The sequence below is a fragment of the Sphingomonas sp. SORGH_AS_0879 genome, assembly GCF_030819175.1.
Taxonomy (GTDB): domain Bacteria; phylum Pseudomonadota; class Alphaproteobacteria; order Sphingomonadales; family Sphingomonadaceae; genus Sphingomonas.
In genome coordinates, this window is record NZ_JAUTBJ010000002.1 from 4,133,566 (window position 1) to 4,191,236 (window position 57,671).

The 57,671-nt window shown below is 66.1% G+C and carries 34 protein-coding genes and 1 tRNA gene (2 of these 35 only partly in view); 16 read left to right on the forward strand and 19 right to left on the reverse strand.

Annotated features, from left to right (window positions below; all coding sequences use genetic code 11):
* Positions 1–977: the start of a TonB-dependent siderophore receptor gene (locus QE379_RS19265; protein ID WP_307002933.1), read on the reverse strand. 1,204 nt of this gene lie to the left of the window's left edge; 977 of the gene's 2,181 nt are visible here — the first part of the coding sequence; it begins with the start codon at positions 975–977; its stop codon lies off the left edge, out of view.
* A 214-nt stretch (positions 978–1,191) separates the two neighbouring features.
* On the opposite strand from QE379_RS19265, the gene hemN reads away from it, so the two are divergent.
* On the forward strand, positions 1,192–2,514 hold the full coding sequence (gene hemN / locus QE379_RS19270; RefSeq protein WP_307002934.1) for an oxygen-independent coproporphyrinogen III oxidase: 1,323 nt from the start codon (positions 1,192–1,194) through the stop codon (positions 2,512–2,514).
* Complete coding sequence (locus tag QE379_RS19275) at positions 2,504–3,193, forward strand: Crp/Fnr family transcriptional regulator (RefSeq protein WP_307002936.1); 690 nt, start codon at positions 2,504–2,506, stop codon at positions 3,191–3,193. Before hemN ends, QE379_RS19275 begins: the two co-directional genes overlap by 11 nt.
* Here the strand turns inward: QE379_RS19275 and QE379_RS19280 are convergent.
* Positions 3,190–4,788 (reverse strand): amino acid ABC transporter ATP-binding/permease protein, encoded by a 1,599-nt coding sequence (locus QE379_RS19280; protein WP_307002938.1) that lies wholly within the window; start codon positions 4,786–4,788, stop codon positions 3,190–3,192. The two genes, QE379_RS19275 and QE379_RS19280, sit on opposite strands and share 4 nt — an antisense overlap.
* Positions 4,785–6,416, reverse strand: a complete 1,632-nt coding sequence (cydD, locus tag QE379_RS19285) for a thiol reductant ABC exporter subunit CydD (RefSeq protein ID WP_307002940.1) — start codon at positions 6,414–6,416, stop codon at positions 4,785–4,787. Before cydD ends, QE379_RS19280 begins: the two co-directional genes overlap by 4 nt.
* A 121-nt stretch (positions 6,417–6,537) precedes the next feature.
* Between cydD and QE379_RS19290 the strand changes: the two genes are divergently transcribed.
* From QE379_RS19290 to QE379_RS19305, 4 genes are read left to right on the forward strand one after another with little or no spacing between them, the layout of a single operon-like run.
* Positions 6,538–8,106 carry a cytochrome ubiquinol oxidase subunit I gene (locus QE379_RS19290; RefSeq protein WP_307002942.1) on the forward strand — a complete coding sequence of 523 codons (1,569 nt, stop codon included), beginning with the start codon at positions 6,538–6,540 and terminating at the stop codon, positions 8,104–8,106.
* Between the two features lie 16 nt (positions 8,107–8,122).
* On the forward strand, positions 8,123–9,262 hold the full coding sequence (cydB, locus tag QE379_RS19295; protein WP_307002944.1) for a cytochrome d ubiquinol oxidase subunit II: 1,140 nt from the start codon (positions 8,123–8,125) through the stop codon (positions 9,260–9,262).
* Positions 9,263–9,274: 12 nt separating this feature from the next.
* Positions 9,275–9,391: a cytochrome bd-I oxidase subunit CydX gene (gene cydX, locus QE379_RS19300; protein WP_307002946.1), complete on the forward strand. Its 117-nt coding sequence runs from the start codon at positions 9,275–9,277 to the stop codon at positions 9,389–9,391.
* 57 nt (positions 9,392–9,448) lie between these two features.
* On the forward strand, positions 9,449–10,159 hold the full coding sequence (locus QE379_RS19305) for a Crp/Fnr family transcriptional regulator (protein WP_307002948.1): 711 nt from the start codon (positions 9,449–9,451) through the stop codon (positions 10,157–10,159).
* On the opposite strand, the gene QE379_RS19310 is transcribed toward QE379_RS19305, so the two are convergent.
* Complete coding sequence (locus tag QE379_RS19310) at positions 10,156–10,695, reverse strand: hypothetical protein (RefSeq protein ID WP_307002949.1); 540 nt, start codon at positions 10,693–10,695, stop codon at positions 10,156–10,158. The genes QE379_RS19305 and QE379_RS19310 overlap by 4 nt on opposite strands.
* 297 nt (positions 10,696–10,992) lie before the next feature.
* On the opposite strand from QE379_RS19310, the gene QE379_RS19315 reads away from it, so the two are divergent.
* Positions 10,993–12,507 (forward strand): acetyl-CoA hydrolase/transferase family protein, encoded by a 1,515-nt coding sequence (locus QE379_RS19315; RefSeq protein ID WP_307002950.1) that lies wholly within the window; start codon positions 10,993–10,995, stop codon positions 12,505–12,507.
* Positions 12,508–12,567: 60 nt separating this feature from the next.
* Here QE379_RS19315 and QE379_RS19320 read toward each other — a convergent pair whose 3' ends face one another.
* Together QE379_RS19320 and QE379_RS19325 are read right to left on the reverse strand one after the other, a co-directional pair.
* Entirely contained in the window at positions 12,568–15,465 is a 2,898-nt protein-coding gene (locus tag QE379_RS19320) for a TonB-dependent receptor domain-containing protein (RefSeq protein ID WP_307002952.1), read from the reverse strand.
* Positions 15,466–16,174: 709 nt separating this feature from the next.
* Positions 16,175–16,333 (reverse strand): hypothetical protein, encoded by a 159-nt coding sequence (locus QE379_RS19325; protein WP_307002954.1) that lies wholly within the window; start codon positions 16,331–16,333, stop codon positions 16,175–16,177.
* A 194-nt stretch (positions 16,334–16,527) separates the two neighbouring features.
* Here QE379_RS19325 and QE379_RS19330 point away from each other — a divergent pair.
* Both QE379_RS19330 and QE379_RS19335 read left to right on the forward strand, forming a co-directional pair.
* Positions 16,528–17,693, forward strand: a protein-coding gene (locus QE379_RS19330; RefSeq protein WP_373461696.1) for an IS3 family transposase whose coding sequence is annotated in 2 segments (ribosomal slippage) — positions 16,528–16,789 and positions 16,789–17,693 — 1,167 coding nt in all. Because the reading frame shifts where the segments join, the coding sequence is not laid out codon by codon here.
* Positions 17,690–18,112: a hypothetical protein gene (locus QE379_RS19335; RefSeq protein ID WP_307002956.1), complete on the forward strand. Its 423-nt coding sequence runs from the start codon at positions 17,690–17,692 to the stop codon at positions 18,110–18,112. The genes QE379_RS19330 and QE379_RS19335 overlap by 4 nt, the downstream gene beginning before the upstream one ends.
* A gap of 172 nt (positions 18,113–18,284) precedes the next feature.
* Here QE379_RS19335 and QE379_RS19340 read toward each other — a convergent pair whose 3' ends face one another.
* The 11 genes from QE379_RS19340 to QE379_RS19390 all read right to left on the reverse strand — a co-directional run bounded on the left by QE379_RS19340 (position 18,285) and on the right by QE379_RS19390 (position 48,284).
* Complete coding sequence (locus QE379_RS19340) at positions 18,285–19,370, reverse strand: hypothetical protein (protein WP_307002958.1); 1,086 nt, start codon at positions 19,368–19,370, stop codon at positions 18,285–18,287.
* A gap of 268 nt (positions 19,371–19,638) precedes the next feature.
* Entirely contained in the window at positions 19,639–19,887 is a 249-nt protein-coding gene (locus tag QE379_RS19345; RefSeq protein WP_307002959.1) for a hypothetical protein, read from the reverse strand.
* Positions 19,888–20,061: 174 nt separating this feature from the next.
* The gene (locus QE379_RS19350) at positions 20,062–20,445 is read right to left on the reverse strand and encodes a hypothetical protein (RefSeq protein ID WP_307002961.1); all 384 of its coding nucleotides are present in this window, start codon (positions 20,443–20,445) and stop codon (positions 20,062–20,064) included.
* Entirely contained in the window at positions 20,442–23,156 is a 2,715-nt protein-coding gene (locus QE379_RS19355) for a hemagglutinin repeat-containing protein (protein ID WP_307003309.1), read from the reverse strand. Before QE379_RS19355 ends, QE379_RS19350 begins: the two co-directional genes overlap by 4 nt.
* A gap of 41 nt (positions 23,157–23,197) precedes the next feature.
* Positions 23,198–23,611 carry a hypothetical protein gene (locus QE379_RS19360; protein WP_307002963.1) on the reverse strand — a complete coding sequence of 138 codons (414 nt, stop codon included), beginning with the start codon at positions 23,609–23,611 and terminating at the stop codon, positions 23,198–23,200.
* A gap of 13 nt (positions 23,612–23,624) precedes the next feature.
* Positions 23,625–25,478: a hypothetical protein gene (locus QE379_RS19365; protein ID WP_307002965.1), complete on the reverse strand. Its 1,854-nt coding sequence runs from the start codon at positions 25,476–25,478 to the stop codon at positions 23,625–23,627.
* Positions 25,479–25,839: 361 nt separating this feature from the next.
* Entirely contained in the window at positions 25,840–26,373 is a 534-nt protein-coding gene (locus QE379_RS19370; protein ID WP_307002967.1) for a T6SS immunity protein Tdi1 domain-containing protein, read from the reverse strand.
* Between the two features lie 81 nt (positions 26,374–26,454).
* A complete protein-coding gene (locus QE379_RS19375; protein WP_307002968.1) occupies positions 26,455–36,936 on the reverse strand; it encodes a hemagglutinin repeat-containing protein in 10,482 nt (3,493 codons plus the stop codon).
* Positions 36,933–46,613 (reverse strand): filamentous hemagglutinin N-terminal domain-containing protein, encoded by a 9,681-nt coding sequence (locus QE379_RS19380; protein WP_307002970.1) that lies wholly within the window; start codon positions 46,611–46,613, stop codon positions 36,933–36,935. Before QE379_RS19380 ends, QE379_RS19375 begins: the two co-directional genes overlap by 4 nt.
* An 8-nt stretch (positions 46,614–46,621) precedes the next feature.
* Positions 46,622–46,963: a hypothetical protein gene (locus tag QE379_RS19385; protein ID WP_307002971.1), complete on the reverse strand. Its 342-nt coding sequence runs from the start codon at positions 46,961–46,963 to the stop codon at positions 46,622–46,624.
* Positions 46,929–48,284 (reverse strand): ShlB/FhaC/HecB family hemolysin secretion/activation protein, encoded by a 1,356-nt coding sequence (locus QE379_RS19390; protein WP_307002972.1) that lies wholly within the window; start codon positions 48,282–48,284, stop codon positions 46,929–46,931. Before QE379_RS19390 ends, QE379_RS19385 begins: the two co-directional genes overlap by 35 nt.
* Positions 48,285–48,799: 515 nt before the next feature.
* On the opposite strand from QE379_RS19390, the gene QE379_RS19395 reads away from it, so the two are divergent.
* Positions 48,800–48,874: transfer RNA gene (locus QE379_RS19395), tRNA-Thr, on the forward strand.
* 111 nt (positions 48,875–48,985) lie between these two features.
* Here the strand turns inward: QE379_RS19395 and QE379_RS19400 are convergent.
* A complete protein-coding gene (locus tag QE379_RS19400) occupies positions 48,986–49,216 on the reverse strand; it encodes a hypothetical protein (protein ID WP_307002974.1) in 231 nt (76 codons plus the stop codon).
* 173 nt (positions 49,217–49,389) lie between these two features.
* Here QE379_RS19400 and QE379_RS19405 point away from each other — a divergent pair.
* The 4 genes from QE379_RS19405 to QE379_RS19420 all read left to right on the forward strand — a co-directional run bounded on the left by QE379_RS19405 (position 49,390) and on the right by QE379_RS19420 (position 53,491).
* Positions 49,390–50,597 (forward strand): IS3 family transposase gene (locus QE379_RS19405; protein ID WP_307000024.1). Its coding sequence is split into 2 segments (ribosomal slippage): positions 49,390–49,714 and positions 49,714–50,597, totalling 1,209 coding nucleotides; the frame shifts between segments, so codons are not numbered across the junction.
* A gap of 362 nt (positions 50,598–50,959) precedes the next feature.
* Entirely contained in the window at positions 50,960–51,721 is a 762-nt protein-coding gene (locus tag QE379_RS19410) for a 3'-5' exonuclease (protein WP_307003310.1), read from the forward strand.
* Between the two features lie 181 nt (positions 51,722–51,902).
* Positions 51,903–52,715, forward strand: coding sequence for a hypothetical protein (locus tag QE379_RS19415; RefSeq protein WP_307002976.1), 813 nt, complete (start codon positions 51,903–51,905; stop codon positions 52,713–52,715).
* Entirely contained in the window at positions 52,712–53,491 is a 780-nt protein-coding gene (locus tag QE379_RS19420) for a hypothetical protein (protein WP_307002978.1), read from the forward strand. The genes QE379_RS19415 and QE379_RS19420 overlap by 4 nt, the downstream gene beginning before the upstream one ends.
* A gap of 103 nt (positions 53,492–53,594) precedes the next feature.
* On the opposite strand, the gene QE379_RS19425 is transcribed toward QE379_RS19420, so the two are convergent.
* Entirely contained in the window at positions 53,595–53,903 is a 309-nt protein-coding gene (locus QE379_RS19425) for a CHC2 zinc finger domain-containing protein (protein ID WP_307002979.1), read from the reverse strand.
* Between the two features lie 315 nt (positions 53,904–54,218).
* Here QE379_RS19425 and QE379_RS19430 point away from each other — a divergent pair, with 315 nt between their 5' ends.
* Entirely contained in the window at positions 54,219–55,511 is a 1,293-nt protein-coding gene (locus QE379_RS19430; protein ID WP_307002981.1) for a dicarboxylate/amino acid:cation symporter, read from the forward strand.
* A 73-nt stretch (positions 55,512–55,584) separates the two neighbouring features.
* On the forward strand, positions 55,585–57,671 hold the 5' portion of the coding sequence (locus QE379_RS19435) for a transglycosylase domain-containing protein (protein ID WP_307002983.1). The gene runs 16 nt beyond the window's last position; only the first 2,087 of its 2,103 coding nucleotides appear in the window; the start codon lies at positions 55,585–55,587; the stop codon falls past the right edge of the window.

Below are 57,671 nucleotides of genomic sequence, written 5' to 3' on the forward strand. Positions count from 1 at the left end.
TACAGGCGCAGCGTCCAGTCGCGCCCGAAATCCTGTTCCAGATTGACGAAGGCCGTGCGCTGCGTCGAACCCCAGCTCGTCCAGTCCGCGCCGATCGTCTTGGAACGGCGCCAGTCGGTGCGACTGCCATCGGCATACCAGGTCGGCAGGCCACCCCACAGCGTCCCCCGGGGATCGTTGTCCTGATAGCTCGCCCCCGCGCTGAACCGCGTCGATGGCGTCAGGTCCGCATCCAGCACCCCGTACAGCACGACCTTCCGGTTGCCGAGCAGATCGACATAGGAATCGGAATCCTGAAACCGGGCCACACCACGGACGCGGACATTGCCGTCGCGTGTCACCGGGCTGGTGACGTCGGCCTGGAGCAGATAGTCGTTCCAGCGCCCGGCCGAGGCGGTGAACGATCCCGTCAGGTGATCGCTGGTGGCGTGCTTGCGGATGAGGTTGATCGAGGCGGACGGATTGCCCGCGCCGGTCAGCAGCCCGGTCGCACCGCGCACGATCTCGACCCGATCATAGAGCGAAAGGTCCAGTTCGGATTCGCCGGCGCTATAGGCTGCCTGGAATTGCAGCGGCATGCCATCGATCTGATAATTCTCGATATCGAAGCCGCGCGCGGCGAAGACGTTGCGCGAGCTGTCGAATGCCTTGGCCGAAATACCCGCGGCATTGTTGGCGATGTCGGTCAGGCTGCGCAGTTGCTGGTCGTCGAGCCGCTGCGAGGTGACGACCGTCACCGATTGCGGCGTTTCCTGGATCGTCAGGCCAAGGCCCGTGGCGGAATCCAAACGGTCATTGGTGGTGTAGCGGCCGATGACGGTGATATCGTCCCGCTCGCGTGAGCGATCGTCCGTCGTCCGGTCGGCCTGTTCGGTCTCGCGCACCGGTACCGACTGCGCCATCGCGATCGAAGGCACGGCACAACCGACCAGCATCAGCGCCAGCACCGATTGGCAGCCATAGGCCGCCGCAGACACGCCACCCGTCATTGAAACCCCTCTTAATGATATGAACTCGCATTAGCGCTTACTCACATGGGGTCAATGGTGGATTGGGTACATCGCCAACCCGGCAAATTGTAAGGCTCCAGAAGCACCAGCGGCCGCCCTGGCCCTCCGCCCCGACGATCAGGAAAGGCCGGTTTGACGGCGGTCAAAGGCACGTCTCCATCCTCGGGGCACAGCGTTCGCCATGTGGCCCTATCATCCCGACCTGCTCGCCCGGCCCGTGCCGCGCTACACCAGCTATCCCACCGCCGCCGAGTTCGGCGACCAGGTGGGTCATGACGACATGGCCGCCGCGCTCGACACGGTCGGGGCGGACAGCATGGTGTCGCTCTATCTGCATATCCCCTATTGCCGGGCGATCTGCTGGTATTGCGGATGCAACACCGGCGCGGCGAACCGGACGGCGCGGCTGGATGCCTATCTGACGCGCCTGCATGAAGAGATCGACATGGTCGCCGCCCGGCTGGATGAGCGTGGACGGATCGGGCGGATCGCCTTTGGCGGCGGGAGCCCCAATGCCATTGCGCCGGATGCCTTTGCCGCGCTGGTCGCGCACCTGCGCTCCGCCTTTGCCTGTCAGGATGCGCCGATGTCGCTGGAGGTCGATCCGCGCGGTTTCGACCGGGACTGGGCCAGCGTCATAGCCGAAACCGGCGTCACGCGGGTCAGTCTGGGCGTGCAAACCTTCGATCCCGTGCTTCAGGCGGCGATCGGCCGGGTCCAGCCGCATGAGGATATCGTTCGCACCGTCACGCTGTTGCGCGACGCCGGGGTCGGATCGATCAATTTCGACCTGATGTACGGCCTGCCCGGTCAGGACGACGCGGCCCTTGAAGCGACTTTAGCGGACAGCATCGCGCTGGCACCCGAAAGGCTGGCCGTCTTCGGCTATGCCCATGTCCCGCATCTGATCCCGCGCCAGCGCCGGATCGACGCGACCGCGCTGCCCGGTGCGGCGGCGCGCTTCGTGCAAGCCGCACTGGCGCATGAGCGCTTGACGGCGGCGGGCTATAGGGCGGTCGGGTTCGATCACTTCGCGAAGCCGGACGATTCCCTGGCACAGGCGGCGGTCGACGGAACACTGCGCCGCAACTTCCAGGGCTTCACCGACGATCCCGCCGACATATTGATCGGGCTGGGGGCCAGCGCGATCAGCGAATTTCCCGACTGCCTGCTCCAGAATGCGAAGAATGCGGGCGATTGGCACCGGGCGATCGGGGCCGGTCGCTTCGCAACCGCGCGCGGTATCCGGCGGACGCCAATCGACCGGCGGCGGGGCGCGGCGATTGCGGGGGTGCTGTGCCAAGGGGTCGCGGAGACGGACGGCCTGCCGGAGCGCGATGCCATTCGTACCCGGCTCTTCCGCTTCGAGCAGGCGGGATTACTCGGGTGGGAAGGCCACCGCCTGCGCCTGACGCAGGACGCGCTGCCCTATGCCCGCAGCATCGCCGCCGCCTTCGACGCCTGGCGTAGTGCGGACGACAAACACTTCAGCCATGCCGTCTGACCTGCCGCCGCGCTGCGCCGCCTGTGCCGCGCGCGGCATGGCGCTGTGCGACGGGTTGGACGGAGCAGCGCTTGCCGCGTTCCACGATATCGGTCGCCGCCGTCGGTTGGGCATCGGACAGGCCTTTGGCTGGATCGGCGACCCCGCGAGCCATTGCGCCCATCTGGTCTCGGGCGTGCTCAAGATTTCCCGCATGGAGCCGGACGGCCGTGCCCAGACCGTCGGCCTGCTCTACCCCGGCGATTTCGTCGGGACGCTCTTTGCCGACCGCTCCACCGACATGATCGCCGCGCTGAGCGATGCCGATCTGTGCGTCTATCCGCGTCTGGCGCTGGAGGAGATTCTGGTCCGCCACCCCGCCGCCGGGCGGTTGCTGCTGCGCCGGACGATGGCGACGCTGGCCGAGGTGCGGCGCTGGATGCCGATGCTGGCCCGTGCGCGGGCCGAGGCGCGGGTCGCCGCATTGCTCCTTGACATGGCGCGCAGGGGCGGAGCGGAGGGGGACGCGCTATTACGCCTGCCCCTGTCGCGGGCTGCGATGGCGGAGGCGCTGGGCCTGGCGATCGAAACGGTCAGCCGTCACATGACCGCCTTTCAACAGGACGGGCTGATCGCGCTATCCGGCCTTCGCGGGGTGCGCCTGCTCGACCGAGCCGGCCTCGCGATCGTCGCGGGTTAGGCGGCGGACCGGGCCCGCCCGTTCGCCGCCCATTGCCGTTCGCACAGGGCCGACAGCACCGGGCGATGGCTGACCAGGATCATACCCTGCCCCGTCCGCTTCAGTCGCGCAGCCAGCCGTCGCGCGACCTCCGCCGCGACCACGGCATCAAGCCCCTCACCCGGCTCGTCGAGGAGCAGCCAGGGCGCTTCACCCAGATAGGCACGTGCCAACGACAACCGCCGCCGCTCTCCCCCCGACAGCCGCGCCCCATCCTCACCCAGCCATGTGTCGAGCCCCTCGGGCAAGGCGCGCACCACGGTATCGAGCGCGGCATCGTGCAAGGCCTGCCACAGGCGATCCTCCGTCGCGTGTTCATCCGCCAGCCGCAGATTGTCGCGTACGCTCCCCGCCAGCAGGGCCGAATCCTGCGGAGCCCAGGCGAAGGTCGCGCGCAAGGTTACCGGCGGAAGCGTGGCCGCGTCCCGGCCACCGATCATGATTCGACCCGGCGGGAGCGAACGAAGCCCCAGCAATCCCTCGATCAACGTCGTCTTGCCACAGCCGGACGGCCCGGTCAGCGCGATCCGGCTGCCCGGTGAGAAGGCGTTGCCGTCGATGACGAGGTTCGTGTCGAGCGCAACCCCGGGAGCCGGACGCTCCACCTCCACCGCGTCGAACACCGTCTCCAGCCGAGCCTCCGCCTCGCGGAGCCGTCCACTCTCGGTCATCGCGCGCAGAATCGGCGCGATCGCATCGGCCGTCATCGCCGCCGCCAGAGCCGCCAGCGCCGCGATCGGTGCGCCAGCCCCCGCCGACAGGAGCAGCGCCGATGCCGCCGACAGCGCGACGCTCACCGCGTGCAGCGCCTCGAACCGCGCCACCACCGCCGCCTGTCGCTCCTGCGCTTCGGCAAGCCGATCACCCGCCGCCGCGATCCGGTCAGCGGCCCAATCCTCCAGCGCGAAACAGCGGAGTTCCGCCGCCGCGCCGCCCATCGTCGCCACCTCTTCGCGTAAGCCCCCCATCGCCTGTTGCACGGCACGGCCGGGCTGCTCCAATTGGCGGGCCCAGAGTTGCGCCAGGCCGAGCGCACCCGCGACACAGGCCAGCGTCGCGACCATGGCCAGCCATCCGCCGAGCGCGGTCAGCGCCGCCCCCGAGGCCAGCGCCGCCACTCCACCCCAGGGCCCCGAAAGACGGACGAAGCGCCATTCCACCGCGTCGACATCACCGATCAGCCGTGCCGTCGCCTCGCCCCGCCCGAGCGCCAGCGCCACCATGGGCGGCGCGGCGGTGATCGCGCGGTAGAGTGCGGGCCGCAGCCGGGCGAGCGCCCCGAACGCCGCGCCATGGCTCGCCAGCCGCTCGCCATAGCGGGCACCGGTCCGCACGATCGCCAGCAGCCGGATCATGGCGGATGGCAGCATATAGTTGAACGCCTGCGCCGCGACGATTCCAGCGCCCCCCGCCAGTGCGGCGGCGGTCAGGAACCAACCAGAAAGCGCCAGCAGCAGGACCGAGGCGATCGCGACCAGCGCGGCGCAAAGCCCCGCCTGTCGTAACCCGCGGCGCTCCCGCCGACGTTCGGCGGCGATCAACGTGCGTAACGTCATGCGGCCGGTCCCAGATGAACGATGCGCGTCGCGATGGCGGCGAGCGCGGGGCTGTGTGTGGCGATCAGCGTCGTGCGCCCTTGCGCGGCGCGCGCGATGGTTGCGATCAAGGCGGCTTCGGCGGCGGCGTCGAGATGCGCGGTGGGTTCGTCGAGCAGCAGGAAGGGCGCGGGGTTGAGCAAGGCGCGGGCGAGCGCAATCCGTCGCCGCTCGCCGCCGGACAGGCCACTGCCGCGCGCATCCAGCTTCGCGTCCAGACCACCCGACCGGGCCGCGAGCATCGGCCCCAATCCCGCCGCCGCGACCGCGCGCCGGAGCGCCAGCTCATCGGCCTGGGGATGGGCGAGCATCAGATTGTCGCGGATCGTCCCCGCGATCAGCAGCGGATGCTGGCCCGCCCAGCTCGCCTGTCCCGCCAGCGAGACCAGAGGGACACCGCCCGCCTCGATCACACCCGCCGATAGTGGCGCCAGCCCTAGCAGCAGGTGCAGGACGCTGGTCTTGCCGCTACCCGAGGGGCCGAGCAGCGCCACCGTCTCGCCCCCCTCGATCCGCAGCGACAAATGCGAGACGGCGGGGGCATCGCTGCCCGGATAATGAATGGCGACATCGTGCAGGACCAAGGGAGCCGTAATCCGAACCGAGGGCACAGGCTCCGGCTCGGCCAGGGGCATCAGCGTATTGGCGGCCGTCTCCGCCGCCTGCTTGTCGTGATAGGCGGCGGCCAGGCGGCGCATCGGTGCATAGAATTCGGGTGCGAGCGCCAGCACGAAAAAGGCTTGGGCGAGGGTCAGCGTTTCGGGCGCGGCGAAGGGCAGCAGGCCGAGCAGTGCGAAACCGCAATAGACCGCGACCAGCGCGACCGACAGCGCGGCGAAGAACTCCAGCGCGGCGGACGACAGGAAGGCCACCCGCAGGACGCGCATGGTCCGCTCGGCCAGTTCCTGCGCCGCCGCGCCGATCGCCCCGGTTTCGCGGGCCTCGGCGCGGAAGGCCAGCACGACCGGCAGGCTGCGCACCCGGTCGGCGAAGCGGGCCGACAGGCGGTGAAGCGCGACGAACTGCCGCCGCGACTCGTCCGCCGCCGCGCCGCCCGCCAGGATCATAGCGGCCACGAACGGCAACAGGGTGCCTGCGAGAATGGCCGCCGCCACCCAGCTGGCACAGGCGGTCGCGGCGAGGACCAGCATCGGTGCGATAGTGGCGGCCCGGCGTGCGGGCAGGAACCGCGCGACATAGCCGTCCAGCGCCTCGACCGCATCGACGGCTTGTGTGGCAACCAAACCGCTATCGGCCGGGACACCCGGCTTTCGACGCAGCGAGGCGGTCACGGCACGAAGCCGCTGCGCCCGCTTGACCGTCCCCGCCCTCGCTGCGCCCCGCCGAATGGCCAGCATCGCGAACGATCCGCGCAAGCCCCCCATCCCCAGCATCAACAAGGCCCAGGGCAGCACCGCCCCCTGCTCCGTCACCGCCGTCACGCCCCCCGCGATACCGACGGCGAAACCGACCGCCGCCAGCGTGTCGAGCAGCAACAGGCCCGCCACGCCGTCGCGCCGCCCGGCCGCATCCTTCAACCAGCGGTGACGCGTCCTGGGCGTCGGGGGAACATGGGCGATCGTCGTCATGTCCCGACCGTCTCCCGGACCGGCCCTCCCGTCTTTGACCGCGGTCAATGTCGGCACGGGTGCGCGGGCCTAGCGAATCGGGCAAGGGGCCGGGGGGCGGCTCCTTTTATGGAGACATGCTATGGACCCCGGCGTCGTCGACCTGTCGCGGCTGCAATTCGCCGCGACCGCCTTGTATCACTTCCTGTTCGTACCGTTGACTCTCGGCCTGTCGATGATGCTGGTCATCATGGAATCGGTCTATGTCATGACCAACCGCCCGGTGTGGCGCGTCACGACGCGCTTCTGGGGCAAGATCTTCGGCATCAACTTCGTGCTGGGCGTCGCCACGGGCCTGACCATGGAGTTCCAGTTCGGCACCAACTGGTCCTATTTCTCGCATTATGTCGGGGACATCTTCGGCGCGCCGCTGGCGATCGAGGGGCTGATGGCCTTCTTCCTGGAGGCGACGTTCGTCGGGCTGATGTTCTTCGGCTGGGACCGGTTGTCGAAGCTCGGCCATCTGATCGTCACCTTCATGGTCGCGCTGGGCACCAATTTGTCGGCGCTGTGGATCCTGATCGCCAATGGCTGGATGCAGAATCCGGTCGGCGCCAGCTTCAATCCCGATACGATGCGGATGGAGGTCGGCGATTTCGGCGCGGTGCTGTTCAATCCGGTCGCCCAGGCCAAGTTCGTCCATACGGTCAGCGCGGGCTATGTCTGCGCTTCGGTCGTCGTGCTGGGCGTATCGGCCTTCTGGCTGCTCAAGGGGCGGTTCCTGCCCGTCGCGCGCCGGTCGATGACGGTGGCGGCGGCGTTCGGCCTCGCCTCCTCGCTGTCGGTCGTCGTGCTGGGCGACGAGAGCGGCTATGCGCTGACCGACAATCAGAAGATGAAGCTCGCCGCGATCGAGGCGGTCTGGCACACCGAGCCCGGCCCGTCCGGCCTGACCCTGTTCGGCTATCCCGACACGGTGGCGCGCGAGACGCGCTACAAGGTCGAAATTCCCTGGCTGCTCGGCCTGATCGCGACGCGCAGCCTGGACGGCACGGTCACCGGCATGTCCGAACTGGTGCTGAAGGCGCAGGAGCGCATCGCCTCGGGCGTGATCGCCTATGATGCGGTCCAGCGGCTGAAGAGCAATCCGCAGGACATGGGCCAGCGCGCCCGGTTCGAGGCGCACAAGCGCGACCTGGGCTATGCCTTGCTGCTCAAGCGACAGATGGCCGACCCGCGCACCGCGACGCCGCAACAGATCGAGGCGGCGGCCTGGGACACGGTGCCCGATGTCGGCCTGCTCTTCTGGAGCTTCCGCATCATGGCGGCGATCGGCTTTGCGATGATCGCACTGTTCGCCACCGCCTTCGCCTTGTGCTCGCTCAGGATGCACATGAATGCGCGCTGGTTCCTGAAACTGGCGGTGGCGGCGATCCCGTTGCCCTGGATCGCGATCGAACTGGGCTGGCTGGTCGCGGAACTGGGGCGTCAGCCCTGGGCGATCGAGGGTGTGTTGCCGACCTTCCTGGCGACCAGCTCGCTGACGCGCGGGGCGCTGTGGACGACGCTGGCGGGCTTCACCCTGCTCTATGGCGCGCTGGCGGTGATCGAGGTGCGGCTGATCCTCGCCGCCATCGCGCACGGGCCGGAGGAACGCGACGACCAACCGGCACCGGGGGAAATCCCCGCCGCCATTCCCGTCACCGCCTGAAGAAAGGGACTGGGACATGTTCGACTATGAGATGTTGCGCCTGATATGGTGGGCGCTGCTGGGTGTGCTGCTGATCGGCTTCGCGCTGACCGACGGGTTCGACCTGGGGGTCGCGGCGCTCCTGCCCTTCGTCGCGCGGAACGATGCCGAGCGGCGGATGGTCATCAATTCGATCGGGCCGACCTGGGAGGGAAACCAGGTGTGGTTCATCCTGGGCGGCGGCGCGATCTTCGCCGCTTGGCCCTTCGTCTATGCGGTCAGCTTCTCGGGCTTCTACCTCGCGATGTTCCTGGTGCTGGCCGCGCTGATCCTGCGGCCGGTGGGGTTCAAGTATCGCAGCAAGCGGCCCGATCCGGCCTGGCGCACCCGGTGGGACTGGGCGCTGTTCGTCGGGGGACTGGTGCCCGCGCTCGTCTTCGGCGTCGCGGTCGGCAATGTGCTGCTGGGTGCGCCGTTCCGGCTCGATGGCGATCTGCGCGCCTTTTACGACGGCACGCTGCTCGGGTTGTTCACGCCCTTCACCCTGCTCTGCGGCCTGTTGTCGGTGGCGATGCTGGTGCTGCACGGCGCGGCATGGCTGTCGATCAAGGTCGAGCATGGCCCCGTCCATGACCGGGCGCGGGCGTTCGGAACGGTGGCGGCGATCGCCTCCATCCTGTTGTTCGCGGGCGGTTTCGCCTTCGTCGCCTGGGGCGATATCGGCTACCGGATCGTCGGTGCGGTCGATCCGCTGGCACCGTCCAACCCGCTGCGCATGACGGCGGAACGGGCGGGCGGCGCGTGGCTGACCAACTATGCCCTCTATCCCTGGATGATGGCGCTGCCCGTCATCGGCTTTGTCGGAGCCGCGCTGGCACTGGTCGGGATTCGGAGCGGGCGCGAGGCCCTAGCCTTTACCGGGTCGTCGCTCGCCGCGACGGGCATCATCGCCACGGTCGGCTGTTCGATGTTCCCCTTCATCCTGCCGTCGAGCATCGACGTTCACAGCAGCCTGACGGTGTGGAACGCCTCGTCCACGCAAAAGACGCTGGGCATCATGCTGTTCGTCACCATCGTCTTCCTGCCGATCGTGCTCGCCTATACCGCCTGGGCCTACCGGGTAATGTTCGGGCGCGTGACCGGCGATGCGGTGCGCACCAACCCAGACTTTTACTGAAAGGCCCCCGCCATGTGGTATTTCTCCTGGGTCCTCGGCCTCGGCCTCGCCCTTGGTTTCGGTATCCTCAACGGCATCTGGCACGAATTCCACCTGCCGGTCGAAGATGACGTGTCGCCACCCCACTGACAGATAGGACAATCCGTCCGACGACAAGGGATCATGGTCTTGCTATAAGGCAAGGCCATGATCCCGAACGACATCTGTGCCGATTGCGCGGTGCGCGACCGCGCCTTGTGCGGCAGCCTGGACGACCGGGAACTGACCGCGCTCAACGCCATCGGCCAGCGCCGCCAGGTCGCGCGCGGCCACACCATCGCCTGGGCGGGCGACGAAGCGGTCGTCTGCGGCAACCTGCTGTCCGGTGTGCTCAAGCTGGTCGCCGCCACCGCCGATGGGCGTGAACAGACGGTCGGCCTGCTCTATCCCGCCGATTTCTTCGGACAGCCCTATGCGGGCGATGTCGACTTCACCCTGACCGCGCTGACCGAGGCGGAACTCTGCGTCTTTCCCCGCGCCGCCTTCGAGCGGGTGCTGGAGGATCACCAGCGCATGGAGCGCCTGCTGCTCCAGCGGACCTTCGAGTCGCTGAACGAGGCGCGCGGGCGGATGCTCGTGCTGGCGCGCAAGTCGGCGGGGGAGAAGCTGGCGGGCTTCCTGCTCGACATGGCGGCACGGGCGGGGGCCAGCGGATGCCGGGCCAGCCGCGACGGGCCGGTGACCTTCGACCTGCCGCTGACCCGCGGCCAGATCGCCGATGTGCTCGGCATGACGATCGAAACGGTCAGCCGCCAACTGACCCGGATGAAACAGGGCGGCCTGATCGGCTTGCCCGGCGGCCGCGCCATCACGATCAGCGACCGCGAGGCGCTGGCCGCACGCGCCGAGGCTGCCTAAGCCGCCAAACTCTCCGCCAGCGCATCGACCAGCAGGCCGCGCGCCTCCGGGGTCAGGCGATGCCCGGCCAGCGCGATGATGACCAGTTGCTCGAAATCGACCGCGCGGCGACACCCGGTGAAGAAGCTGCGCAGCATATGGCCCAACGTCTCGGGCGCGGCAAAGGCATCCGCCTCGCCAAAGGCCGCGACCAGTTCGCGCGCCGCCGCCGCATCGGCCTCGTGCCGGTGCCGGACATGATCGAGCAGCGTGTCGATCAGCGGATCGTCATGCCCGTTCGACAGCATCGCCTCCAGATAGGCGCCATCCGCCTGCTCACCCCGCGTCACCAGCGTTTCCAGCGCTTTCAGGAACAGGGTCATGGCCGCCCCCTCGGGGCGATCGGGCAAGCCATCCGCCATCGCCTCCGCCTGTCGGCACAGGAGCAGGCGACGACGATGTTCCTGGAGCAGGCGGATCAGGTCGATTTCCTGAATGACGTGCCAGCGACGTGCGAACGGCACGACGCTGCCTTGAAGCGGGTTGCGGTCCATCATGGGTCGTCTCCTTCGCCGCCCAGGTGGCGACGGACGGCGGTCCACGCATTGACGATCGTCAAATCGTGCACCTCGCCCTTTTTGACCATGGTCAAGGCGCGGGTCGGCGGCGGCGCCCATCCCTGCCCCATCATCATCCGACAGGAGAAGTTCCCATATCCGAAGTGACGGACGGGATGATCCTGGTCGCGATCCCGGCGCCGGGGTTGAGATAGAGGGTTCTATGGTCCTCGACCTGACGGTATGAAATCGCGGCGGGCGTCGGCTCTGCCCCTGCCCGCCAGCGTTGGAGAAGCAATGACCGACCGTATCGCTTGTGCCGCCCTTCATTCGCGTATCACCGATGCCGACACCGCCGCCGCGCTGATCCGTCCCGGCGAGACAGTCGCGACCAGCGGCTTTACCGGGTCGGGCTATCCCAAGATGGTGCCGCAGGCGCTGGCCCGGCGGATGGCGGCGTCCCATGCCGAGGGGCGGCCCTTCCGCGTCAATCTGTGGACCGGCGCGTCGACCGGCCCCGAGCTGGACGGCGCGCTGGCGGCGGTCGACGGCATCGCCCAGCGCCTGCCCTATAGCGGCGACCCCGTGGCCCGCGAAAAGATCAATCGCGGCGAGATCGACTATCTCGACATGCACCTCAGCCAGGTCGCGCCGATGGCCTGGGAGGGCGTGCTGGGGACGCTCGACACCGCGATCGTCGAGGTGTCGGGCATCCGCGCCGATGGCTCGCTGATCCCCTCATCCTCGGTCGGCAACAACAAGACTTGGGTAGACCGGGCGGCCCGCGTCATCCTGGAGGTCAATCGCTGGCAGGACGCCGCGTTGGAGGGGATGCACGACATTTATTACGGCACCCGCCTGCCGCCCGATCGCGTGCCGATCCCGCTGGTTCGGCCCGACGACCGGATCGGCACGCCCTATCTGACCTGCGATCCCGACAAGATCGTCGCCATCGTCGAGACCGAGGCGCCCGACCGCAACCTGCCCTTCGCCGCGCCCGACGATACCGCGCGCGCCATCGCCGGGCATATCATAGAATTCCTGACCCATGAGGTGTCGCGCGGACGCCTGCCGCCCGCGCTGCTGCCCATCCAGTCGGGGGTGGGCAATATCGCCAATGCGGTGCTGTCCGGCCTGGTCGACGCGCCGTTCGAGCCGATGACCGCCTATACCGAGGTGATCCAGGACGGCATGCTCGACCTGCTCGATACGGGCAAGCTGCGCATGGCGTCCGCCACCGCCTTCTCGCTCAGCCCGCAGGCGGCGGCGCGGCTCAATGCGAACATGGCCGCTTACCGCGACCGCATGATCCTGCGCCCGCAGGAGATCAGCAACCATCCCGAACTGGTCCGCCGCCTGGGCTGCATCGCGATGAACGGACTGATCGAGGCGGACATTTACGGCAACGTCAATTCGACGCTGGTGATGGGATCGCGCATCCAGAACGGCATCGGCGGGTCGGGCGATTTCGCGCGCAACGGCTATGTCTCGATCTTCATGACCCCTTCGACCGCCAAGGGCGGCAAGATTTCCGCCATCGTGCCGCAGGTCTCGCATGTCGATCACATCATGCAGGACGTGCAGGTGATCGTGACCGAGCAGGGCCTGGCCGATCTGCGCGGCCTGTCCCCGCGCCAGCGCGCACGGGCGGTGATCGAGCGCTGCGCGCATCCCGATTACCGCCCGATGCTCGCCGACTATGCGATGCGCGCCGAGGGCGGTTCCTACGGCCTTCATGCGCCCTCGCTGCCCGCCGAGGCGCTGTCCTGGCATCGTCGCTTCATGGAAACGGGGACGATGCTGCCGGGTTGACCCACGTTGGGCCCGCGAGAGGGAAAGGCGGCCGGGGAATCATCCCCGGCCGCCGCTTCGTCAGAACTTGAAGCCCAGGCGGGCATAGCCGAACTGGCCCGGCAGGTCATAGGTTGTGGGATCGAACCCGCCACAGCTCAGACAGTCGGGCGCGCGCTGACCCAGGATGTTGTTGACCCCCATGGTCAGGGTCAGCCGCTGCGACAGCCAGGGCATGGTCCAGCCGACCTGCGCGTCGAGATAGAGGATCGGCTTCATCTCGCGATTGTCATAGGCGGGCTCGGTGACCTTGCCGATATAGCGGCCGGTCAGCGAGGCCAGGAACGTCTCGCTCGACCAGTCGATCGTCGCGGTGCTCTTGAAACGCGGATAGGCCTGGTCGCCGCGCTCGGTGCCCTGGCGTTCCAGCGTGCTGCTGCCGGTCGCGGTGGGCAGCGTGGTCGAATATTCCAGCAGGACATTGCTGGCCCAGTTCAGGCCGAACGTTCCCGCCCCCACGCGCGGGCTACGATAGACCAGGGTGATGTCGATCCCCTCGCTCTTCAGCGAGGCGATATTCTGGAGCAGGCCGCGGATCTGGGTGATCTGGCCGCTGCCCGTCGCGGAACGGGTGATCGCGCCGCAGCTGACCGCATCGCGCTGGTTGATGCAGTTGGCCAGCAGCACGTCCGCCCCGATCGAGGCGATCGCGTCGTCCACCTTGATCGTATAGTAATCCGCCTCCAGGCTCAGCTGGCTGGCGAAACCGGCGTCGCGCGCCCAGGCAGGGCTATAGACCCCGCCCAGCACCCAGCTTTCCGACTTTTCAGGCTTCAGTGCGCGGTTGCCACCGGTCAGGACCGGCAACTGCAACCCGTTCTGGACGTAATTGACCGGCACGCCCAGCGCGACGCAGTTCTGCCGCACCGTGCTGTTCGCGGGCAGGCTGGCAAGGCCCGAACAGGGATCGATGACCGTGCCGTCGAAGCGCGACGGCGTGCCGAACAGCTCGCCGATGCTGGGCGCGCGGAAGCCTTGCGCCCAGGTGCCGCGCAGGCGCAGATCCTCGAACGGTTTCCAGCTGAGACCGCCCTTCATCACCGTGCGGTTGCCGCTGGTCGAATAGTCCGAATAGCGCGCCGCGAACGACCCTTCGAGCAGGCGGAAGAAGGGCACGTCCTTCAGCACCGGGATGCTGAGTTCGCCGTAGACCTCGTTGACGTCGAACCCGCCCGAGCTGGGCTGCGCGGGAATGTCGGAGCCCAGACCCGCCGCGACGATGGCATCCGGCTGGAAAGAACCCGTCTGGCGGCGGAACTCATACCCCGCCGCCAGGCCCAGCGGCCCGGCAGGCAGTTGGAACAGCGTGCCGGTCAGGTTCAGCGTGGCGTCGGTCATCGTCTGTTCGGACCGGTCGCGCTGGGTGAAGGTGACATAGTCGATCATCGCCGGGGTGATCGACCCCTCCCCGCCGAAGATATTGAACGGCACGCACGCGCCGGTGCAGTTCGCCACCGGCCCCAGCGCCAGCGCCAGGTTGGCGGCGTTCACATTGCCGTGCGCCACCTGCTTGGCATGGTTCTCGGCATAGATGAGGTTGGCGTCCCAGTACCAGGTGCCCTGGCCGATCGCGAACTGCCCGTCCAGCGTGCTGGACATGTACATGGTGTCGACCCGCTGGCTGTAATGGCGCGGGCCGTTCTCGACGAAGCGACGCCCGATAAAGCCGTAATTGGCGGGCGTGCCGTTATTACCCGCGCTCAGCGTCACGCCGAACGGGTTGAACGGATTGGTGCGGTCGATCGAGATGGTGTCGAGCAGATTGCCGTTGCCCGCATCGGGGCCGACGAACAGCGGAAGCGGCGCCGCCTGGTTGTCGGAGGTACGGCGGTTGTAGATCAGCTTGGTGCTCAGCCGGACATTGTCCGCGAGTTGGCCGGTGAAGTTGACGAAGGCACCGAACCGCTCCTGCGGGGTCAGCAGATAGTTATAGGGGCGGAAATTGAACCGGTCGGCGACGGTAAAGGACTTGAAATCGCTGTTCGCACCGGTCGGGTCCGACAGATCGAAGCGCGGCCGGGTCAGCGGATTGCTCTTCAGCGTCAGGTCCATCCCCTCGCCCGTGACGGGGTTGTTGATGATGAACCGGCCATTGGGCGTGCCAGAACTGCAACTGCTGGAACAGGCGGTCGCGCCCGGATCGGGGAAGGCGTAATAGGGGCGGTCGCCCGCAAAGACCGAGCCCTGGTTGATGTAATTGGCGCCCGCGACGACCGAGACGCGGCCGTCCTCCGTGCGATGGCCCCAGCTCAACTGGTAATTCTGGGTGACGCCGTCGCCCTTGTCATATCCGCCGAGCTGGGCGGTGGCGAGGAAACCGTTCTGCCGCTTCTTGGTGATGATGTTGACGACGCCCGCGATCGCGTCCGAGCCATAGATGGTCGATGCGCCGTCGCGCAGTACGTCGACGCGCTCGATCATGCCGTCGGGAATGGCGTTGAGGTCGACCGCGCCGGGAATGCCGCTGGCCGCACTGCCGTTGATGAAGCGCAGGCCGTCGACCAGCACCAGCGTGCGGCGGCTGCCCAGATAGCGCAGGTCGATCTCCGCCGACCCGGCGCCCACCCCGCCGCCATCGGGCGGATTGCCGTTATTGCCCGAACGGTTGAAGCGGGAATTGAGGCCGCCCGCAGCCCCCGGCAACCGTTGCAGCACATCGCCGATCGAGGAAAGGCCGGTCCGCGCGATATCGGCGCCGTCGATCGCGGTCAGTGGCGCGCTCTGGTCCAGCGGACTGCGGCGGATGCGCGATCCCGTGACGACGATGGTATCGTCGCCCGACGGAGTGTCGTCGCTGGCGGTCGTACCGGTCGTGCCGGTGGGTCCGGTCTGGGCGTGCGCCTGCCCCGCCAAAACGAGCGAGCCGATGGCCGCGCCGGTCAGCGCCCATCGCCGCATTTGGCCCGATAGATATGCCATGATTTTCCCCCTTTTTTATAGCGTGATGCAACTCCTGTTCCTGCTGCGGACGTTGGCGACCTCTGACGGGTCGCCTTATGTGATGATGGGTTGGCCTATGCGTCGAGCATCGACGATGCCGTCAGTCGAGCGGCGATCGGGACGGCGGCAGGCGCCATTCGCGCCGTGCGTGATTCGGCCTTTGACGGCATCGAATACGACACCGTGCGGAGGTTGAACCCAGGCGAATTTGCTCGGCTACCACTAGGCCAGAGCTCTGCACGGAGTTCATCGTCATCGACCCTTCACCCCCTCGGACGTGCCAGACCACTTATGGTTGGGGTGTATACGGTATGATATCCCTTCTACTGTCAAGGGTGAAATACGCAGTTTGGCGGAACGCACTTGTTGGGGACCAACAGGCGTTGAAGAGTTGGCTGGATCGATGTGCAATGCGACGATGGTAGTGCGGCAAGACACAGAAACGCTTACCATCCGCAAATTCTTCTGCAAATCAAATAATTGAAAATAGTATGATTTTTAATTACTATTTTATTATCGCACTTCATCCACCATAGTTTTTAGATATTCGTTAAATCCACCTTTGGAATAGCACGCCTTACCGCGTCATCAAAGGAGTTTTAAACTTGACAAATCTTCCTAAACTTGGGGAAGTTATTAGCATGGAGGAATTTAGCCTACCTCCTCACCGCTTCAAATCCACTATTAATCACATTACGTTTACTTCTTTAGCGTCTTTTACCCTGACAGCGGGTGTCACCTTTGCGATCCCAATTGCTGCAAGCCATAGATATCTCGTAACTAACATTGCCATAATATCTTTGATCATATCGATCTTGGCATATGCCATACTGATATCGATTTTCATCGTTGATGGCCTGCGATGCCTTACATTAAAGAAGTCGAAGCTTTGCGACGAAGTAGAAGCCACAATGTCTCGAGAGCAGGGGATAATCGACATGCTCGTGGAGAAGGGCTCGTTGCTCGATATCCAACGTGACGTGACCCCCGTTTCTTCATCCAACTGGAAGTAGAGACCGTCTCCTTAAAGGGACGGACGGAATGAAGCGGAAGCAGTTTTCGGAAGAGCAGATCATCGGCATCCTGAAGGAGGCCGAGGCGGGTGCGGTGGTGACGGAGCTGTGCCGCAAGCACGGGATGTCGAGCGCGACTTACTATGCGTGGAAGGCGAAGTTCGGCGGCCTGGAGGTGTCCGACGCAAAGCGCCTGCGGTCGCTCGAAGAGGAGAACGCCCGGCTCAAACGGCTACTGGCGGACACGATGCTGGACAATGCGGGGTTGAAAGACCTGCTGTCAAAAAAGTGGTGACGCCCGCCGCGAAGCGGCAAGCGGTCGCGCATCTCCAGGCGACGCTGGGGATGAGCGAGCGGCGGGCATGCACGGTCGTTGGGGCAGACCGCACGAGCATGCGGTATCGCTCGTGCCGGGCGGATGATGGCGACCTGCGGTCGCGGCTGCGCGAGCTGGCGCAGCAACGCCGACGGTTCGGCTATCGGCGTCTGCACATCCTGCTGCGCCGGGACGGCATCACGATCAACCGCAAGAAGACCCAGCGGCTCTATCGTGAGGAGGGTTTGACGGTCAGGCGCCGGAAGGGACGAAGGCGCGCCACAGGCAGCCGTGCGCCCGCGTCAGTGCTGGCGCTTCCCAACCAGCGCTGGAGTCTGGACTTCGTCCACGACCAGCTCGTGACCGGCCGTCGGTTCCGCGTGCTCAACATCGTCGATGACGTCACGCGCGAATGCCTTCGGGCGGTGGTGGACACGTCGATCTCGGGCCGGCGGGTCGTGCGCGAGCTGGCCGATCTGATCGCCGAGCGTGGCAGGCCGAAGATGATCGTCAGCGACAACGGGACCGAACTGACGTCGAACGCGGTGCTCGCCTGGTCCGGCGATGCCCGCATCGAGTGGCATTACATCGCGCCGGGCAAGCCCACGCAGAACGGGTTCGTCGAGAGCTTTAACGGTCGCATGCGCGACGAGCTGCTCAACGAGACGCTGTTCTTCACCATCGGTCAGGCCCGCTCGATTCTGGCCCGCTGGGTCGACGACTACAACAACGAGCGTCCGCACTCCTCGCTCGGCTACGCCACTCCGGCAGCCTTCGCTGCCGGGCTCGAACAGCAACGGGCGGGGTTAACCCCGCCCGTTGCTTCACCTGCGCTTATGCGCGAAAACCACGGTCGGTCTCTGGTTGCCGCTGGATGAAAGACCGGGGTCACGTCAAACGCTATGATCGCCGACTGGCCTTCGAACTCAAGATCATCGATCAACGCAAGGCGGGGATCGCCATTTTGGCCGGGTTGGGCGCTGCGGCCATCGCACTGGCCCCGTCACTTCCCCTTGGCGGTTTATCGATCAGCGAGGCCCTGAAGGCCGGCGTACCGGCTCTTCTTTTTGGTGCCGGGATAGCGGGGATCCAGCAGCATGACTTCAGCCTGCGCCTCCACCGCGTGAACTTTGCCTTTTCCGAGGCAGAACGCTTGCTACGATCCCGAGAGGCGAATTCTGCCGCCCCTGCCCCCACTGGAATTATGCTTCCCACCGCAGCGCCTCGAATGGCAGCAGAAGCACCGACTCCCTCGAAAGGCACACCCCAAGCGGTCGCGCCGGGTCGCAGCGGGTAACCGCTCGCCCTTCGCGCCCGAATTGGCCTCGACTACCTCCCCGGCCGCCCCGGACGACGCGCCGCCGTGTGTATCGGACGAACTGGCAGCCCCGGGCGACCCAACACCGTCCGCGTCGGACGCACAGCTTCCCTCATGTCCGGACGGGCGCCCTGTTCCGCCAGCCTCGACATCATGCGACCCGGACGACTTGCCGATCCCGAAGGCCGCGCCACCGATCCCCGCCAGCGTCGAGGCACCGTCGATCAGCACCTCCGAATAGCTCTTCGTCATCCAGCGCCGCTTTCTGTAGAGCTGTGGTCACGCAAGAGGCGGGAGACCTCGCGCCCTTCACCGCCTCCTCGAATGCTTCCCGGCCGCCGACCGCTTTCACCGCTGCGCGGAAGGCGGGATCGTACTCGTAGACATCCTCGAAATGCAGACGCTCGGGAGTATCCGGGCCGTAGCGACCGAGCGGCGTCACGGTCGCGTTATTCTGCGTCTCGATCCGCGCGGCCACGGTCGCGCTCGCGGCATCCAGCCCCGCGCCCGACGCCACCGCCGCCACCAGCGTCGACACCAGCGCATCGCGCGCCTGGCCTGCCGACTGGCTCAACGGCTGGCCGTCCTTGTCCGTCGACGGCGTCGGGCCGCTCTTCAGCAACTGGTTCAGCACCACCGCCGAGGCCGCCCCCATCGCCCCCGCCGAGCAGTTCCCCGTGCCGCCCGCCGCCTGGCCCGCGCAGCCCACCACCGCCTGTAGCGCCGCACGCGCCGCGCTGTTCTCCGCCGCGCTGCCGCCCAGTTCGTCCGCCAGCGCCTTCACCTGCTGCGTCGCCAGACCCTGCAGCACGTTCACCGCCGAGGCCTGCACCAGACCGCCCAGCGAGCCCGTCGCATCGCCGCCCGCAGCGCCCGATACCGCCGTCGCCACCAGACGCGCCGTGCTCCCCGGGCCATAGGCCTCGTGAAGCTTCTCCGCCTGTCTGGTATAGTCGTCCGCAGCCTGCGCATCACCGCGCTGCCTGGCCTCTTCAGCCTGCGCCTTCAGCCGGTCCTCCTCGCGCGCCCTGGACGCGAAGAACGCGCTCGTCTCCGTCACCAGAACCTGCGCCGCCTGGAAACCCTGCGCCACCTCCGCCCGCGTCGCATCGGTGAACTGGCGGATCAGCGCCCCGTCATTGGCCGCCCCCGTGTCGCGCGAGATCGTCGCCGCCACCGACCGGCTCGCCGCGTCGCCCGTAACCTCGATCGTCCCCGCCCCGATCGCCGAGCGCACGGACAGTTACACGCCGGTCGCGGCAACTAAGTACGCGCCGATCATCGCATCGGTCATTTAAACAGTAGGCATATGACGGGCGCTGGTTACATTAGCGCTACCCAAGAAACTCAGGCTACTTGCTGGATATAGTCGTAAACCTGCTGATATCGGCGACGTGTGCCGGGACTCCCAAGCCACCTCTCCATCATTGTCTGCGCATAATCTTTGCGTTGACTCACTAGTGCAGCGGCAACAACCCGCATCCCCTGAGCTAATAATACTTTAGCTATGATATCTTATCTTTTGACCAGCCAGGCATAGGCACAAGCTTAAATGCCATAAGCTTATCTACCAAACGGTCAATATCAATGTTGCCATTGCTATTAACAAATTCGTGCGAATAGAAGATATAGTCTGACCATTTTGGATCCGGACTTAATCTGCATATTTCATTTGACAAGCACATGTCTTCTTCATCTTTAGGAACATCAGTAAATCTGCGCAGTAAAATCTTTAGATAATCTGCGTCATTCATTTCTATTTGCCTCTAATATGGTTATATGGAGTTTTTATAATTATGTTGTTCATGTCATAAATATTCCACCTTTTCCAATTGGTTCCATATGATCAAGCTCGTATACCTTTCGTTGACCTGCCCATTCGGCTTCAGGAGCAAGTGGTGCCAACGCTAAAATTTGTTTACATTCGATCATGAAAGTTGGCTTGGCAATTTTCCTGCCAAGAATTCTACATATATACTGCGAACCACTAACTGATCTTTCGTAGTTGCTCTCTCTGGATATTTTTCTCCTAACAAATCTATCAATTTGTCCGGAAGTGTCTCATCGTGCAGAGTGATAATCACATAATCTTCATCTGCTTCATAACCACATATCGGCATGAATGTTTTCTGATAGCAAGTAATAGTAAGAGATACTTCGCCATTTTCTCCGATATATTTTTTAATTGATACTATTCCTGAATTCATACATTTTTTAAAAGCTTCATCAACCTGGCTAATTTCTGGATTCTTTATAAATTCCAATTGCACCCTATTTCCATTTTCGAAATAATACCCCCCTAGTGTAGTCACTTTTTTTCCTCCTGAATGGATTTCATACCTGGATTCCATATATATTTTTTAGGAAGAAGGGTGTCATTATCAATAGCGTTGATTGTCAGTGATTTCAGGCCAGCCTTATCCGCTGCCGCAGCAATGTCACCCCGGCAAAATCCACAAACATCTTTACCTGAGACAGTCATATTCATCGATTGACCTTGCGTTTTCCCTGCATCAAACGCTTGTTGTATAGCGCCAATTTCGGCGTGGGCATCAGCCATATTTCCATTCGGTAATTTATAACCATTCTTAGCGATCTTGTCGGCGACGCGATCCGCGATGATAGTAGGCCGCGAAGCATCGGCTTCCACAATATTTCTAGCATTCTGATTTACGTCTTTAAATACACTACCACCAACTTCGGCAGTAGCCGTGACTTCGGGTATCACGGTGCCGCCAACAGTACTTGCGGTATTGTTAAGGCTCGACACCTTCGGCCCGGCGCGCGCCGTGGCCTGACCCAGGGCGGACTCCGCCGCCATCGTGCCCAGGCCGACGGCGAGGTTGATCTGGCCGTAGATGGCCTCGGACGTTTCCAGCGATGCGCCCGAGACGGTTGATATGACACGTCCGCCTAGAGTTGGGGACGGCGTGCCGTCTCGGAGAGACAGGAAGCCCGTGTGCGCGTTGTCCAGTCCCAGCCCGAGATTGACACCACCCAGCGTCGCGACGACGCACCCCGCGCCGGCGGTCGCCACGCAGGTTGAGGCACCGCCATAAGCCATGATCGTGCCGCTGACCGCCTGCCCCGCACCGCCCAGAGCCTGCATTCCGCCCACCAGCCGCACGCCCAGCGGGGTCTGGTTGAACGCGTTGACCGCCTGGACCCCGCACAGCAACGGCGTCTCGCCGCTGCACAACCACGCATCGATCCGCGCCTGGCCTTCCAGCCGGTTCGCGCCGAGCGTGAAGGCATCCAGCGCCGCTTTCTGTATAGCAGTGGTCGCGCAAGAGTCGGGAGACCTCGCGCACTTCACCGCCTCTTCGAATGCTTCCCGGCCACCGACCGCTTTCACCGCTGCGCGGAAGGCGGGATCGTACTCGTAGACATCCTCGAAGTGCAGACGCTCGGGAGTATCCGGTCCGTAGCGACCGAGCGGCGTCACGGTCGAGTTGTTCTGCGTCTCGATCCGCGCGGCCAGGGTCGCGCTCGCGGCGTCCAGCCCCGCGCCCGACGCCACCGCCGCCACCAGCGTCGACACCAGCGCATCGCGTGCCTGGCCTGCCGACTGGCTCAGCGGCTGGCCGTCCTTGTCCGTCGAGGGCGTCGGGCCGCTCTTCAGCAGCTGGTTCAGCACCACCGCCGAGGCCGCCCCCATCGCCCCCGCCGAACAGTCCCCCGTGCCGCCCGCCGCCTGGCCCGCACAGCCCACCACCGCCTGCAACGCCGCGCGCGCCGCGCTGTTCTCCGCCGCGCTGCCGCCCAGTTCGTCCGCCAGCGCCTTCACCTGCTGCGTCGCCAGTCCCTGCAGCACGTTCACTGCCGAGGCCTGCACCAGACCGCCCAGCGAGCCCGTCGCATCGCCGCCCGCCGCCCCCGACACCGCCGTCGCCACCAGACGCGCCGCGCTCCCCGGGCCATAGGCCTCGTGAAGCTGCTCCGCCTGTCTGGTATAGCTGTCCGCAGCCTGCGCATCACCGCGCTGCCTGGCCTCTTCGGCCTGCGCCTTCAGCCGGTCCTCCTCGCGCGCCCTGGACGCGAAGAACGCGCTCGTCTCCGTCGCCAGCACCTGCGCCGCCTGGAAGCCCTGCGCCACCCCCGCCCGCTTCGCATCGGTGAACTGGCGGATCAGCGCCCCGTCATTGGCCGTGCCCGTGTCGCGCGAGATCGTCGCCGCCACCGACCGGCTCGCCGCGTCGCCCGTGACCTCGATCGTCCCCGCCCCGATCGCCGAGCGTGTCGTCCCCGACTGCGAGCCCCCCGCCGACAAGGCCATCGGCGGCGTCGCCGTCACCGTCCCCACACCCGCCACCGATACACCCGGCAGCGCCGTCCCACCGGTCGCCGTCGCAGCGCCCCCGCGATCCATCCCGATCCCGCCGATGCCCCCGCCCAGCGACACCTGGTCCGCGCTCCACTGCTCGCGGTTCGCAATGTCCTGCGCCTCCAGCGTGCCCGTCACCAGGCTGTTGCTCGACGCCTCCGCCGTGCTCGCGATCACCGCGCCCTTCAGCACCGTGTCGCCGCCCACCCGGATCGCAAAGCCCCCGTCACCGGCGTAGAGCCCCGACTGCTCGCCCACGCTGGCGAAGTCCCCCGTCTGGCTACCCTGCGAGACATGGCCGCTGACCGACACCTGCCCGCCGGGGGTCAGCCCCACGCTCGCCCCCAGCGAACCGCTGCTCGACTTCGACCGATAGCTCGCCATGTCCTGAAGGCTCGCGATCGACAGGCTGCCCGCATCCACGCGCACCCGATCGCCCGATACCAGCGCCCCCTCCAGCGACAGCGCTCCCGGCGTCGTCAGCCGTGCCGTGCCGCCCGCGTCCAGCAGCGTCTCGACATGCGTGACCTCGGTCCCGTCATAGCTGCTCTTCGACGACGACAGGCTCACCGTCGCCTTCGGACCCGACAGGCCCAGCCCGCCCTTGTTCAGCCCCAGATCCGCCGACACACCCAGCGAAAAGCCCGAACTCTTCGCACTCCCGCTCCGACCGTCCGTCTCCGTCGCAGAGGACGGTATTTCATATTAATTGGAGCGCTAATTTGGCCGTGACTTACAATTTAGTCTTCGAACCAGCAAATCTCGTATGCCGTACCGTCATCATCGACCACGCGATACTTTCCGGGCTGATAAACGCCATCTTCATATGTCGACAGACTGTAATCAGCAGGGCTTGCGCCAGCAAGAATTATAAATTTCGAATACAGTTTGTCAAATTCCATCGGCAGCATTGGCTCAATTCCTTCCATCATTAATCTAACACTATATACATCTTTCAGAAATGGAACTTCTAAATCGAATGAAAGAGCCTGACTTAGAATGCCATCAAGCCTTTCATGATACTTAAACTTCTTTGATTCTACTTCATCGCAATTTTCAATATAATATTTCAAGGAAGCTGCTGCCTTAGCAAGTTTTTTTTTGTCTATCTCAGCAAGTCTCATATTCTTATCGATTTTTACTTTTTTTATCATGCTCCATTCCTACTTAATTTATTTTTACAGGATCAGAAAACATTTTCCTGTTTGGAACGATAGTTTGCGTAGCACCGCCAACTTGCTTAACACTACCTTGCTGTGTCGGCGCCACCTTACTTTCGAACACAGTTACATCAGATTTCGCCGTTATCTGATAAATATCATAATCACCAGTTTGCGAGCCTAAAGGCAACCCAAGCTTAGCTCCTATTTCAGAATTATTATTTTGAAGTGCCTTTAATTCCGACGAAGACATCCAGTATCCTGTATAAGGACTTGGGACCTGACCTTTTGGTACAATCTTGACCAAATTTACACCTGACTTAATCTCAACAGGATTTGGAATAGTTGAACCTGATTTTATATAGTCCCTTGCATAACGCCTAATAAGAGATTCATCCAAACTAGGGTTACTAAGATGTATGGATTGAATAAGCTTCTGACCTTGCGGAATGCTCATGGGATCAATTTCCAAACCATAAGTCGTAAACGGCGCATCTAAGTCAGCCTGTGCCCAAGCGACACTTCCTCCGCTGACCGAACCGGAGTCCAAAGGTTTACCTCTGGTTGGCGTCTTCGTAAGACTCTCTTCCACCGTTGCCACGGTGGAAGCCTTCTCCAACACGACCTGGGTTTCACCCTTGGGCAGCGTCGCCTCAAGCGCTGCCTGCGTCGTCGCGGTCTCCGGCATCTCCGCCGACGCCAGCGCGTTGGCGACCGCCTTTTCTCCCTGTGCGCCAGCCGAAGACGTGGCCGCCGGGACACTTCCGCGCCCGATCGTCACGCCGGATGTCACCAGACCGACCGCCAGGTTCGCCTGACCATAGATGGCCTCGGACGTTTCCAGCGATGCGCCCGAGACGGTTGATATGACACGTCCGCCTAGAGTTGGGGACGGCGTGCCGTCTCGGAGAGACAGGAAGCCCGTGCGCGCGTTGTCCAGTCCCAGCCCGAGATTGACACCACCCAGCGTCGCGACGACGCACCCCGCGCCGGCGGTCGCCACGCAGGTTGAGGCACCGCCATAAGCCATGATCGTGCCGCTGACCGCCTGCCCCGCACCGCCCAGAGCCTGCATTCCGCCCACCAGCCGCACGCCCAGCGGGGTCTGGTTGAACGCGTTGACCGCCTGGACCCCGCACAGCAGCGGCGTCTCGCCGCTGCACAACCACGCATCGATCCGCGCCTGGCCTTCCAGCCGGTCACTGCCCTGCGAATAGGCGGTCAGCGCGGCTTGCTGGGCTGGCGTCGTCGGACAAAACGGACCGGCCCGTACGCACTTCGTGACCGCCTCATATGCCTCCAAGCCACCTAGCGCTTTCACCGCGGCGCGGAAGGCGGGATCATGCTCGTAGACATCCGCGACCGGCAGGCCCGGCTTATTGTCCGGTCCGTAGCGACCGAGCGGCGTCACGGTCGCGTTATTCTGCGTCTCGATCCGCGCGGCCACGGTCGCGCTCGCGGCGTCCAGCCCCGCGCCCGACGCCACCGCCGCCACCAGCGTCGACACCAGCGCGTCGCGCGCCTGGCCTGCCGACTGGCTCAGCGGCTGGCCGTCCTTGTCCGTCGACGGCGTCGGGCCGCTCTTCAGCAACTGGTTCAGCACCACCGCCGAAGCCGCGCCCATCGCCCCCGCCGAGCAGTCCCCCGTGCCGCCCGCCGCCTGGCCCGCACAGCCCACCACCGCCTGCAACGCCGCACGCGCCGCGCTGTTCTCCGCCGTGCTGCCGCCCAAGCCGTCCGCCAGCGCCTTCACCTGCTGCGTCGCCAGACCCTGCAGCACGTTCACCGCCGAGGCCTGCACCAGACCGCTCAGCGAGCCCGTCGCATCGCCGCCCGCCGCGCCCGATACCGCCGTCGCCACCAGACGCACCGTGCTCCCCGGGCCATAGGCCTCGTGTAGCTTCTCGGCCTGTCCGGTATATCTGCCCTACGATCGCATCGCCCGCCGTCTCGGTATCGCCATCGACGATGGTCGAGGCCCACATGGCCTGCGCAATCAAGAGCCTCAACCTCGCCGCGCGCGGCGAGGAGTAAGCATAGCTCCCCCCGCAAGCCGTAGAGGATGCCGTAATTACAGAGCCCTACAGCCCACCCAACACCACGATGACACCGTAAACTTTCCCATGGCGCCATCAATCTTGTCGAAAAACCATGCGCAAACAATATGTTATCCAACAAATGGAGCGATGCACTTCATATTGTGCCACTCTTAAAATCCGTTTTCACACGTTAACGCGCACTGGGACCCCCGGCGGCAGCCCCTTGGTTTTCAGGATGAGCTGTCCGAGAAGATGCCAGTAAACATCTATGTCAGACAACTCCAAATTGCCAAGTTCGTCGGTCCCGCCAAGGAACAAAGGCTTTTTGTAACCGACGCATTGCCGATATTGTGGAGCGCTACCACCATTCGCGGACCATCTTTTGTGGAAGTCGCTCGCTAGTGCCGCATCCCCATATTCGATGATTTCCTCGTCGTGGAATGAGCCGATATTGCACGGGATTTCCAACGCTTCTCCAGTGCCGGGCTCAAACATAATTACGCCAGACTGGCCGCCCTCGGATCGTTTAGGGTCAACGGCAAATACACGGCCAAGCCAGTCAAATCCGAAGCAGGTTATCCTCTCGCTAAACTCAGGGAAGGCGGCCGCGACCCGGGCATTCCACTCGCCGACATCCGATGCCCGGATCACCCTGTAGAGACCATTCTCGAAAGAAGTCCCGCCGAAGCGATCGAAAAGGTTGTTCCAATCGGCCATCTCAAAATGAGCTACACTGCCGGTGTTCCCAATCGAAAGGGCAGCATCCCTAGAGAACGCTTTTTTGGAAAACTTCGAACATCATCGTTCTCCGATTGTGACCCGGTTAATGACGGTTCCGGGCGGCAGATTTTTGATCTGCTGCTGAATTTGTGCTCCCAGGCTTCGGTTTACACTGGAATTCAAGGGCCACATATTCGACAGCGTGTCAGAGCCACCAAGCTGCAAATCAATCGCGTGATCAATGTCGCTGCCTGCCGCAATCTGATTGCCAGCGCTTCTATACCTGCTTGCGGCAGATGTGCCAGAACGAGTTGCCTGGCTCACGACCGTATCGCCTTCGGTCAATATCTGGACCTTTAGATCAGCTTCCGTGCGCTGGGCAACCGACCACCCTGGCTTGTAGGTAAGTGCCAGATCGGTACCTACACCCTCTGCCGCTACAGGCGCCGACCTAGCGAGTATTTCCTGCACAGTAGGCACGGCGGAAGATTTTCCCAGCACGATTTCGCTTGTGCTAGGCACACCCTTGGGCAGTGCCGCCTCAACCGCCGCCTGCGTCGTCGTGACCGCCGGGACACTTCCGCGCCCGATCGTCACACCGGATGTCACCAGCCCGACCGCCAGGTTCGCCTGACCGTAGATGGCCTCCGCCGTATCGGGCGATACGCCAGGGATTGCCGATATGACCGAGCCCCCAAGGGTTCCCTTGGGCGTGCCGTCCCATACCGCCCCGACGCCCGACCGGGCATTGTCGAGACCCATGCCGAAGTTCATCGCGCCCAGCGCCCCGAGGCCGCAGCCCGCGCCCAGGCTTTCCGCACAGATCGCCAGGCCACCGATCGCCATGCCCCCGCCGGTTACCATCTGCAGCCCGCCACCGATCGCCTGTTGCGTCCCCACGAGCCGCACGCCCAGCGGGGTCTGGTTGAACGCGTTGACCGCCTGGACCCCGCACAGCAGCGGCGTCTCGCCGCTGCACAACCACGCATCGATCCGCGCCTGGCCTTCCAGCCGGTCACTGCCCTGCGAATAGGCGGTCAGCGCGGCTTGCTGGGCTGGCGTCGTCGGACAAAACGGACCGGCCCGTACGCACTTCGTGACCGCCTCATATGCCTCCAGGCCACCTAGCGCTTTCACCGCGGCGCGGAAGGCGGGATCATGCTCGTAGACATCCGCGACCGGCAGGCCCGGCTTATTGTCCGGTCCGTAGCGACCGAGCGGCGTCACGGTCGCGTTATTCTGCGTCTCGATCCGCGCGGCCACGGTCGCGCTCGCGGCATCCAGCCCCGCGCCCGACGCCACCGCCGCCACCAGCGTCGACACCAGCGCGTCGCGCGCCTGGCCTGCCGACTGGCTCAGCGGCTGGCCGTCCTTGTCCGTCGACGGCGTCGGGCCGCTCTTCAGCAACTGGTTCAGCACCACCGCCGAGGCCGCCCCCATCGCCCCCGCCGAACAGTCCCCCGTGCCGCCCGCCGCCTGGCCCGCACAGCCCACCACCGCCTGCAACGCCGCACGCGCCGCGCTGTTCTCCGCCGTGCTGCCGCCCAGTTCGTCCGCCAGCGCCTTCACCTGCTGCGTCGCCAGACCCTGCAGCACGTTCACTGCAGAGGCCTGCACCAGACCGCTCAGCGAGCCCGTCGCATCGCCGCCCGCCGCGCCCGATACCGCCGTCGCCACCAGACGCGCCGTGCTCCCCGGGCCATAGGCCTCGTGAAGCTTCTCCGCCTGGTTGGTATATCTATCCGCCTCGTCCGTATTGCCGCGCTGCCTAGCCTCTTCGGCCTGCGCCTTCAGCCGGTCCTCCTCGCGCGCCCTGGACGCGAAGAACGCGCTCGTCTCCGTCACCAGAACCTGCGCCGCCTGGAAACCCTGCGCCACCTCCGCCCGCGTCGCATTGGTGAACTGGCGGATCAGCGCCCCGTCATTGGCTGCCCCCGTGTCGCGCGAGATCGTCGCCGCCACCGACCGGCTTGCCGCATCGCCCGTGACCTCGATCGTCCCCGCCCCGATCGCCGAGCGTGTCGTCCCCGACTGCGAGCCCCCCGCCGACAAGGCCATCGGCGGCGTCGCCGTCACCGTCCCCACGCCCGCCACCGATACACCCGGCAGCGCCGTGCCACCGGTCGCCGTCGCAGCGCCCCCGCGATCCATCCCGATCCCACCGATGCCGCCGCCCATCGACACCTGATCCGCGCTCCACTGCTCGCGGTTCGCAATGTCTTGCGCCTCCAGCGTGCCCGTCACCAGGCTGTTGCTCGATGCCTCCGCCGTGCTCGCGATCACCGCGCCCCTCAGCACCGTGTCGCCGCCCACCCGGATCGCAAAGCCCCCGTCACCGGCGTAGAGCCCCGACTGCTCGCCCACGCTGGCGAAGTCTCCCGTCTGGCGACCCTGCGAGACATGGCCGCTGACCGACACCTGCCCGCCGGGGGCCAGCCCCACGCTCGCCCCCAGCGAACCGCTGCTCGACTTCGACCGATAGCTCGCTGTGTCCTGAAGGCTCGCGATCGACAGGCTGCCCGCATCCACGCGCACCCGATCGCCCGATACCAGCGCCCCCTCCAGCGACAGCGCTCCCGGCGTCGTCAGCCGTGCCGTGCCGCCCGCGTCCAGCAGCGTCTCGACATGCGTGACCTCGGTCCCGTCATAGCTGCTCTTCGACGACGACAGGCTCACCGTCGCCTTCGGACCCGACAGGCCCAGCCCGCCCTTGCTCAGCCCCAGATCCGCCGACACACCCAGCGAAAAGCCCGAACTCTTCGCACTCCCGCTCCGGCCGTCCGTCTCCGTCGCAGAGGCCAGCGTGATCGGCCCGGTCGCCGCCAGCGTCAGGTCACGCGCCGCCGCCACCTCCGAACCGCGCACCGCGATCGTCCCCGCGCCCCCCATCCCGGTCGCCACGATCGAAACGTCGCGACCGCGTATCTCGCTGCCCAGCACGGTTTCGTCATGCGACCGGTCCGTCGCGCGCGACTTCGACATGCCGAAGGTGGCGCTCACCGTCACGCCCAGATCGCCGCTGCCCTTCGAAAGCGTCTGCGCCAGGTCCTTGCCCGCATCGACCGTGTTGACCGCCGCCATCCCGCCGGCCAGACCCGCCACCGCCGCCACCCGCGCATTGCCGGTCCCGGTGGCGATCTTCGCCATATCAACCAGATTGCCCACGCTTTGCAGCAGCGGGCTCTGCACCCCGATCGACACGCCGATGCTGGAGCTTTTGGTCGTCTGGGTCGTGTCGCGCGCGTCCAGCACATTGGCGATGCTGACCGATGACCCCTGGAGGAACAGGTCGTTCGCCGCCGCCACCTTGCTGCCACTGATCGATAGCGCACCGCCCGAGACGATCGAGCTATCCCCTGCCGACGTACCGACGACCGAACCGGCATGGGCCAGGTCCGTGACGGTGCGCGCGACATTGGTCTTGGCCACCCCGAGGAACAGCCCGCCGCCGCCCAGCGAGAAGCCGCTCTTCTTCACCGAGGATTGGCTGGACTCGCTATCGGTCGTCGCCAGCGCGCCGATCGTCACCGGGCCCGTCGCCGACAGGTCCAGGCCCGTCGCCGCGACCAGGTTCGCGCCCGTGATCGTCACCGCGCCGCCCGCCGTCACCACCGCGCTGTCGCCCGACAGGGTGGAGGCGATCGCCGTCTCGTCATGGCTGGTCGTGGTCGTCCGCCGGACGGTCGAGGAGAACAGGCCCGACTTCTTGGAATAGGTGCCGACCGTAGAGTCGACCGTGTCGACCACCCCGGTCAGCGTCAGGCTGCCCACGTCCACCGCCAGCGCGCCCTGGCCGACGACGCTCGCCCCCGCGATCCGGACCGCGCCGGGGCTGACGATGGTCAGGTCGCCCGCCGCCTCCACATCGGAGAACAGGTTGGTCGTGCTCGTCGCGCTGGTCGTGGTGTTGCTCTTCTTGCCCGTCCGCTCGGCGCGCGACAGCGTCGCCGTCTCCAGCGCCGACACGATCGAGATGCCCTGCCCGCCATACAGGCTGATCCCGCCATCGCTCGCATCGGTCGTGCGGATCGTGCTGCCCGTGATCGACAGGTCCGCCCCCGCCGCCAGCGAGATCGGCCCTGCCGCGGTCAGGCTGGTGCCGGTGAACCTCGTCGTGGTCGTCGTCACGTTATAGCCGGTATATTTGCCGGTGCGGCCCGACTCGGTCGTCGTCGTGGTCGCGCTGGTGCCGTCTAGCGACAGGTTGCGCGCCGCCGCCAGTTGCGCCGCGCCACCCGCGCTCAGCGTCGCGGCGTTCAGGGTGATGTCGTTCCCCGCCCGCATCGACAGGTCGCCGCCCGCCGCGATCGTCGCGCCGGTGATCCGCTCGGTGGTCGTGGCGCTGTTCGCCCAGTGGCGGCTGTCCTGATAGCTCGCGGTGGCGGACTGGCTGGTGCTAGAGACGGTCTCGGTCGTGATGTCGCGCCCGGCCCGCATCACGAGCCCGGCGGCGGACTGGATGGTGCTTCCCCCCGCCAGCACGATGTCGCGCGCCGCGCTCGCCACCACCGATCCGCCCGAGATCGTCGCACCCTGGGCATTGACCAGATCGCCGCCCTGCGCGGCCAGCGCGACGATGTTGCGCGCCTGGATCGTCCCGCTGTTGGTGATCCCGTCGCTGGAGACGATCGCCACGTCGGAGCCGCCGATCAGCGCACCGCCGGTGATCGCCTTCGGGTCCGCCGCCGTCAGATAGACCACGGGGACCAGCACGTCGCGGCCCGCCACGTTGCTCTTGACGTACCAGACCATCGGCTCGGTCAGCGCCGCGACCTGTTCGGCGGTCAGCGCGATGCCGAGTTGCAGCCCCAGCTTGCTCCCCTGCACCTCGGCGCTCTTCAACAGCCCCTGATACTGGTCGAGCACCGAGCCATAGGACGATAGCTGCGCCTGCCCCGTTCGCGCCTGAACCTCGCGCGAGACGAGCATCGCTTCCATGAAGCCGTCACCCAGCCGCGTGTAGGTGGTCGCACGATCCGGCGAGACGCGGTCGAAGAACCAGGCGGAGTCGTATAGCTTCGCCTCGGACGACAGCGCCGAAATGGTGGAGAACAGATAGGCGGAATTCGGATTGGCGGAATAGGTGAACAGCGACGGCGTGTTGCCGGTCAGGTTGAAGCTCGCCAGGAAGCCGCCCAGAAACGTCCCGTAGCCGATGCTGCCGATCGACGGCACGCCCGCCCGATCGAAACCCGCGACGAGCGCGGGCAGGATCGCCGAAGCCCCCGGCTGGACGGACGAGAAGCCCGTGCCGGATAGGGCGCCGGATGGGGAGACCGATCCACCCGGCGACCCGCTCCAGGCGACATTGCCGACCGCGCCACCATCGGGCGAGGCACCGTCGAGGAAGGTCGCACTCCCCTGCCCCGAAACGGCGTGCGGGGCGAGGCCGTCCAGACCCGATACCGAGCCTGGGCCTCCCGATGCCCCACCGGACAGGGTGGCGGCCGGATTGCTCCCGATCGCGGAGGTGGTGACGCCGGACGCCGCGCCGCCCTGCTGCGAGACGTTCGATAGCGACGAGCCGGACCCGGACACCGTACCCGGTGCGATGCTCCCGCCACCCTGAAGCGACGGGGAGCCGTTGCCGCCGTTCGAATAGGAATCGACCTCGACGTCGAATGCGGACCGGTTTCGTGCGGCTCCAGACAGCGAGGCGCGAGACGTCCCCGCGGCTCTGACAGTCGACGCGACCGAGGTGGCGCTTCCCCCATCGGCAGCACGACCCGTGACCGTATCGCTGCCCAGGTTCATGGCGGTCGCGCCGTTGACGCCCCCACCTGCACTGCCAATGGCTTGGCCGTTCGGCCCCGCATCGGCGGTCGCGCCCAGTTGGACTCCACCACTGGCCGCCGCACCATCGACCGAGGCGGAGAAGCGCCCGCCCCCGCGCGTCACGGAGTCCGCGTCGGAATAGGCATTACCGCTCCACCGCCCGGAGGACGCGTTACCCTGAGCCCGCGCCGTCATCGTCGGCGCGCCGCCCGCCCCGCTCGCCGCACTGCCATCGGTGGACACGCTGCCGGTCGAGGCCGTGCCGGGGTTCGATGCCGATGCGGATGCGTTGATCCCGGTACTTCCGGTACCGGGCGTTGTCTGGCTGTTCGACGTGGGCGATTGATTTGGAACGACCTGCGAACCGGTGAAAGTGTCTGTGCCGACGAGGTTTTTCGCGATGTTGCTGAAGTTGCCGGCCTCGATCGTTATCGCACCGCCCGCCTGGATAAGCGTCGGGGCCGAGGGGATGACCTTGTTGACGCCGTTTTCAACGAGTAGATCAGAAACGTTCTTTACGCTTCCTGTCGTATCTATGGCGATTTTACCGCCGGCTAATATCGATGAATTCTGGTTAACGACATTGCCGTTGACAGCATAAATCGACACGTCATTTGCAGATGATATATAAGAACTACCGGTGTTTTCACTTAACGCCGTATCGCCTGATTTGCTGGCAGGTTCAAATATTTCATAATTTAATGTTGTGTTATAGAAATTGAGCTGGACACAATTTTGGAAACCGCTGAGAGTTTCAGACGATAGTAAGCAGTTTCGCCCCTTTTGAAGATTTTCTGGATATGTAGAAGTAGGTATTTTAACAGCCAACCCTCCACGAAATATTTTTGCGTAATTTTCAATTATGAAATACGATGCTGGATATTTCACCCTACCGTTCTGCGAGGTATAATTTACTACCCCAATTGACGATTCAGCAAGAACAAGCTTCTTAACCGTATTGACTAAATCCCCGCCAGTCAGACGGATCGCAATACTCCCACCAAGCGACTGGATCGTCGCCGACTGGTTCTTTACGTCATGCGCGGTGACATCGATATCGCCTTGCGCGAAGATCAGGCCTTTGCGCTGCGTTTCGCTAGAATAATCATTGGTCAGCGCCCCCCCAGCGGTGAGGGTCAGCCCTTTACCCGAATAGATCGTCCCCACATTGTACAGCGCGCCGACCGCCTCCAGGGTTAGGTTGCCCGAGGTCGCGATGGTGCCGGTGTTGCTGATGTTCGCCGCGCTGATCCGGTAATTGCCGGATGGCGTGAAACTGCCCCTGTTGTTGAAGTCTCCGCCGAGGAACAGCGCGACATCGTCGGCCTTGAACGCACCGGCGGTGTTCAGGAAATTGCCCGCATCGGTCTGGCTCACGATCGATTTGGCGGTGATGCCGCCATTCGCACCGGTCGCATTGTTGACGATATCGCCGCTGCTGGATTTCAGGAAGACGACGCCGTCGGACCAGACGCTGCCCTGATTGGTGAGGGCACCGCTGGTTTTGATAGCAATATTGGCCAAGTCACCGATATCGCGACCGATCGCGACGGGATTGCCACCTCCGCCATGGGTCGTGATCGATCCCGTAGCGGCGATTGTGACGCTCTGGCCGGAGATTGCCACCCGCCCGTCCGAGGCGGTCTTCCCGCCGAGCTTAATTCCGTCCGCCGCCTGGGCGGTCATCCCGATGGCGTCCTGACCGGAATTGAACCCGCTCAGGTCAAGCCCCGCACCGGTGAGGCTCAGACTTTTCCCGGCGACGAATTGCGACGCGGTGGTCGAGCTCACCGCGCCGCTGACCTGCACGGTGAGGTCGTTCACCGCCTGGACCGAGCCATCCAGCAACAGCCCTCGTTCGCGAACACTGCCCGATACCAGGCGCATATCGTTTACGATGCTGAGGTTATGGCCCGCGACCACCCCGCGTGCCGAGACGTCGTCGATATAACGGGACCCGATGAGCAGATAGCCTGCGGTCAGGTTCATGTCGTTGGCGGCGACGATCTGCGACGATCCCTGTGCGACCAGGGCGCCGGGCATGGTCAGGCTGACATTACGTCCCCCGCCGATCTTGCCCGACAGCATCGCGGAAACCAACGTGCCGCTCAGGTCATGGCCGGTGCCATTGATCGAAACGACGCGGGTCCCGCTGCTGGCATCGCTTGTCGTGAACGAAACATCGCGATTGGCCTCAACGATGCCGCCCGAGGCGATCGACAGGATACCGTCCTTAAGGATCACGTCGTTGCTGGCAGCAAGGTACCCCTCGACCGACAGCGTGCCCCCGCCCGTGGTCGTGATCTCCACGTCGCGCCCCGCCACCAATCGTCCGCCGGTCGCGATGGCGGTGCGACCGGTGGTGAAGCCGATGCTGCCCTTGCTGGCGGTCAGCGAACCGCCCAGATCGATCGCCGACAGGGTCCCCAGCCGCACATCGCCCAGATGGCTGGTGAGCGTTCCCCCCGCCGCGATGGTCAGCGACGGCGCCGCGCCGCTATGGCTCGCCATCGTCACATCGCCGTTGGCGACGCTGCTGCCCCCGATCGTCACGCTGTCACCGGTGATGGCCAGCGATCCCGTCGCCGACAGCGCGCCCAGGCTCACCACGGTGCCAGCGCGCAAGCTGATCGTACCCGTACCGATCGCGGGCACCGCCTGCTCCTCGCCCGCCCGCGTCTCGCTGGTCGCTCCCAGGGTCAACCGCGTGGCACTGGACAGGCTGGCGGCGCCGATCGACGACAAGGTGCCGTTGGAGGTCAGGTCGCCGCTGGTCGTGATTTTCAGATCGCCACCGGCGGCGAGACGGCCCGCATGAGTGAAGGTCGCGCCGGAAAGGATGATACCGCCCAGGCTTTTCAAAGAGCCGCTGCCGGTGATCGACAGTGCAGGGATCGACCAGTCGATGCCCTGCGCCGTCTCGACCCCGCCACCGATGGTCAGGCTGTCGGTGCTCACCCCCAGAATGCCATCGGCATGAAGCAGGCCGCTCGTGTCGATCGTGGCGGCGGTCAGCGACGCACCACCGCCCACCTTGCTGGCCGACGCGGTTGCGACGATCGAACCGGCATTGGTGATCGTGCCGGCGCGCAGGGTGATCGCGCCGCCCCGCGCGGTCGGGCCCGATCCTCCGGCGAAAATCCCCGCGCCCTGTCGGTTCGAGATCGCCCCTCCAGTGACGGTCAGTGACACATCGCCCAACGCCACCAGACTGCCTGCCGAGCCATAGCTTCCCGGTGCGGACACTCCGCCCAGCGTCACCGTCATGTCCTGGTTCGACTGCAACAGGCTGCCCGCGCCGAGATCCAGGCCGGTGCCCGCATAGGTCAGGCCGGTATTGCCGACCACCTGCCCGCCCTCTTGAACCGTCAACGTCGTCGCGTCGAGCGACAGCAGTCCGGCGGCATAGACGCCCCCGCCCTGGTCGAGCACACCGCCCAGCGTGACGCTGCCCCCCTTCAACGACACATTGCCGTTGTTCGACAGGATGGCGCCGGTCGAGATCAGCCCCCCGCCGCTGGTCAGGGTGACGCTGCCGACCGGGCTTGCCGCCCCCACCGTACCGCCCGCGATGACCCCGCTATTCGTCAACGCGCCGGTCGCCGAAAGGCGAATCGCCCCCTTCGTCTCCACCGTCGCCCCGCGCAGGACGACGAAATTACCGCCATTGGCCTCGAATTTCAGGTCGGTGCCGTTCAGCCCGGCAGTCGCCCCGCGCAGCGTGATCCCCCCGGCGATCGTCGCGGTGGCGCCGCCGCCTGCCTGCAGGTTGGCGCTATCCATGCCGGAGGCGGTGATGTCGAGGAGGCCGTCCGTCGCGACACTGCCTTCGTTGAAGAACATTCCCCCCGCATCGATGGTCGCCTTGCCCAAGGTGCTGAACGCCCGGATCGCGCCCGATGGATCGACACCGATATGGACGCGGCCTCCAGCATTCAGCGTGGCATCGCCGTTCGCGCCGATCATCCCCAGCGCTTCGATCGCGCCGCTGCTCGACAGCCGAACCATGCCGTCGCTGCCGGTGCCGTAGGCGCTGAGGCGCGTGCCCTCAGCAAGCGTCAGGTCGCCACCGGTCGCGGATACGGTGACGTTCCGCCCTTCCACGCCGCCGTTCAGCGTCAGCGCGCCGCCCGTCGAACGGATCGCGACTTGGCCCACGCCGACGACGTTGCCGCCGATCGTGCCGCTGCCGACCGCCAGATCCATGTCGCCCATGACGGAGAAACCGCCATTCCCGGTCACGCTCGACGCGGTCGCGTTCAGCACGCCGGTCGACAGGATTGACCCGCCTTGGGTGAAGTCGCCCCCTACGGTCAGGGTCAGGCTGCCGACGCTGGTCACCTGCCCTTCCGAAGAGGAAGTCCCGGCCTGGAGCGTGCCACTCGCCCCGAGCATCAGCGCACCCGTGGTGCGGATGGACAGAGCGTCCGTGGCGCCCATCATGCCCGCGACTGTCGCACTCCCCGCCGACATCAGGTTTAGCGTCCGCGCCGTCACTTGGCCGCCGGTCGCGAGATCGATACCGCCTCCGTTGCTGGTCAGCGTCACCGCAGCGTTGCCCCGCAGCGCTCCGCCCAGCGCCAAATCGCGCCCGGTCAGTTCGAGCTTGCCGACCGCATCGCTGGTGCCGCCATGGCTGAGCGTGCCGGTAGCGCCGAGCGTCAGCGCGCCATTGGTGGCGAGCGCCGCATTCTGGACCAGCGCCCCGCCGCTCGTGATCGCCAGCCCGGTCAGCCCGGTCATCGTACCGCCCAGCGTCACGTCACCCCGAACGGCGGCGGTCATCGTCCCCCGCCCACCTTGGCACTGCCCGTCGTCGCCAGCGTCGCCGTGTCCAGCGACAGATTGCCCAACCCTGTGAGCGTTCCGCCAAGCGCCAGCCCTTGCGCGACAAGCGTCGTACGACCGGTCGCACTGACGGCGGCATTCAGGTCGAGCGCCCCGCCGGCCGTCACCTCCAAGTCGCCGAGGCTGGTCATCCTGCCCTGATCGTCGACCCGGCCCGCCGATAGCGTCCCGCCCAGGCCTACGCCCCCCTGGCTGGCGATGGTCAGGTTCTTGCCCGCCTGGATGGTGCCGTTCCCCGTCAGCACCGTCGCGGATAGCGTCAGTCCGTCGAGCGCCTGAAGCGTGGAGGTGCCCCCCAACACCATCGCACCCCCGGCAAGGCCGAGGCCCGCACCGCTCGCCAATCGGCCCGACAGGTTGGTCACGCTCGCGGAGGCCGTCACCTCGCCCAGTGCCGTGGCCGAGCCGGTCAGCGTCAGGCCGCTCGCGGCGATCAGGTCGAGCGCGGCGTTGCCCGCGAGCGAGCCGCCCAGCGTCACCGCATCGCCCTTCACCCGCGCCGCGCCGATCGCGACGATCCGGCTGCTCGCGGCGGTCAGGAGATCGCCCTGCGCCTCAAGCTTCAGCATACCGCCCGACTGGATATCGGCGGTGCTGGCGAGCGACAGTAAACTGTCTGCGGTGGCGGTGAGATTCCCCTCGGCAAGCAGCTTGCCCGCCAGTGAGGTCGCCCCCCGGCTTTGCAGCGTCAGCGCCGCCTTGCTCTCGATATCGCTGGCCTCGCCAAGGGTAAGGGTGCGACCCGAAACCGACAGCCCGCCGACGCCGACCGTCCGACCGTCCAGCGTGATGTCGCGCGCCTCGATCGCAACCGAACCACCCGAGACCGTGCCGCTCGCGACATAGTCGAGCCCGGTGTGGATGCGCAGGTCGGTGCTGGCGGACAGCGTGCCCCGGTGGTCGAACGCTCCGCCGACCGTCATCGTCAGCGCGCCGGCATTGGACGCGACGATGCCCCGATTGACCAGATCGCCCTGAGTCGTGACACCGACCGCACCGGCGGCGGCCATGCTGCCCAACAGACCCAACGTCACCTCGCTGCTCTGGGCGATCAGCGTGGTATCGCTCCAAGCACCGCCCTGAACCGACAGGAGGTGGTCGGCCAACAGCGACAGCGCGCCCTTGGCCGCGACCGTACCGTTGATCTGGACATTGGCCGCCCGAAGCGCGACCTCGCCGTTCGATGCCAGCGACCCATAGGTCATCGACGAACCCAGCGACGGCAGGGTCATCGCGATCGCACCGACCGTCCCGCCCGAGCCGGACCCGCCGCCCGAGGATGATGTTCCGCCCCCGCCGGAGCCCGAACCGCCCCCCGTCCCGCTGGAATTGGAACTGGAGCCCGAGCCGCTGCCGCTCGACCCGCCCGCTGACGCCGGGGTCGCTTCGCCGATCCGCAGCCAGGCGACCGCGTTCAACGCCACGTCCTTGACCGCCTGGATCGTGCCGGTCAGGTCGAGGTCCGACGAAGAGGCCGTGATGGACACCGCGTCGTTGGCCAATATCCGGCCGGGGATCGACACGGCGGTCGCGTTCAGGGTCAGCGCGCCGCCGCTGGCCAGCGTCCCGTCGACCCTCGCCGCGCCCCCGATGTCGAATCGCGTCGGCCCGCTCGCCTGCGTCCGCCCCCCGAGCGTCAACCCGCCCCCGACGCTGAATGCCAGTGCTGCGTCGCTCTGCAGCGTCCCCAATGCGGAGATGGTACCCGCCGAAAGCGTCATGCCGGTCTTGGCATGGGTGGTCGACGCCGCCGCGAGGGCCGCGTCGCCGCCGACCGTCAGGCTCATCGCGCCTTGCGACGTGATCGCCGCCGACGACCGCAGGCTTGCGGCACCGATCGTGGCGTTGCTGCCTGCGTAAAGCGTGCCCGACAGGCTGGCCGCCCCGTCGATCCGGAGGTCGAGATCGCCACCGGCTTGTAGCAGTCCGCTCGACACGCCGTCCCCGCCGACCGCGACGGTCAGAGCAGTTTCGGCGGCGATCTGGCCGCTATTGGCGAATCCACCGCTGGTCGAAACCGACAGCGCCTTGTCGCTGGCGATCAACCCCGCATTGTCGAGTTGGGCGAGGGTTAACGCGAAGCCCTCCCCGCTTTGCAGAACCCCAGCGCTATCCAGGCTCAGATCGCCGAGCCGCGCATCGATTCCCTTCAGGCCGGAGGCGGTACCCAACAGGGTCATCGTCGTACCGTCGAGATACAGCACATCGTTGGTGATGGCCTTGCCCGACAGGGTCAGCATCGGCGCGGCGAGCCGAAGCGCGCCGCTCGATTGCAGGATACCCGTCGAGGTCAACGCGCTGGTCGCATCGAGCGCCAGCTCGTCATTGCCGGTCACACTGCCGCTATTGCGGATCGCCGCCCCGGACAGGTCGATCCGGCCGATCGCCGCCAGCGTCCCCGTCTGGTCGAGCGTCGTACCCGCCGTCAACGCGAAGCGATCATTGCCGCTCGCCACCGCTCCTTGCGTCAGTGCACCGTCGCTATGGATGCCGGCACGGCCCATCGCGACGATCCTGCCCAGCGTCGCGAAACCCTGCGTCCCCACGATATCGAGCGTGCCGCCCGACTGGATGTCCGATGTCTGGTTGAAGCCGATCGCATCGCTGCGGATCGTGAGGCCGGTACCGGTGCCCCCAGCGACCGCACCATAGCTCTTGCCCGACAAGGTCAGGGCCGCGCCCTCCAGTGTCAGATTCCTCCCCGCCTGGACCGTACCGGCCTGGATGATGTCGGCATTTGCCGACAGGGCCAGATCGGCGCTGGCCGCCATCGTGCCATCATTGGCGATCGAATCCGCCAAGGCCTGGATCGAGGCGGCATCCAGCGTGCCGCGATGATCGAACGCGCCGGACGCGATCAGTGCGAAGGCTTTGGTGGTCAGCAATTGACCGGTCGAACCCGTCGACAAGGCGGCGGCATCCAGCGTCAGATTTCCACCCGCCGACAGCGTACCGTCGATCCCCACCGCGCCCGTCATCGCGACGGTGCCGTCCGCAGCCGTCAGCACCTTGCCCGTGAGGCTCAGGGTTTCGCCACTGAGCGAGAGATTGCCGATCGCCTGCACCGTTCCGGGCACGACGATGGCGCGTCCGGTCACGCCGACCATGCCGTTGCCGCCGACCTGCCCCGCCAGCGACACGGATCCAGCCGCCGTCAGCCCGATCGCGCCGTTCGCCTGGATTTGGGAGGACGCACTGGTGCCGAGATCGCCCTGGGACTCGACCGAGAGCGTCCCGCCCGCCTGCAACCCGCCGCCGATGGTCAGGCCAGCGGCGTTGACCGTGAGTGCCTTGGCCGCGGACATCGTCCCACCGATCACGGCCTGCCCCCCGATCCCCAGGGTCAGATTGCCGTCCGCAACCCAGCTACCGTCGAGCCGCGCGTCCCCCGCCAAGGTCATGGCAAGATCGCTGCCCGACTGGATCCCGCCGGTGACGTTGATGTTCGTCGCCCGGAGCGACACGCCCGCGCCGCCCAGCACCATACCCGCCAGGTCGAGCGTCGGGGCCGTCAATGTGGCGATGCCGTTGGTCTGGAACGCGCCGCCCGAGGCGATCGTGAAACTGTCGGTCGCCATTCCCGTGGCGGAGATCAGCCCGGTGGCCGTTCCGCCGACGACCACCTGGCGTCCGGAAACCGTCAGATCGCCGTTCGCGCTCAGGGTTCCGGTCAGGTCGACCACATCGCCGCTAACGGCAGCATAGCTAGTCGACCGGATCTTCCCGCCCAGCTTTTGCGCGTTCCGAGCGACCAGGGTGACGCCGTCGCCTGCAATGTCGCCACCCACCATCTGGCGAAACGACAAGCCGTCGAGCCGCAGCGCACCCGTTGCGGCGATCGCCGCGCTCCCGGCGTCGAGCAGACCACTTGCACGGATGGAAAGGGCATCATTCGACCCCAACCGCCCCACCAGCGTTGCCACGCCGCCGCTCGTCACGCCAACCGGACCGTTCGCCAGAAGCTGCGCATTCTGGTCCATGGCCAGATTACCGACGGTCGACAGCGACACCGCACCCTCAGCCTGGACCACCCCGCCCAGCGACAGACTGCCCGCCTCGAAGGTCAGGGCCTTGGCCACCGCCAGCATACCCGTGAGCGTGGTGTCCCCCACGACCGACAGGGCCGCATCGCCCTTGCTCGTCCAGCTTCCGCCCAGCGTCGCATCGCCCGACACGATGGCGGTCAGCGTCCCCCCCGATTGGACGGTGCCGTTACCGGTCAATCCACTCGCCTGTAGCGAAACCCCACCCACGCCCAGGATCGTCCCGGCATGGTCGAAGGCCGACGACGACAGGGTGGCGACGCCGTTGGTCTCGACCGTGCCGCCGGCCCGGATCGTCAGGCTTTCGCCCGCCGTCACGCCAACCGCGCCAAGCCCTGTCGCCGTGCCCGACACGACAAGCCGACGCGCGGAAAGACCAAGAACGCCACCCGCCCCGACCGTGCCCGAAAGGTCGATCCCGTCCCCCGTCAGCGATGCATCGCCGGTGGCGCTGATCGTGCCGCCCTGCCCCTGAAGCAGCGACAGGCCGCTTAGACCCAGCGCTCCTCCAGCAGTGATCGTCGCTGCCCCCAGGTCGAGCGCCCCGGCGGCGCGGATCGTCAGCGCATCGTTCGTGCCGACCTGTCCCGCCAGCGACACCGCTCCACCCGAAGTCAGGTCGACCGCGCCATTGGCGAGGATCTTGGCCGCCATGCCGCTCGACAGATCACCCGCCGCATCCAGCGACAGCGTCGTCCCCGCCTCGACATCGCCATCGACCGTGACCCTGGCCGCTCTGACCGTCAGCGCCTTGCCGGTCAGCAGGCCACTCGACAAAGCGAGATCGCTGATAACCGTCAGGCGCGTATCGCCGCTCGCCGTCCACTGCCCACCGATCGATCCCGTACCGGCAAGCGTCGCGCTCAGGTCTCCACCCGACCGGACGAGGCCGCTCCCGCTCAGGTCGGTCGCGACGACCGACACGCTGGTTCCGCCAAGCAGCGTCCCCGCAAGGACCAAACTCGGTGCACCGATGGTCGCCAACCCGTTGGTCTGCACCGCCCCGCCGGGCATGATCGACAGACTCTCGCTCGCACGGGCGGATACCGCCCCGAGCCCGGTCGCCATCCCCGACACCGACAAGACGCGCCCCGACAGCGTCAGGGCACCATCCGCCTCGACGATACCCGGCATGTCGATCGTATCGGCTTGCAGCACGGCATTGCCGGACGAACGAACCGCGCCTGCCAGCACCTGTCCGGCGGTCGTGGTCAGGGTCATCCCCGCACCGGATATCTGCCCGCCCTGGCCCTGGTGCAGAGACGCTCCGTTCAGGTCGAGCGCATGGGTCGCGGTGAGGATTGCATTCCCCGCCTCCAGCGCCCCGGCCGCACGGATGGTCAGCGTATCGTTCGCACCGACCTGACCCGCCAGGGCGATCGCCCCAGCCGCGCGGATATCGACCGCGCCATTCGCCAGCAGCCTGGCACCCCCGGATGTGGTCAGCGCGCCCAGGCTCGTCAGCGACGCTATACCGCCCGCCTCCACCGAACCGTCGATGGCGACCGTGCCCGCCTGCAAGTGAAAGGTTTTGGCCGCTAGGATCGTGCCACTGACCGATCCGGTCCCCCCAACACCGAAGGTCGCATTGCCGGCCGCCGACCAGCCACCCCCCAGCGCCGCGTCACCGGCCACGGTGGCGTTCAAGTGGCCACCCGACTGCACCACGCCGCTCGCGTTCAGGCTCGTCGCTTGGAGTGCCACCCCCGCACCGCCCAGCACCGTGCCCGCCAAGTCGAGGATCGGCGCGGTCAGTGTGGCAATGCCGTTGGTCTGGAAAGCGCCGCCCGAGGCGATCGCGAATCCCTCGGTCGCCGTCCCCGCAGCGGCGGCCAGCCCGGTTGCCGTTCCGCTGACGACCAACCGGCGTCCGGCGATGGTCAGATTGCCGTTTGCGCTCAGCGTCCCGGTCAGGTCGACGACATCGCCGCTGAGCGTCGCATCCCCGGTGGAACGGACCGTGCCGCCCAGCTTTTGCCCGTTCTGCGCGACAAGTGTGACGCCGTTCCCAGCGATGTCGCCACCCACCGCCTGGGCAAGCGACAAGCCTTCGAGCCGCAGCAGGCCCGTTGCGGCGATCGCTGCGCTCCCGGCGTCGAGCAGACCATTTGCACGGATGGAAAGGGCATCATTCGACCCCAAGCGTCCCGCCAGCGTCGCCACGCCGCCCGTCACACCAACCGCGCCGTTCGCCAGGAGCTGTGCATTCTCGCCCAAGACCAGATTGCCGATGGTCGACAGCGACAACGCACCCTCGGCCTGGACCACCCCGCCCAGCGACAGGCTACCCGCCTCGAAGGTCAGGGCCTTGGCCACCACAAGCGCGCCCGTGAACGTGGCGTCCCCCACGACCGACAGGGTCGCATCGCCCTTGCTCGTCCAGCTTCCACCCAGCGTCGCATCGCCCGACACGACGGCGGTCAGCGTCGCCCCGGATTGGACCGCGCCGTTACCGGTCAACCCACTCGCCCGCAGCGAAACCCCACTCACGCCCAGGACCGTCCCGGCATGGTCGAAGGCCGACGACGCCAGGGTGGCAACGCCGTTGGTCTCGACCGTACCGCCCGCCCGGATCGTTAGGCTCTCCCCGGCCGTCACGCCGACCGCGCCAAGCCCGGACGCCGTGCCCGACACGACAAGCCGACGCGCGGAAAGATCGAGCGCGCCGCTCGCCCCGACCGTGCCCGAAAGGTCGATCCCGTCCCCCGTCAGCGATGCATCGCCGGTGGCGCCGATAGCGCCGCCCAGCATCTGCCCGGCGGTCGTGGTCAAAGTCACGCCCGCGCCGGATATCCGGCCACCCTGCCCCTGAGTCAGCGACAAGCCGCTCAGGTCCAGCGCCCCCGTCGCGGTGATGGCCGCTGTCCCTACATCGAGCGATCCGGCGGCGCGGATCGTCAGCGAATCGTTCGTGCCGACCTGTCCGGCCAACGACACAGCGCCGTCCGAAATCAGGCCGATCGCGCCATTGGCGAGAATCTTGGCGGACGCACCGCTCGACAGATTGCCCACCGCATCCAGCGACAGAGTCGTTCCCGCCTCGACATCGCCATTGATCGTCACGCTGGCCGCGCCGACCGTCAGCACCTTGCCGGTCAGCAGTCTACCCGACAAAGCGAGGTCGCCGACAACCGTCAGTCGCGTATCGCCGCTCGCCGTCCACTGCCCGCCGATCGATCCCGTCCCGGCAAGCGTCGCGCTCAGGTCGCCGCCTGACCGGACAAGACCGTTGCCGGTCAGGCCGTTCGCGACGACCGACACCCCGCTCCCGCCGAGCAGCGTCCCCGCAAGGGCCAAGGTCGGCGCATCGATGGTCGCCAACCCATTGGTTTGCACCGCCCCGCCGGTCATGATCGACAGGCTCTCGCTCGCACGGGCGGACATTGCCCCGAGCCCGGTCGCCGTCCCCGACACCAGCACTTGCCGCCCCGAAAGCGTCAGGCCGCTTTCGGCTTCAGCAATGCCCGACAGGTCAATGGCATCACCCTGCAACACGGCGTCGCCGGAGGAGCGGATCGCGCCTTCCAGCACCTGCCCGGCGGTCGTGGTCAGGGTCACCCCCGCACCGGATATCTGCCCCCCCTGCCCGTGATGCAGGGATGCGGCGTTCAAGAGAAGTCCATGGGTCGCGGCAAGGGTCGCGTTGCCCGCGTCCAGCCCCGCCGCCGTGCGGATGGTCAGCGTGTCGTTCGCGCTGACCTGACCCGCCAGGGCGATCGCCCCAGCCGTGCGAATATCGACCGCACCATTCGCCAGCAGCCTGGCACCGTCCTGGGTGATAAGCGTGCCCCGGCTTTGCAGCGAAAGCGTACCCCCCGCCTGCACCGAACCGCCGATGCCGATGGTACCCCCCTGCAAGCCGAAGCGCTTGGTCGCCAGCATTGCGCCGCTGACCGATGCCGCGCCGCCGACGGTAAGCGTCGCATCGCCGTTCGCCGTCCAATTGCCGCCCAACGCCGCGTCACCGGCCACGGTGACGTTCAAGTCGCTACCCGACTGCACCGCCCCGCTGGCATTCAAGCCCGTCGCCTGGAGCGCCAGCCCTGCGCCGCCCAACACCGTACCCGCCAGGTCGAGGGTCGGCGCGGTCAGGGTGGCAATACCATTGGTCCGGAACGCGCCGCCCGAGGCGATCGTGAAATGGTCGCTGGCCCTGGCCGTGGCAGAGGTCAGGCCGGTCGTGGGGCCACCGACAACCACTTGCCCGCCCGACAGTGTCAGGCTTCCGCTCGCGCTGAGCGTGCCCGTCAACGACTGCGCGCCGGTCGTGCCCAGCGCGATGTCCGTTGCAAACATCCGCCCCGCCGCCGCCTGGCTCAACGCACCGCCATCGATCCGTGTCACGCCCGCCGACGCCAGCGTCGCATTGCCCAGCCCGATCGCGCCCCCGGCCCCGATCGACAGCGCCCCGGTTCCGATCAACGCGCCCTGGTCGTCGAGCCCGGCATAGATGCCCTTGCCGCCATCCAGGGTGACGCCGTCCTCCGCGCGCCAGGCGACATGGCCGAGCGCTCCGGCAAAGCCCCCGCCCTGGCGGATGGACCGTCCGGTGATGTCGAGCGCGCCACCGGCATAGGTCAGATCGGACAGCGTCACCGTTCCTCGCACCGCCGTCAGCGACACGTCACCCGATGCCGTCGTAGAGCCCAGCGCGATATCGCCATCGCTGGTGATGACCAGCGGTCCGTCGATCGCGGCGACCGTCCCCCGCAGATTGATGCCCAGCCCCGCGCCCGTTCCGATCAGGCGGATGCGATTGGCGTACATGCCGCCAAGCACGGAGGAGTCGATGGCGACTCCGGTGCGCGCGGCGCCATTGTCGGCGCTTATGGCCCGACCGGCATAGTCGAAGACGCCCGCGCCGCCGGCGATCACCACGTCCTTGGCATAGAGGCTGGCATTGATATGCGTGGCGGCGGCGATGATGTCGAAATAGTCGACATTGCCCGCCAGCAACCCCTGCCCCTCCACCGTCACGTCGCCGCCATCGGCGATACGGAAGCCGCTGAACGTCCCGTCCGCACCGAAGCGCAGCGTGGCGGCGGCCAGGCTGACCCGGCTCGTATTGATGAAACCGCAACCGTCGCAGGTGATGCCGGTCGGATTGGCGATCACCAGCGCGGCCCGCCCCCCGAAAATCTCGACCGGCCCCGCGATCGTGGTGCGGACGCCGCCGGTGACTTCGTTGAGGATCAGCGACGCCGGTTTGCCGCCGACCAGATTGGGATTGGCGAGCAGGAAGCCGCTGGTCGCGCTGTTCCCGGTCGTCGGGCTGTTGTCGAAGACCAGCCCTTCCTTGCCCACCGAAAAGCGGTTGAAGACGTTATAGGAGGTGCCGTTCGCGTCAGGCTTCGCGATGTTGACGATCGGCGTGCCACCGGCCGTCACGTCCATCCCCGTTCGGGCATTGGCGGGCTGAACGGGCGCCACCGCGACCGGTGCGGTGGTCTGGGTCAGCGCAGGCGACAGCGCCGAGGACGCCAGCGCGGTCGCGACTAGGGCGCGCAGGGCCCTTCGGCGTCCGCATCGCCGCTCCCCGGCCCAAGAAGAACCCAGGGCACGAACGACCATCGCCGACATTACAAGGTGATCCTGATATTGGTGCTGAACAAGGTAGGGGAATGCCGCACCCAGACCGGTGCGGAGAGCGGCACCGCGAGCGTGAATTCCGCCTGGACATGCCGTCCGCGCGCCATCAGCCCGGCACTGAGCGACTGGAGCGATCCGCGCTCGAACGGGTCCCCGCGAACGGGCCGGATCGCCCCGACGTCATAGGCGAGATAGGCGGACACCGCCGTCGCCAACTCGGGATACGCCTTGCCCAGATCGATCAGGCCGATACCCAGTTGATCGCGAAACGCGATGCCCGTCCGCCCGGAAATCCCGTCATCGCGGAACCCCCCGGACCGTGGACGGGCCACCCAGGCTGAACCGGTCGGCGGGAAAGACATTGTCGAGCGACCATTGCCCGCGCAGCACGAAGACGTTGGTCATTCGCGACTTCCCTATTTCGAAGGGCGTCTGCGCCATTGTGTCGAGCCGCAATCGGTGGAAGCGCCCCGTCGCCCCACCCGGTCCGGTGTCGACCGTATGCGCGCCCAACGCGCCCAGCCCCTGGTCATAGCTGCCCGACACACTCAACTGCGTCTTGGCGACCCGCCGCTGCCAGCGTATCCCGACGTCGCCCGTCACGATCCGATAGCTGCCCGATCGCAGGGTGATCCCGTGGACCAGATTGCGCGTATCGAGCAGCGACAGTCCGGCGGACAGCGACAGCTTGGTCTGGGCGTCGCGGAATACCATGCGGTCCAGCGTCGCGGAGCCGGTCAGGGTCCGCCCGCTCGCCGTGAAGCGCAGGCCGTTGCCCTCCAGCACCGATCGATAGCCCGACGCCCCCGCCGACATGGATACCGTCCACCAACCCTGCGGCAGGGACAGGAACCCACCATAGGCATAGGCGCGCCGTTCGCGATCGGGGCTGGCATTGCCCTGATAGTAGAGCGACCAGCTATCGGCGACGCCGAGCAGCGAATCGATTTCCAATCCGGCGGACGCCTGCCACCGTCCGGTATTGGCCGCGCCCTGATCATTGATGGTGATCGACGGGCGTATCCAGCGCGACAGCGGCTGGCGATCCACCAGGACCAGGCTGGTTCCGGGCACGTCACCCGGCGCGATGTCGATCTTCGGATCGCCCTTGGCCAGACGCGCGAGCTGGTCGACGCCTTGTTCCAGCGCGCGCAGATTCAATCGGTCGCCGGGACGCGCGGGAAAGGCCGCCTCCATCTCGCCCGTACCGTAGCTCCGACCGTCTCCAGCCCCTTTGAAACCGCCGACCTGGCCTTCGATGACCGTGATCGTCAGCGCCCCCGATTTCAGATCCTGCGGCCCGACAAAGGCCCGGGTGGTGACGAATCCGTCATGGACATAGCGGTCGGTAATTGCCCGGAGGCCTGCGTCGATGGCCGCGATACCGACGCATGACCCGCGCAGCGGATCGAGTATCGCGGAAAAGCTCTTGAGCGGATAACGGCTCGCCCCGACCAGTCGAACCGACTTGATTGCCGCACAACCGCCGCCATCGGGGCCTGCGGTATCCGGCGACCGGACTTCCTTGCCGGTCGGAGCCCGACTTTGCGAGCGATCGAACTGCTCGGCCCGATCACGCGCCTGCTGCTGTTGCTGTTCCTGAATCCGCTGCGCCTCGCGGTCGATCTGCGCGGCCTGAGCAACGACCGGCAAAGGTATCGAAATGGCCAGCGCGGCACTGCCATATAGCCCTAACGCGGCTATCCCCTGTTTCGAACGGCTCCCCACGCCGCGTTAATAGTAAAATCGTTTTCATCTGCGATACGAAATGCTGGTTAATCTTTCATTCATCATCTAACTGACGGTTGAAACTCATGTTATATTTCAACCAAATTGGTTGTTTGTTTTACGATCTCGGTTTTTAGGGCCGTGTTGGAGCATCGCGGGGTTTCTGCCCGAATAATGTACGTGGCGCTGATCCTGGCGGTGATCGCGTCGCGTTAAGGCCTCCGATCGGTGGCCGGGGCTGCACCCTTGCCTTCACCGTCCGGGCCATCGTCCAACCCACGCGCCTGGACCTTGCGACGCTTCAGATTCTCTCGGAGCGCCGCCGCCAGCCGTTCCGCGCGTTCGTCTTTTGCCATGCGATCGGCTTAATCCCAACAACAAGCGCTTGACAATGTCCGCCCGATCCTCTTTAGGCGCGCTTCCCGCGTCGAGACGCGAGTGCTGCCGTAGCTCAGTGGTAGAGCGCATCCTTGGTAAGGCTGAGGTCGTGAGTTCAATCCTCACCGGCAGCACCATTCTCCCTGACGTTGACCCTTACGACGTTCGCTATTGTCACTTTAGCGAACGTTCTAAGTTCAGCGTCTTCAAGACAGTGGGCCAGCGCAGGTTGCGCTAGCTCCACTCCCCTAATTTTTTTCGGCGTAATGCGCGATCGTCGCCAGCGCTTTTTTGCGCATCCAGCCAAGCCTATCGTGCCGTCGGCAACCGTCCTGCTCCAGCATGACTTCCAACCGCGTCGGGTGAATTCCGCTCCGTGCGCTGAGTTCGGCGAGGGTGATCCGTTCACGAGCTAGCTTGCGAACCTTGCTCCAAGAAATTTCGTGGGCGCCGCCGCCTTGCCGCGTCGATACGGGCAAGACGTGCCCATGCTTGATGGGAAGGTTCAGTATCTCAGCTGCGTCTCGTTGCGATAAAAACCGCGACTTGATGCCGTCGGAGACACATGAAAGACTTTGAACTGGCCCCCATTTCGACCGGACGGATTTGAGCCTAGGAAGGAGGCTTGGGGCTATCCCCTGAGCATAGGCTTATGTCCGTGTCCGAGATCATCACCGACGGCGGTCGTCGCCGTCACTGGAGCACGCCCGAGAAGCTGAGGATCGTCGAGGAGACGCTCGATGGTCGGGAGAGCATATCGGTGGTGGCGCGCCGCAACGGCGTGGCGCCGAACCTGCTGTACCGTTGGCGGCGGCTGATGCTGGAAGGCGGGAGCGTTGCAGTTGCCGGCGACGACGACGTGACCAGCAACCGGCAGGTCCGCGAGATGGAAACCCGCATCCGCGAACTGGAGCGCCAGCTCGGGCGCAAGACGCTGGAGGTCGAGATACTGAAGGAGGCGCTGGAGCGCTCGCGCCCAAAAAAAGCGAGCTTGCTCATGCACTCGCCGCTGCCGGAGACTATCCGGTGAGCCTGGTCGCCAGCACGCTCGGGGTCGGGCGTTCGACGGTGTACGACCGCCTGACGGGAACCACCAGGACGCGCGGGCCGTACGCCAAGGCCGACGACACGGATCTGCTGCCCTGCATTCGCCAGATCGCCGCGCAACGGCCAACATACGGCTACCGCCGCATCGCGGCGGTCCTCAATCGGCAGCGGCGCGCCGAAGGACTTGCGCCGGTCAACCACAAGCGCGTCTACCGCATCATGGCGGCGGACCGCCTGCTGCTGGCGCGGCGCTACGCCGAGCGAGCCGACTATGGGCATGACGGCGTCGTAGTGACGATCCGCTCGAACCTGCGCTGGTGCTCCGACGGCTTCGAGTTCACCTGCTGGAACGGTGAGGTCGTGCGCGGTGCCTTCATCATCGACGCCCATGACCGCGAGATCATCTCGTGGCGCGCGGTTGCCAATGCCGGCATCAGCGGCTCGGACGTGCGCGACATCATGCTGGAAGCCGTGGAAACCCGCTTCGGCACCATGCGCGCGACGACACCGGTCGAGATGCTGTCGGACAACGGTTCGGCCTATACCGCCTGCGAAACACGGACCTTTGCCCGGCAGCTGGGCCTCAAACCCTGCTTCACCCCCGTCCGCAGCCCGCAGTCCAACGGCATCTCGGAGGCCTTCGTCCATACCCTCAAACGGGATTACGTCCGCGTCTCGCCGCTGCCGGACGCACTCACCGCGTTGACATCGCTTGCCGGATGGATCGAGGACTACAACGACAACCACCCCCATTCAGGGCTCAAAATGCGTTCGCCGCGCGAGCATCGCGCACTGGTTTCTGCAACCGCTTGAACCCGTCCGGTGAAACGGGGGCCAGATCAGACTTCGCAATCTCAGCTTCGCCGCGTCGGCGGAGGAAATCTGGATTCGATCCACAGACCCGCCAGTAATCGAATAAGGGATGGTCCCGTTCAGCATATCGCGGATGATCCGCCCCCAGGGCTTCGCGCCGCCGCCAATGGCGCGCGCTGCACGGTGAAGATGCACGGGGTCGCTGATGGCATATGCCGGGACAGCCGTGCGCGTGAGAGCGTCCCGAAACGTCTTCAGCTCGGACCTATGAACCTGCAGCGGCCCGAAGTGGGCGACGACGTATGGATGCGTGATACAGGTGACGAGGTCCCACCAGCGAGGGGGACGATCGCGACACCAGCATCGGCGTCGCGGTCGACGTGGAGACGACGGGCACCGCCGTCCACTTCGGCGCGATCATCGAGCTGGCGATCCGTCCGTTCCGCTTCGATGCCGATGGCATCATCACCGACATCGGGCCCATCTATTCTTGGACGGAGGATCCGGGCCACCCGCTGACACCGGAGACGGTCGCGATCACCGGGCTGACCGACGACGACGTCGCCGGTCGGCGGATCGACGAGGTCGAGGCGACGCGCCTGCTCCGCTCGGCATCGTGCGTCGTGGCGCACCACTCCGTATTCGACCGCCCCTATGTCGAGCGACGCCTCCAGGGCGCACGCGGACTCGACTGGGCCTGCTCCTTCAGTCAGGTCGACTGGCGCAGCCGGGGCTTCGACGGCCGGAACCTCGGCTACCTGCTCCAGCAGGCCGGATACTTCTTCCGGCCCCATCGGGCCGCCGCGGACGTCGACGCCCTCGTGCAGCTGCTCCGTCACCGCGCCGACGATGGCACGACCGTGCTCGCGGAACTGCTCGGCCGCATGAGGGCGCCCAGCTGGATGGTGTACGCCGACGGAGCCAGCTTCGACGCCAAGGACGTGCTGAAGGCGCGGGGCTATCGATGGGATCCGGACCGCCGGGCGTGGTGGACCGAGATCGCGGATGACGCGCGCACGGCAGAGGAATTCTGGCTGGCGACGACCGTCTATGCCGCGGGGTGTGGTGCCAGAGCCATGGCGCCCCGCTTCGAGATGGTCACGGCTGCGGACCGCTTCCTGTGAGTCTCTTCGTCCGCGCCAGTTGGCGCGCGATTCATCCCGACCGTCAGCGAAGGGCCAGCTGCAGGCGGCGCAGGTGCTGCGGACGGTCGGCCAGGGACGACCCGATAGGCGCACGTGCCGAAAGACGGCGCTCCCCCTCGACCAACTGATCGATCGAATCAAAGCAGGAAAGGTGAAAGTCATGGCCACGAAGAAGACGAGGTCGACGGCCGTCGCGGTGCAGAAGCCGCTGTCGCTCACGAAGGTCGGGGACGGTGTGCTGGCGGATGCGGTCGGGCCGGGCGTCGAACTGGCCAAAGTGCTCGGCGCGGGCGGCGAATTCGTCAGTCAGGAGGGCGTTGTCCGCATCACCGGCCGCAGCTACGCGACGAGCGACGGCGTGGTGCCGGCAGCGGAAATTTTCTATGCCAAGCAGGGAATGCAGCGCGCTCATGGTCCATGGCTCGGCGAGGCAGACAAGGTCTCGTGGATCGACGAGGCGACGGGCCTGGAGTGCATTATGCTGCGCGAGCATCCGGAGGGCTTCCTGCGCGGCTTCGTCGGGGTGTCGTCCACCCATCCGCTCTTCGGCTGGGAGCATGACGCGGTGCCGGCGAGCCTCGGGATCGAGGTTCATGGCGGCCTGACCTACTCGCGCATCTGCGACGATGGCCCCAATCCGCGCCGGCGCCTGATCACCGAATACCGCCGTATTTGCCACGTCGTCGTCGGCGAGGTGCCGTTGCAGCATGCGACCGATCATCGAGCCGGCCAGGGACAGTGGTGGTTCGGCTTCGACTGCAACCACCTTTTCGACGTCGTGCCGAGCCGCGTGGGCGATCGCCAGAGCCTTATGGGCGCCGGGATCGAGGCCAGATACCGCGACGACGGATATGTCGTGCGAGAAATCCGCAACCTCGCGGCGCAGCTCGCCGCGATCCGTGACGGCCACCCGGTTCCGGCCCGGGACGGGCCGCCGCTCCCGCCCATCGGCCTCAAGCCGAGTGTCCGATGATGGCGACGGCTAGGGAGCGGCACCGACCGGGCGAGCTGCCGTGGGGCTGGTGGCTGCGGGCCAACGGTGCTCATTTCGAGGACGAGGATGGCCGCAAATGGACGTCAGTGCGCGACGCCTTCTGGCGGGGCGAGCTGGGCTTCCCCGACACGCATGCCGTACGGGAGCAGCTCGAATTCCTGCTCCGGGTCCTTCTTTCCTTCGATATGGCGGATCGTGGTGAGAGCGAGCGGCGGTTCGACCTCTTCCGCGGCAACCTCATCTTCTCGACTTTCTACATGTGCTGGCTCGACACCGTCGGTCTGCTGCAGCGGGGGTTGACGGACGATCTGAGTCCCGAGGGTCGGTCGGTCCTCATGATGCTGATGGCGATTCGTGACCCGGAGTGGGAGGATCTGCCCATCGCGGACGTCATGGCGGCGGTGGTCGCGGCATCGCGCGATCCGTCCGATCGGGACCAGGAGCAGGCGCTGCAGGATTTCGAGCGCGCGGTCGGGTTGCGGCGTCACGTCTTCGCGCGCGAGACGGTAGGGCAGTCGCATGCGATCACCCTGACCTCCATGGCGAGCGGAAGTCCCGCCAGGATGCCGGTAAGGCGAGTGACCTGGTCGCTGGCCTTCGATGACCAGATCGTGCGCGACCACCTGTTCGCCTGGATCGCGGCGAGGGTCGATCATTGGGACGCCTGGGGGCGCATGGCCTATGGCCGCGGCGGCGGCGCATTGACGCAGCACCTGCTCGGGCAGGTCGTAGCGTCCAGTTCATCGCAGACCTAGGCGGTGCTTGTGCCAGCCGGCGCCGAAGCGTTGACGCGCTTGGTGGCACACCAAGGATATCGTTCCGTCATGTGAAGCCTTGCTGATCGGCCATCCTGTCCGGTCAGCAAGGCTTTTTGCTATATTCATCGATGCTGTCGCCGGGAGCGCCTCGCGCGAGATGTGCTGTCGCCGTCGCCTCGTCGGTTTGATGAAGCCGCATCCACCAGTCGATCGCGTCCCCGCCGGTGCCGCATGAAAAACAATGGAAGCGCCCGTTGTGGACGTAGAGGCCACGGGTCGCATCCGGGTGGAAAGGGCATGCCCCGCGAAGCCCTGACTGCGTCGTCTGCAGTTCGACCGTTTCCGCCACCAATTGCGCCAAGGCGCTTTGCGCTCGGGCCAACGTCCGGATTTCTGCGAAGTGGGACATGACGGCATCATCGTCGATCGCCGGCCTTGGTCAAGCCAGGACCATCAGAGTGGTACGGCTGGTTCGTCTGCAACCGCCTCAGCGAACGTCATAGGTGGCAGGGGTGCTGAAGTACCCGCTTCGCTTATGTAGCAGACCTCGCGCTAAGCTACTCAGATATTGCCCGCCCCTTGCGAACGTCGTAAGGGGCAATGTCACTCCCCCCGCCCCTAAAATGGGCACTCGAACAACGGGTTGAGGGGCGATCCCCCAACTATCCCGCCCCCTTGCAAATCTTGGTTGGGATCGTTTCGCTGGTTCGCTAGCTATCGGCGTATGAAATTTCGTTTTTCCTTCGGGACGCAAGTGTTCCTAGGCATGGCGGTCGGCCTGCTGCTCGGGCTGTTCGCGCGGAGCCAGAATGTCGCGGGGCTGGCCGAGGGCTTGCGCATCATCGGCGAAAGCTTCGTCCAGTTGCTCAAGGTGCTGGTCGTGCCGCTGGTCTTTACCGCCATCGTCGCGTCGATCGCGGCGCTGCGCGACCTGAACAATGCCGCGCGGCTGGTTGCGGCCACCTTCATCTGGTTCGCGATCACCGCGCTGATCGCGGTCACGATCGGCCTGACGCTGGGCACGGTGCTGCAACCCGGACTTCATGCGGGCGTCGCGCCGGGCAGCGCGGTGCGGCCCGATACCGCCGGATCGTGGCTCGATTTCCTGCGCGGGTTGATTCCGTCCAACATCCTCGGCCTGTCCGCCTCGACCAGCGCGGGCGACGGCGGGGCGCTGAAGACCGGGCTGTCGTTCAATATCCTCCAGATCATCGTCATGGCGGTGGCGATCGGCGTCGCGGCGGTGCGGGTCGGCGACAAGGGGGAGAGCTTCCTGTCGTTCAACGCCTCGGCGCTCGCGATTTTCCGGCGAATCCTGTCCTGGGTGATCCGGCTGACGCCGATCGGATCGGGCGCGCTGCTGGGCAATGCGATCGTGCGCTATGGGTGGCAGTCGCTGTCCGCGCTCGGCAGCTTCGCGCTGGCCGTCTATATCGGGCTCGGCCTTGTCCTGTTCGTGGTCTATCCGCTGCTCCTGCTCGCCAACGGGCTTTCCCCGAAGCGTTTCTATGCCGCCGCCTGGCCCGCGATCCAGTTGGGCTTCGTGTCGCGTTCGTCCATCGCCACCCTGCCCGTCACCGAGGATGCGGTGGAGCGGCGGCTGGGCGTGCCGCGCGCCTATTCGGCCTTTGCGGTGCCCTTTGCCGCGACGACCAAGATGGACGGGTGCGCCGCCATCTATCCCGCCATCTCCGCGCTGTTCGTCGCGCAATATTACGGCCTGCCGCTGCATGTCGGCGATTATGTGCTGATCGTGCTGGTGTCGGTGCTGGGTTCGGCGGCGACCGCCGGGCTGACCGGCGCGGTGGTGATGCTGACGCTGACCCTGTCGACTTTGGGCCTGCCGCTGGAGGGAGCGGGACTGCTCCTCGCCATCGATCCGATCCTCGACATGGGGCGGACCGCGATCAACGTGGCGGGTCAGGCGCTGGTCCCGACCATCGTCGCGCACCGTGCTGGCCTGATCGGGGACACACCCCCGGCGGAACGCTTGCCCGAGGTGCCGCAAACGGGGTAAACACGCGCATGAGCTTGCGCGCGGTGTTCTGGTGGAGTAATACACGCGAGTGGCCGACCACCGGAACCCTGTGATGCGCCCCGACCCGTTCAATCCCGACCGCACCCCGATCGACCGTCCCTATGAGCCGGTCGGGCAGAATTATCCCCTTTACGATGCGGAGACGCAAAGCTGGTCCTTCGGCGACGATCCGCCTGAGGATCAGGAGGCTCCGCGCCGTCCGATCCGCTGGGGCCGGTGGATCGCGCGCGGGGCGGGCGCGGGGATCATCCTGCTGGTGCTGGCGATCATCTGGCTGGCGGTCACCGCGCCGTTGTCGCGCTCGCTCCAGCCGCCGACGCCGCCCTCGATCACGCTGACCGCCGATGACGGCACGCCGATCGCACGGCGCGGGGCGATCATCGGCGCGCCGGTCGACGCCGCCAAGCTGCCCGCCCATGTACGCGAGGCGTTCATGGCGATCGAGGACCGGCGATTCTATTCGCATTGGGGCATCGACCCGCGCGGCATATTGCGCGCCGCCTGGCACAATGTCGGGTCGGGCGGGGTGCGCGAAGGCGGATCGACCATCACCCAGCAACTGGCGAAGAACGCCTTTCTCGATTCCGACCGCACGGCGGGGCGCAAGATCCGCGAGGCGATGATCGCCTTCTGGCTGGAGGCGTGGCTGACCAAGGACGAGATCCTGTCGCGGTACCTGTCCAACGTCTATTTCGGCGACAATGTGTACGGCATCACCGCCGCCGCGAAACATTATTTCGGGCGGACGCCGGACAAGCTGAACATCGGGCAGGCGGCGATGCTGGCGGGGCTGGTCAAGGCCCCCTCGCGCCTGGCCCCCACCAGCAATTTGAAGGGCGCGCGCGCGCGGCAGGCGGTGGTCGTCGCGGCGATGGAGGATGCGGGCTTCCTGACCAAGGCGGAGGCGGATGCGGTCCAGCCGCAGCGGGTGCTCGCCTCGCGACCCGAGACTTTGCCCAGCGGCACCTATTTCGCCGACTGGGTGCTGCCCGAGGCGCGCGACCAGGCGGGCGAGATCAAGACCGAGGCGACCGTCCAGACCACGCTCAACCCGCGTCTCCAGCGGATCGCCGAGCGCACGGTGCGCAGCGCCGGTCTGCAACAGGCGCAGGTCGCGCTGGTCGCGATGCGCCCCGATGGCCGCGTCGTCGCGATGGTCGGCGGCAAGGATTATACCAAGAGCCCGTTCAACCGCGCGACGCAAGCGCGGCGCCAGCCGGGATCGGCGTTCAAGCTGTTCGTCTATCTGGCCGCGCTGCGCTCGGGCATGACGCCGGATTCGACCATCGAGGACGAGCCGGTCGACATCGCCGGGTGGAAGCCGCGCAACAGCGACGGGCGCTATCTGGGCAAGATCACACTGCGCCAGGCCTTTGCCCGCTCCTCCAACGTCGCCGCCGCGCGGCTGACCCAGGCGGTCGGGGTGAAGGCGGTCATCAAGGCCGCGCGCGATCTGGGCATCACCACGCCGATCGCGAACGAGGCGACGATCGGTCTCGGCACCTCGACCGTCAGCCTGCTGGAATTGACCGCCGCCTATGCCGCCATCGCCAATGAAAGCTATCCGGTCACGCCCCATGGCCTGACCGAGGTGCGCGACAAGGCTTGGTATCAGTCGCTGACCGATCGCAAGACCGGCTTTTCCTCGGCCGTGCATGAGGGGATGCTCGACTTGCTCTCCTCCTCGATCAAGACGGGGACCGGGCGGCAGGCGCTGTTGACCGTCGATGCCTATGGCAAGACCGGCACGACGCAGGATTCGCGCGACGCGCTGTTCATGGGCTTCGCACGCGATCTGGTGGTGGGCGTGTGGGTCGGCAATGATGACAACAAGCCCAATCCCGGCCTGTCGGGCGGCGGCGTGCCCGCGCGGATATGGCGCGCCTTCATGCAGTCCGCGCTCGACATCCCGCCGGTCCCGGCCCCCGTGGTGCAGGAAGAGGTCGATCCCGACGCGCTGGCCAACGGCATGGACGAGGAAGCGATTTCGACCGAAGTCGATCCGGTCGGCGACATCATCCAGGGCATGGGCCTAGACATGCGGATGGGCGAGGACGGATCGATCACCGTCGGCCCCGGACGCCGCCGTCCCGACCGCGCGGGCCCGCCGCCGGAGGACCGCCGCCCGCCCGACGAGCG

What these genes read in the sequence shown, in the direction of transcription:
- hemN (WP_307002934.1), top strand. Translation starts at nt 1,192, where the DNA reads ATGTGGCCCTATCATCCCGACCTGCTCGCCCGGCCCGTGCCGCGCTAC.
- QE379_RS19275 (WP_307002936.1), top strand. Translation starts at nt 2,504, where the DNA reads ATGCCGTCTGACCTGCCGCCGCGCTGCGCCGCCTGTGCCGCGCGCGGC.
- QE379_RS19280 (WP_307002938.1), bottom strand. Translation starts at nt 4,788, where the DNA reads ATGACGTTACGCACGTTGATCGCCGCCGAACGTCGGCGGGAGCGCCGC.
- cydD (WP_307002940.1), bottom strand. Translation starts at nt 6,416, where the DNA reads ATGACGACGATCGCCCATGTTCCCCCGACGCCCAGGACGCGTCACCGC.
- QE379_RS19290 (WP_307002942.1), top strand. Translation starts at nt 6,538, where the DNA reads ATGGACCCCGGCGTCGTCGACCTGTCGCGGCTGCAATTCGCCGCGACC.
- cydB (WP_307002944.1), top strand. Translation starts at nt 8,123, where the DNA reads ATGTTCGACTATGAGATGTTGCGCCTGATATGGTGGGCGCTGCTGGGT.
- cydX (WP_307002946.1), top strand. Translation starts at nt 9,275, where the DNA reads ATGTGGTATTTCTCCTGGGTCCTCGGCCTCGGCCTCGCCCTTGGTTTC.
- QE379_RS19305 (WP_307002948.1), top strand. Translation starts at nt 9,449, where the DNA reads ATGATCCCGAACGACATCTGTGCCGATTGCGCGGTGCGCGACCGCGCC.
- QE379_RS19310 (WP_307002949.1), bottom strand. Translation starts at nt 10,695, where the DNA reads ATGATGGACCGCAACCCGCTTCAAGGCAGCGTCGTGCCGTTCGCACGT.
- QE379_RS19315 (WP_307002950.1), top strand. Translation starts at nt 10,993, where the DNA reads ATGACCGACCGTATCGCTTGTGCCGCCCTTCATTCGCGTATCACCGAT.
- QE379_RS19320 (WP_307002952.1), bottom strand. Translation starts at nt 15,465, where the DNA reads ATGGCATATCTATCGGGCCAAATGCGGCGATGGGCGCTGACCGGCGCG.
- QE379_RS19325 (WP_307002954.1), bottom strand. Translation starts at nt 16,333, where the DNA reads ATGAAAATCGATATCAGTATGGCATATGCCAAGATCGATATGATCAAA.
- QE379_RS19335 (WP_307002956.1), top strand. Translation starts at nt 17,690, where the DNA reads ATGAAAGACCGGGGTCACGTCAAACGCTATGATCGCCGACTGGCCTTC.
- QE379_RS19345 (WP_307002959.1), bottom strand. Translation starts at nt 19,887, where the DNA reads ATGAATGACGCAGATTATCTAAAGATTTTACTGCGCAGATTTACTGAT.
- QE379_RS19360 (WP_307002963.1), bottom strand. Translation starts at nt 23,611, where the DNA reads ATGATAAAAAAAGTAAAAATCGATAAGAATATGAGACTTGCTGAGATA.
- QE379_RS19370 (WP_307002967.1), bottom strand. Translation starts at nt 26,373, where the DNA reads ATGGCCGATTGGAACAACCTTTTCGATCGCTTCGGCGGGACTTCTTTC.
- QE379_RS19375 (WP_307002968.1), bottom strand. Translation starts at nt 36,936, where the DNA reads ATGACCGCCGCCGTTCGGGGTGACGTGACGCTGGGCGGTACGATGACC.
- QE379_RS19380 (WP_307002970.1), bottom strand. Translation starts at nt 46,613, where the DNA reads ATGGTCGTTCGTGCCCTGGGTTCTTCTTGGGCCGGGGAGCGGCGATGC.
- QE379_RS19415 (WP_307002976.1), top strand. Translation starts at nt 51,903, where the DNA reads ATGGCCACGAAGAAGACGAGGTCGACGGCCGTCGCGGTGCAGAAGCCG.
- QE379_RS19420 (WP_307002978.1), top strand. Translation starts at nt 52,712, where the DNA reads ATGATGGCGACGGCTAGGGAGCGGCACCGACCGGGCGAGCTGCCGTGG.
- QE379_RS19425 (WP_307002979.1), bottom strand. Translation starts at nt 53,903, where the DNA reads ATGTCCCACTTCGCAGAAATCCGGACGTTGGCCCGAGCGCAAAGCGCC.
- QE379_RS19430 (WP_307002981.1), top strand. Translation starts at nt 54,219, where the DNA reads ATGAAATTTCGTTTTTCCTTCGGGACGCAAGTGTTCCTAGGCATGGCG.